This is a genomic window from Nocardia flavorosea NBRC 108225, from assembly GCF_001613385.1.
GTDB classification, from domain to species: Bacteria; Actinomycetota; Actinomycetes; order Mycobacteriales; family Mycobacteriaceae; genus Nocardia; species Nocardia flavorosea.
On sequence record NZ_BDCG01000018.1, the window covers coordinates 1 to 56,590 of the forward strand.

Annotated in this window: 56 protein-coding genes and 1 pseudogene (1 of these 57 cut by a window edge); 28 read left to right on the forward strand and 29 right to left on the reverse strand. The window is 65.9% G+C overall.

Translation table 11 applies throughout. From position 1 onward, the window contains the following. Positions 1 to 57: 57 nt before the first annotated feature. From NFL01S_RS23855 to NFL01S_RS23875, 4 genes are all read right to left on the reverse strand, one after another. Positions 58 to 411: a hypothetical protein gene (locus NFL01S_RS23855; RefSeq protein WP_062978554.1), complete on the reverse strand. Its 354-nt coding sequence runs from the start codon at positions 409 to 411 to the stop codon at positions 58 to 60. After that, positions 398 to 862 (reverse strand): hypothetical protein, encoded by a 465-nt coding sequence (locus NFL01S_RS35690; RefSeq protein WP_157116866.1) that lies wholly within the window; start codon positions 860 to 862, stop codon positions 398 to 400. The genes NFL01S_RS23855 and NFL01S_RS35690 overlap by 14 nt, the downstream gene beginning before the upstream one ends. A gap of 186 nt (positions 863 to 1,048) precedes the next feature. Further along, entirely contained in the window at positions 1,049 to 1,372 is a 324-nt protein-coding gene (locus tag NFL01S_RS23870) for a hypothetical protein (protein WP_062978557.1), read from the reverse strand. Between the two features lie 67 nt (positions 1,373 to 1,439). Next, a complete protein-coding gene (locus NFL01S_RS23875; RefSeq protein ID WP_062978558.1) occupies positions 1,440 to 1,787 on the reverse strand; it encodes a hypothetical protein in 348 nt (115 codons plus the stop codon). A 168-nt stretch (positions 1,788 to 1,955) separates the two neighbouring features. Here NFL01S_RS23875 and NFL01S_RS23880 point away from each other — a divergent pair, with 168 nt between their 5' ends. Beyond that, positions 1,956 to 3,374: a helix-turn-helix domain-containing protein gene (locus NFL01S_RS23880; RefSeq protein ID WP_062978559.1), complete on the forward strand. Its 1,419-nt coding sequence runs from the start codon at positions 1,956 to 1,958 to the stop codon at positions 3,372 to 3,374. Further along, a complete protein-coding gene (locus NFL01S_RS23885; protein ID WP_062978560.1) occupies positions 3,358 to 3,927 on the forward strand; it encodes a flavin reductase family protein in 570 nt (189 codons plus the stop codon). The genes NFL01S_RS23880 and NFL01S_RS23885 overlap by 17 nt, the downstream gene beginning before the upstream one ends. Before the next feature lie 75 nt (positions 3,928 to 4,002). Here NFL01S_RS23885 and NFL01S_RS23890 read toward each other — a convergent pair whose 3' ends face one another. From NFL01S_RS23890 to NFL01S_RS23915, 7 genes are all read right to left on the reverse strand, one after another. Beyond that, positions 4,003 to 4,251, reverse strand: a complete 249-nt coding sequence (locus NFL01S_RS23890) for a hypothetical protein (RefSeq protein ID WP_062978561.1) — start codon at positions 4,249 to 4,251, stop codon at positions 4,003 to 4,005. A gap of 11 nt (positions 4,252 to 4,262) precedes the next feature. After that, entirely contained in the window at positions 4,263 to 5,021 is a 759-nt protein-coding gene (locus NFL01S_RS23895) for a hypothetical protein (protein WP_062978562.1), read from the reverse strand. A gap of 59 nt (positions 5,022 to 5,080) precedes the next feature. Then, positions 5,081 to 6,289, reverse strand: coding sequence for a hypothetical protein (locus NFL01S_RS23900; protein ID WP_157116870.1), 1,209 nt, complete (start codon positions 6,287 to 6,289; stop codon positions 5,081 to 5,083). Positions 6,290 to 6,474: 185 nt separating this feature from the next. Beyond that, positions 6,475 to 6,789, reverse strand: a complete 315-nt coding sequence (locus tag NFL01S_RS34715) for a type VII secretion target (RefSeq protein WP_084493197.1) — start codon at positions 6,787 to 6,789, stop codon at positions 6,475 to 6,477. A gap of 54 nt (positions 6,790 to 6,843) precedes the next feature. Next, a complete protein-coding gene (locus NFL01S_RS23905; protein ID WP_062978564.1) occupies positions 6,844 to 7,224 on the reverse strand; it encodes a hypothetical protein in 381 nt (126 codons plus the stop codon). 9 nt (positions 7,225 to 7,233) lie between these two features. After that, positions 7,234 to 7,785, reverse strand: coding sequence for a DUF3558 domain-containing protein (locus tag NFL01S_RS23910; RefSeq protein WP_062978565.1), 552 nt, complete (start codon positions 7,783 to 7,785; stop codon positions 7,234 to 7,236). Continuing rightward, a complete protein-coding gene (locus tag NFL01S_RS23915) occupies positions 7,782 to 8,015 on the reverse strand; it encodes a helix-turn-helix domain-containing protein (protein WP_062978566.1) in 234 nt (77 codons plus the stop codon). Before NFL01S_RS23915 ends, NFL01S_RS23910 begins: the two co-directional genes overlap by 4 nt. Positions 8,016 to 8,163: 148 nt before the next feature. Between NFL01S_RS23915 and NFL01S_RS23920 the strand changes: the two genes are divergently transcribed. The 4 genes from NFL01S_RS23920 to NFL01S_RS34725 all read left to right on the forward strand — a co-directional run bounded on the left by NFL01S_RS23920 (position 8,164) and on the right by NFL01S_RS34725 (position 11,330). Further along, the gene (locus tag NFL01S_RS23920) at positions 8,164 to 9,495 is read left to right on the forward strand and encodes a helix-turn-helix domain-containing protein (RefSeq protein ID WP_062978567.1); all 1,332 of its coding nucleotides are present in this window, start codon (positions 8,164 to 8,166) and stop codon (positions 9,493 to 9,495) included. Further along, the gene (locus NFL01S_RS23925) at positions 9,492 to 9,818 is read left to right on the forward strand and encodes a 4a-hydroxytetrahydrobiopterin dehydratase (protein ID WP_062978568.1); all 327 of its coding nucleotides are present in this window, start codon (positions 9,492 to 9,494) and stop codon (positions 9,816 to 9,818) included. Before NFL01S_RS23920 ends, NFL01S_RS23925 begins: the two co-directional genes overlap by 4 nt. A 256-nt stretch (positions 9,819 to 10,074) precedes the next feature. Next, positions 10,075 to 10,851, forward strand: coding sequence for a macro domain-containing protein (locus NFL01S_RS34720; RefSeq protein ID WP_157116910.1), 777 nt, complete (start codon positions 10,075 to 10,077; stop codon positions 10,849 to 10,851). Beyond that, entirely contained in the window at positions 10,851 to 11,330 is a 480-nt protein-coding gene (locus tag NFL01S_RS34725) for an HIT family protein (RefSeq protein WP_084493200.1), read from the forward strand. Before NFL01S_RS34720 ends, NFL01S_RS34725 begins: the two co-directional genes overlap by 1 nt. On the opposite strand, the gene NFL01S_RS23930 is transcribed toward NFL01S_RS34725, so the two are convergent. The 5 genes from NFL01S_RS23930 to NFL01S_RS23950 form a co-directional block, all read right to left on the reverse strand. Then, positions 11,316 to 11,831, reverse strand: a complete 516-nt coding sequence (locus tag NFL01S_RS23930; RefSeq protein WP_062978569.1) for a TIR domain-containing protein — start codon at positions 11,829 to 11,831, stop codon at positions 11,316 to 11,318. The genes NFL01S_RS34725 and NFL01S_RS23930 overlap by 15 nt on opposite strands. Before the next feature lie 31 nt (positions 11,832 to 11,862). Further along, on the reverse strand, positions 11,863 to 16,476 hold the full coding sequence (locus NFL01S_RS23935; RefSeq protein ID WP_062978570.1) for an Eco57I restriction-modification methylase domain-containing protein: 4,614 nt from the start codon (positions 16,474 to 16,476) through the stop codon (positions 11,863 to 11,865). 2 nt (positions 16,477 to 16,478) lie between these two features. Further along, a complete protein-coding gene (locus tag NFL01S_RS23940; RefSeq protein ID WP_062978571.1) occupies positions 16,479 to 19,364 on the reverse strand; it encodes a helicase-related protein in 2,886 nt (961 codons plus the stop codon). Positions 19,365 to 19,434: 70 nt separating this feature from the next. Beyond that, a complete protein-coding gene (locus NFL01S_RS23945) occupies positions 19,435 to 20,085 on the reverse strand; it encodes an NERD domain-containing protein (protein ID WP_062978572.1) in 651 nt (216 codons plus the stop codon). Positions 20,086 to 20,098: 13 nt separating this feature from the next. Further along, entirely contained in the window at positions 20,099 to 20,470 is a 372-nt protein-coding gene (locus NFL01S_RS23950; protein WP_062978573.1) for a DUF732 domain-containing protein, read from the reverse strand. 159 nt (positions 20,471 to 20,629) lie between these two features. On the opposite strand from NFL01S_RS23950, the gene NFL01S_RS23955 reads away from it, so the two are divergent. From NFL01S_RS23955 to NFL01S_RS23970, 4 genes are all read left to right on the forward strand, one after another. Then, on the forward strand, positions 20,630 to 22,594 hold the full coding sequence (locus NFL01S_RS23955) for an N-6 DNA methylase (protein ID WP_062978574.1): 1,965 nt from the start codon (positions 20,630 to 20,632) through the stop codon (positions 22,592 to 22,594). A 60-nt stretch (positions 22,595 to 22,654) separates the two neighbouring features. Next, positions 22,655 to 23,755, forward strand: a complete 1,101-nt coding sequence (locus NFL01S_RS23960; protein ID WP_062978575.1) for a hypothetical protein — start codon at positions 22,655 to 22,657, stop codon at positions 23,753 to 23,755. 25 nt (positions 23,756 to 23,780) lie between these two features. Then, on the forward strand, positions 23,781 to 25,202 hold the full coding sequence (locus NFL01S_RS23965) for a serine/threonine-protein kinase (RefSeq protein WP_157116874.1): 1,422 nt from the start codon (positions 23,781 to 23,783) through the stop codon (positions 25,200 to 25,202). 160 nt (positions 25,203 to 25,362) lie between these two features. After that, positions 25,363 to 25,758, forward strand: coding sequence for a hypothetical protein (locus NFL01S_RS23970; RefSeq protein ID WP_210745259.1), 396 nt, complete (start codon positions 25,363 to 25,365; stop codon positions 25,756 to 25,758). Positions 25,759 to 25,767: 9 nt separating this feature from the next. On the opposite strand, the gene NFL01S_RS23975 is transcribed toward NFL01S_RS23970, so the two are convergent. Continuing rightward, the gene (locus NFL01S_RS23975; RefSeq protein ID WP_157116876.1) at positions 25,768 to 26,259 is read right to left on the reverse strand and encodes a hypothetical protein; all 492 of its coding nucleotides are present in this window, start codon (positions 26,257 to 26,259) and stop codon (positions 25,768 to 25,770) included. Positions 26,260 to 26,566: 307 nt separating this feature from the next. Between NFL01S_RS23975 and NFL01S_RS35695 the strand changes: the two genes are divergently transcribed. Further along, complete coding sequence (locus NFL01S_RS35695; RefSeq protein WP_157116878.1) at positions 26,567 to 26,845, forward strand: hypothetical protein; 279 nt, start codon at positions 26,567 to 26,569, stop codon at positions 26,843 to 26,845. A 63-nt stretch (positions 26,846 to 26,908) separates the two neighbouring features. Here NFL01S_RS35695 and NFL01S_RS23980 read toward each other — a convergent pair whose 3' ends face one another. From NFL01S_RS23980 to NFL01S_RS23990, 3 genes are all read right to left on the reverse strand, one after another. Next, positions 26,909 to 28,450 (reverse strand): acyl-CoA synthetase, encoded by a 1,542-nt coding sequence (locus NFL01S_RS23980; protein ID WP_062978577.1) that lies wholly within the window; start codon positions 28,448 to 28,450, stop codon positions 26,909 to 26,911. A 66-nt stretch (positions 28,451 to 28,516) separates the two neighbouring features. Further along, a complete protein-coding gene (locus NFL01S_RS23985) occupies positions 28,517 to 29,644 on the reverse strand; it encodes a DUF5938 domain-containing protein (protein ID WP_062978578.1) in 1,128 nt (375 codons plus the stop codon). A 30-nt stretch (positions 29,645 to 29,674) separates the two neighbouring features. Continuing rightward, entirely contained in the window at positions 29,675 to 30,478 is an 804-nt protein-coding gene (locus tag NFL01S_RS23990; protein ID WP_062978579.1) for an SDR family NAD(P)-dependent oxidoreductase, read from the reverse strand. 197 nt (positions 30,479 to 30,675) lie between these two features. Here NFL01S_RS23990 and NFL01S_RS23995 point away from each other — a divergent pair, with 197 nt between their 5' ends. Beyond that, positions 30,676 to 31,311 (forward strand): TetR/AcrR family transcriptional regulator, encoded by a 636-nt coding sequence (locus NFL01S_RS23995; RefSeq protein ID WP_062978769.1) that lies wholly within the window; start codon positions 30,676 to 30,678, stop codon positions 31,309 to 31,311. 337 nt (positions 31,312 to 31,648) lie between these two features. Here the strand turns inward: NFL01S_RS23995 and NFL01S_RS34730 are convergent. Beyond that, positions 31,649 to 32,164: pseudogene (locus NFL01S_RS34730) on the reverse strand (alpha/beta hydrolase); the annotation flags it as partial. A 315-nt stretch (positions 32,165 to 32,479) separates the two neighbouring features. Beyond that, positions 32,480 to 33,418 carry a LysR family transcriptional regulator gene (locus NFL01S_RS24000; protein ID WP_062978580.1) on the reverse strand — a complete coding sequence of 313 codons (939 nt, stop codon included), beginning with the start codon at positions 33,416 to 33,418 and terminating at the stop codon, positions 32,480 to 32,482. A 98-nt stretch (positions 33,419 to 33,516) separates the two neighbouring features. Between NFL01S_RS24000 and NFL01S_RS24005 the strand changes: the two genes are divergently transcribed. From NFL01S_RS24005 to NFL01S_RS36575, 9 genes are all read left to right on the forward strand, one after another. Beyond that, positions 33,517 to 34,722, forward strand: coding sequence for an MFS transporter (locus tag NFL01S_RS24005; RefSeq protein ID WP_062978581.1), 1,206 nt, complete (start codon positions 33,517 to 33,519; stop codon positions 34,720 to 34,722). An 811-nt stretch (positions 34,723 to 35,533) separates the two neighbouring features. After that, positions 35,534 to 36,289, forward strand: coding sequence for a prolipoprotein diacylglyceryl transferase (locus NFL01S_RS24020; RefSeq protein ID WP_062978584.1), 756 nt, complete (start codon positions 35,534 to 35,536; stop codon positions 36,287 to 36,289). Continuing rightward, entirely contained in the window at positions 36,286 to 36,654 is a 369-nt protein-coding gene (locus NFL01S_RS24025) for a hypothetical protein (protein ID WP_157116880.1), read from the forward strand. Before NFL01S_RS24020 ends, NFL01S_RS24025 begins: the two co-directional genes overlap by 4 nt. 8 nt (positions 36,655 to 36,662) lie before the next feature. Then, complete coding sequence (locus tag NFL01S_RS24030) at positions 36,663 to 38,213, forward strand: radical SAM protein (protein WP_062978586.1); 1,551 nt, start codon at positions 36,663 to 36,665, stop codon at positions 38,211 to 38,213. Next, complete coding sequence (locus tag NFL01S_RS24035; RefSeq protein WP_245670851.1) at positions 38,210 to 38,497, forward strand: hypothetical protein; 288 nt, start codon at positions 38,210 to 38,212, stop codon at positions 38,495 to 38,497. The genes NFL01S_RS24030 and NFL01S_RS24035 overlap by 4 nt, the downstream gene beginning before the upstream one ends. Positions 38,498 to 38,534: 37 nt before the next feature. Next, positions 38,535 to 40,865, forward strand: coding sequence for a M28 family peptidase (locus tag NFL01S_RS24040; protein ID WP_062978587.1), 2,331 nt, complete (start codon positions 38,535 to 38,537; stop codon positions 40,863 to 40,865). 140 nt (positions 40,866 to 41,005) lie between these two features. Further along, complete coding sequence (locus NFL01S_RS24045; protein ID WP_245670852.1) at positions 41,006 to 42,211, forward strand: serine hydrolase domain-containing protein; 1,206 nt, start codon at positions 41,006 to 41,008, stop codon at positions 42,209 to 42,211. Positions 42,212 to 42,282: 71 nt separating this feature from the next. Continuing rightward, positions 42,283 to 42,720 (forward strand): hypothetical protein, encoded by a 438-nt coding sequence (locus NFL01S_RS36310; RefSeq protein WP_174555716.1) that lies wholly within the window; start codon positions 42,283 to 42,285, stop codon positions 42,718 to 42,720. 134 nt (positions 42,721 to 42,854) lie between these two features. Beyond that, a complete protein-coding gene (locus NFL01S_RS36575) occupies positions 42,855 to 42,992 on the forward strand; it encodes a hypothetical protein (protein WP_210745260.1) in 138 nt (45 codons plus the stop codon). A gap of 137 nt (positions 42,993 to 43,129) precedes the next feature. Here the strand turns inward: NFL01S_RS36575 and NFL01S_RS24060 are convergent, their stop codons facing one another. The 3 genes from NFL01S_RS24060 to NFL01S_RS24070 form a co-directional block, all read right to left on the reverse strand. Next, a complete protein-coding gene (locus tag NFL01S_RS24060) occupies positions 43,130 to 44,332 on the reverse strand; it encodes an FAD-dependent oxidoreductase (protein WP_174555717.1) in 1,203 nt (400 codons plus the stop codon). Between the two features lie 456 nt (positions 44,333 to 44,788). Next, positions 44,789 to 45,328 (reverse strand): alkylhydroperoxidase, AhpD family, encoded by a 540-nt coding sequence (ahpD, locus tag NFL01S_RS24065; protein WP_062978589.1) that lies wholly within the window; start codon positions 45,326 to 45,328, stop codon positions 44,789 to 44,791. Positions 45,329 to 45,344: 16 nt separating this feature from the next. Then, positions 45,345 to 45,932: a peroxiredoxin gene (locus NFL01S_RS24070; RefSeq protein ID WP_062978590.1), complete on the reverse strand. Its 588-nt coding sequence runs from the start codon at positions 45,930 to 45,932 to the stop codon at positions 45,345 to 45,347. Positions 45,933 to 46,054: 122 nt separating this feature from the next. On the opposite strand from NFL01S_RS24070, the gene NFL01S_RS24075 reads away from it, so the two are divergent. Further along, positions 46,055 to 46,963: a hydrogen peroxide-inducible genes activator gene (locus tag NFL01S_RS24075; protein ID WP_062978591.1), complete on the forward strand. Its 909-nt coding sequence runs from the start codon at positions 46,055 to 46,057 to the stop codon at positions 46,961 to 46,963. Between the two features lie 409 nt (positions 46,964 to 47,372). On the opposite strand, the gene NFL01S_RS24080 is transcribed toward NFL01S_RS24075, so the two are convergent. After that, positions 47,373 to 48,818 carry an MFS transporter gene (locus tag NFL01S_RS24080; protein ID WP_062978592.1) on the reverse strand — a complete coding sequence of 482 codons (1,446 nt, stop codon included), beginning with the start codon at positions 48,816 to 48,818 and terminating at the stop codon, positions 47,373 to 47,375. An 85-nt stretch (positions 48,819 to 48,903) separates the two neighbouring features. Here NFL01S_RS24080 and NFL01S_RS24085 point away from each other — a divergent pair, with 85 nt between their 5' ends. Both NFL01S_RS24085 and NFL01S_RS24090 read left to right on the forward strand, forming a co-directional pair. Then, on the forward strand, positions 48,904 to 49,293 hold the full coding sequence (locus NFL01S_RS24085) for a MarR family winged helix-turn-helix transcriptional regulator (RefSeq protein ID WP_062978593.1): 390 nt from the start codon (positions 48,904 to 48,906) through the stop codon (positions 49,291 to 49,293). A gap of 325 nt (positions 49,294 to 49,618) precedes the next feature. Next, a complete protein-coding gene (locus NFL01S_RS24090) occupies positions 49,619 to 50,242 on the forward strand; it encodes a class I SAM-dependent methyltransferase (RefSeq protein WP_062978594.1) in 624 nt (207 codons plus the stop codon). Between the two features lie 24 nt (positions 50,243 to 50,266). Here the strand turns inward: NFL01S_RS24090 and NFL01S_RS24095 are convergent, their stop codons facing one another. Further along, positions 50,267 to 51,136, reverse strand: coding sequence for a LysR family transcriptional regulator (locus NFL01S_RS24095; protein WP_062978595.1), 870 nt, complete (start codon positions 51,134 to 51,136; stop codon positions 50,267 to 50,269). Positions 51,137 to 51,214: 78 nt separating this feature from the next. On the opposite strand from NFL01S_RS24095, the gene NFL01S_RS24100 reads away from it, so the two are divergent. The 4 genes from NFL01S_RS24100 to NFL01S_RS24115 all read left to right on the forward strand — a co-directional run bounded on the left by NFL01S_RS24100 (position 51,215) and on the right by NFL01S_RS24115 (position 54,515). Further along, positions 51,215 to 52,441 (forward strand): MFS transporter, encoded by a 1,227-nt coding sequence (locus tag NFL01S_RS24100; protein ID WP_157116884.1) that lies wholly within the window; start codon positions 51,215 to 51,217, stop codon positions 52,439 to 52,441. A 42-nt stretch (positions 52,442 to 52,483) separates the two neighbouring features. Next, on the forward strand, positions 52,484 to 53,122 hold the full coding sequence (locus NFL01S_RS24105) for an NAD(P)-dependent oxidoreductase (RefSeq protein ID WP_062978596.1): 639 nt from the start codon (positions 52,484 to 52,486) through the stop codon (positions 53,120 to 53,122). 212 nt (positions 53,123 to 53,334) lie between these two features. Then, on the forward strand, positions 53,335 to 53,616 hold the full coding sequence (locus NFL01S_RS24110) for a Rossmann-fold NAD(P)-binding domain-containing protein (RefSeq protein ID WP_062978597.1): 282 nt from the start codon (positions 53,335 to 53,337) through the stop codon (positions 53,614 to 53,616). Between the two features lie 263 nt (positions 53,617 to 53,879). Continuing rightward, a complete protein-coding gene (locus tag NFL01S_RS24115) occupies positions 53,880 to 54,515 on the forward strand; it encodes a formylglycine-generating enzyme family protein (RefSeq protein WP_084493222.1) in 636 nt (211 codons plus the stop codon). Here the strand turns inward: NFL01S_RS24115 and NFL01S_RS24120 are convergent. Together NFL01S_RS24120 and NFL01S_RS24125 are read right to left on the reverse strand one after the other, a co-directional pair. Next, positions 54,512 to 55,435 (reverse strand): DUF5995 family protein, encoded by a 924-nt coding sequence (locus tag NFL01S_RS24120; protein WP_307615807.1) that lies wholly within the window; start codon positions 55,433 to 55,435, stop codon positions 54,512 to 54,514. The genes NFL01S_RS24115 and NFL01S_RS24120 overlap by 4 nt on opposite strands. A 567-nt stretch (positions 55,436 to 56,002) precedes the next feature. Next, on the reverse strand, positions 56,003 to 56,590 hold the 3' portion of the coding sequence (locus tag NFL01S_RS24125; RefSeq protein WP_062978599.1) for an ABC transporter substrate-binding protein. It continues 423 nt past the right edge of the window; the window shows 588 of its 1,011 coding nt (coding positions 424-1,011); its start codon lies off the right edge, out of view; the stop codon is at positions 56,003 to 56,005.

Below are 56,590 nucleotides of genomic sequence, written 5' to 3' on the forward strand. Positions count from 1 at the left end.
AGTTGCGATTCTACGTTCGTCGTCGTGGGCGAGTCCTACGAGGTGAGCCGTCGATGCCTACGTGGGCATCGGTTGGAAGCCCGTTTCGCCGACGGTGATCATGCACGCCCGGTCCAAGACTTCGGCCTCGTATACGGCTTCGTCGAGATGTGCCGACATCAGAAGTGTCCAGGTCTGCCATGGTGTGCTTGCGGCCACGGGTTTTCCGGTGTTTGCCGCAAGGCGTAGATAGTAGGCGCGGAGTTCCTGGTCGGTGACGGCGAACGTCAGTGAGTGTTTCACCGGTTCGTTGTTGATTGCCGTGATCTGCAGCCGGCCCTCGGTGTCTCGGTCGATCCGGTAGCCGGCGTCGGCCCCGGCGCGGACCACCGATTCGACCAGTTCGGCGGCGCTGGGTTCAGGCGTTTCCACGGCATCCTCCTCCCGGGCAGGCGGTGATTACGATTCCGTCGTCTGTCACGATCACGGTGGGCTGGACGGTCTTCGCGATTGCGCCGGTGGCCCGGTTGACCAGGTAGATCTGCCCCGAATGACAATACGCGCCGCTGCCTTGCGGGCCGTGCCAGTCGGGTGCGTCGTGCGCTTTGGCCAGCGCCGTATCGGCGATATCGCGCCAGTTGCGGCCTTCGATGGCCGCGAGTCCTTCCCATTCGCTCATGTGGCGGGCCTGGATGTGGCGGTACCCCCAGTCGTTGTTCCCGCACAGCAGCTTCCAGCTTCCGAACGTCGCGACCACTTTGTCCTCGGATGAGTGCACGCCACAGGCTCCCCAGGGGAACGTGGCATGGGCAGTGGTGCCGGGCGTGAGCCCTGCGAGTGATATCGCTGCCGCCGCTGTCGTCAGCATCGTACGTATTCTCATCTCGACTCCCGTTCGCGCACCTGTGGGTGCGTTCAGCTGTGGGTTTGTTGCGTTTTCCGAGGAGGACTGGTGACCTGCCTACTCGGAACGCGGAGGGGCCTTACTTGTCCCGGCGTTCGGGCAGCGTCACCGACAGGATCAGCACGGCGAGCGGTAGTCCGATTGCGATGGCGAATCCGAGCGTGATCACTGTTCGGGCCTCGTCTGGGTGGTGACTGCCGAGCCCAGGGGATAGTGCCGTGTTGCGGTGATCAGGTCAGCGGCTTGGGTGACCACCCACCACGGGGTGCGGGGCTCGAGGGGGCCGAGGTGGGGGATCACGACTGCGTCCACGGCGTGCTCCAATGAGTACTGGACGGCGATCAGTGCGGCCAGGACGGCGGTGGCATCGGTGTGGACGGTGTAGACGACCTTCAGCCGGTGTTTTCGTGTCAAGGCTTCGTATGTGGCCGGGTCGTGGGTGCTGTGCAGCAGGGCAACCGCCCGTGTCGGTGCGTCGGATTCGGTCACAGCGGCAGCCCCTCCACGATTCGATCTGGATGTACCGCGACCGAGTCGCATGCGCTCAGGCCGGCGGTCACTGTTGGGCCTCGATGTACTGTGCTGCGAGCCGGAACCGGGCGCAGTCGTGTTTGGTGTGGTCGGCCATGAGATGGATGGCGTGCGCTCTGCCGCGGATGGGATCGGTGCTGTTGCAGGCGGCGTTGTCGAGGTGGCGGAGGCCGGCGGCGACGCGTTCGAGGAGGTCGAGATTGCGGGTGTGCCAGAGGCGTATGGTGGCCGCCATCGACTGGTTGTGCGTGCGTCTGGTGGGGAGTTTCGGTCGTTCCTGGCGCAGGTGGTCGTCGGTCGGGGCGATACCGGCCGGGGTCGGATCTATCCCGGCCGGCTGGTGGATGCTGGTTCGGGTTGGGGGTACGGGCATAACGGTCGGCTCCGGGTTCTGTCGGGGGGAAAGTCGAGCGTGCGCCTGTTCGGATGGCGGTAAATGATCACTTCCAGCATTGCTGTGTTGTTGCGCCGGAAGGACTCACCGAACCCGTACCGAGCCCGTACGCTGGCGGTATCACAGCGGAGGGGAGGGCATCGAGACATGGCGATTATCAAGTGGACCGGGCTCGAGGTGGCCGCGTTGCGTATGGCGTTGCGGGATACTCAGGAGCAGTTCGCCGACCGGATCGGGTGTTCGGTCGAGGCGGTCGGCAAATGGGAACGCAGAGGTGCAGGCATCGTCCTGGGCGCAAAGTATTCCGAGTGCATGGACACCGCCTGCCGGAGGCTCGACGACGAGCAGAAGGCGCGTTTCGCGCAGTTGACGGCATGCACGTCAGAGCTCCCCTCCCAGAAAAGCGAGGGGCTTGACCTTGCCGACGTCGTTCCAGGCAGCCACGCTGGTACAGGGTCGGAAGTTCCTGCGCATGATGGAGGTGATCCCACGAACCGCCGAGAAGCACTGCAGGTATTGGGCATATCCGCGTTGAGTGGCGGTGTAAGCATCGCCGGTCTTGTGAACGATGCGGCGCGGGAGTCCACAGTGTTGATGAACGCTGTCGAGCGGTCGCCGGCCGACCCGGATTCGCTGCACGATGCGGCCGAAGACCTGTATCGACTGGCATCGGACTATGCCACCGATCCGGATGTTGCTCGGATCTTCGTTCGCCTCACCGCTCTGCGTGATCAGATCGCAGCGGCGATCCAACGAATTGGTCGGGTCGCCGACCTTCGTGATCTGTATGTTCTGTTTTCCGCCACCTGCGTATTGCTGGCCTCGGTATCCCACGATCTCGCCGAGCCGCAGGCCGCGATGGCTCAGGCCAGGGCCGCAAGCCGGTTCGCCGAACTCGCCGGTCACCGCGCACTGCTGTCGTGGGTGTTCTGTACTCGGGCGATGATTGCATCCTGGTGGGGTCGGCCTGGGCAGGTGTTGCGGGAGGTCGACCGAGCCGGCGCCAAGTACGGTGTCGCCGGTCTTCGCCTGCGCGGCCTCGAAGCACGCGCCCATGCGCAGTGCGGCAACCGTGAATCGGCGTTGGCCGCGTTGCATGCTGCTCGGAGTCACAGGGAACGCTGGCCAGGCCAAGATGAGTTGGCCGATCTCGGTCCGATCTTTACCTTCTCCTCGGCGCGCCAGCACTACTATGACGCGACGACATTCGCCAGGCTGGGCGACTGGAAGAAAGCCGAGCGAGAAGCGGAGGCTGTGGTCGGCTGCTATCGGCCGAACCCGGCTTCGTCCTGGCCGGTCACCCTGACGTTGGCCCAGGCAGATCTGGCGAGGGCACGGCTCCACATCGAAGGCCCACGTGTAGCTCTCGACACCTTGCTGCCCGCGTTGGAAGTCAGTGCGGTTCAGAGACTGCCACAATTTCACGTCGCTCTACGAGCGATACACAAGGATCTCCTGTCTCACCCAGCCGCAGCTGATCCCGACGGACGAATGATGCTGGACGCCATCCGAACGTTTGCGATGGATACGACAACAACGAAGGTGGAGGATGGCAGACTCGCTTGATCTGGCACACCGGCTCCTCGCGCCGCGCATCGCCTACCTGATCGGCACGAAGGACGAGAACGGCACTGCCAACCTGATCCCCGTATCCAACCTGACATCGGTGTCCACGAAGCCACAGCAAGTGGCGATAGCGGTGCTCAAACAGTGGCGGACGTACAAGAATCTGCTGGCGGCCGAGGGGTTCACGGTGACAGTGCCGACGATCGATCAGTTGGACTCGGTGTGGAAGCTGGGGGCGCGCTATTCGAAGTCGCGGGTGGTTGATCCGGTCGAGAAGCTGGCGTCCTGTGGACTCGAGTTGGACCGAGGTGCCTCGCCTTTCGGACCGGTTGTGCCCTCCGGGATCGGTTGGCTGAGTTGTCGTGTGGTAGCTCGGATCGACCTGAACGGTGACCACGGCATCACGGTAGGGGAGGTGGAGCAGGTGTGGTTCAATCCGGAATATCTCACCGCGGAGGGCAAACCGAAGGACTCGGTGCATCCATTGATGCAGCAGACGGGGAATCTGTTCACGACCTCGGCGGATGCGAGGGTGGCGGTCGAGTACTACTGACGGAGATTGTCGTCGGCGGTGATCGAAATCTATGAACACTTGGTCGCCAACGGCGGGTCCGATGTGCGTAGTCGCTTAGATTCCGTCCCCGATCGCCGGTGGATACCACTCTTCGCGGGGTTCTACAGTCGAGCGCGGGCGGTCGGTTTCGAGCCAACTTGCTCGACCGTAGTAGCGGTCCATTTCTTCCTCTTCTTCCTGAGTGGGCCCGCGTGGGTCGGATCGAATCACGCTTTCGGTGGGTTCTGTACTTTGCTCCGCCTCCTTCTCACGCAGTATCTGCAGGTATTCAGGTGGTAGATCAGCGTATGGATCGTCGGCCATTGTCAACTTCCTCACCGCTGTTCCTGGTCGACGACCCCGTATGAACGGAGACGTGCGACGGCTCGTTCATCGGATAGTTCGTCACGGAGTTCTGGATGGTCGTGGTAGAAGCGGATGGTCCAGTATGTCGCTGCCGCTCCGACCGACAGTCGTTCGGCGTAGACCCTGTTCGTGACGACTTCGGCTGGTTGCCGGCCTCTGGACTGCAGGCGAACTACACCGGTGGCGTTCGTCCGATGCTCGGCCTCCACATTCTTCAGGTCCGACCATTTGAGTTCAGATTCGAAGGAAATGACTTTCGGGACTTTGATTCCGGCGGGTGACAGCACGAGCCGGCGTGAGCCGCGCCGTGCGAGGTAGAGCACCGAATACGCGACCATGAAGAGACAGCAGATACCAGCGACGGGAGCGAAAAACAGTCGCTGGCCGTCGTCCATCGGCAGCACTGAGTCTTCGGACGGGTAGCCGACAAATATCAATGCGCCGGTCGCTGCCCCGGACAGCATCAGGAATACCAGTGTCGCTCGGTGGGCGAGCGAATGCTCCGCGATCAGTTCGCCGTCTCGGCAGTGCAGGCGGGCACTGTCGATCGTCACGCGGTCACGGCCACTCTTGCCAGCAACTAGTAGGGCGATACCGCAGGCGAAAAATACGGCCACACAGAGATACAACAGAATGTCGCCTGTTCGCGCCGAACCTGTCTCCTGCACAGCGAGAAAAATCAGATAAACCGAGGCTGCGCCGACGAGAAGGAACGATATACGTTCCATCCAGGTCAATCCGCTACGGAACTCTTCCGGCAAGGGAAAGTACGTAGGTACGCCGGCCGTCAACAGACAGCCTCGCCAAGCCGGGAACCGAGACTGCCGAATACCCAGGCCCCGGCCATCGACCCCACAACGGACGACACAGTCCCGACCGGGCCTCCGCCCATTCCGAAAGCGGTACCTACCGCAACGCTTCCGACGGTTCCCACTGTCCCCGACACCCCGGCGACACAGGCATCACGTGCGGTCTCAGCGGCGGCCATATCCCAGAGGGTGGTGGCGATTCCGAGTCCGGGCCCGGCGTATTTCGCTCCAGCGCTGACCTTCGCGAGCTGGTCTTCGTCCAGGACCATTCGCATACCGTCGAGCCCTTTACCTCCGGTGGCCGTTTCCAGCCCGGTGATCGCACCTCCCACCGTGGTTATTGATGGGTGAGTGAAGAACGGACTGTCCTTCGGAACATCGATGAACTGTCCATCCGGGCCGGCCATCAAGGCCATGGCACCACCTGTGCCATCGGGCTTCAGCTGAAGATACATCTGACCGGGCGCCGAAAAATCGGTTTGCACGACCTCGTCTCGACTGTTCTTGATCGTGCGTACCGTAGATGTTCTGTTTCCCGCAGCGTCGTAGGTGTCGACAGTTTGTACCGAGTCACCTGGGCGAGGATGCAGCGATTGAATTTCGAACTTGCGCGGGTCGGTTCCGGGTGGCGGTTGGTAGCTGGCGGTCGTCGTGGCCACTTGCTTACTGCCGTCCTGCATGGTGATGGTCTTGACGTGGCTGCCGTCCTTGTCCTCCTCCGTGACGTAGGCAACGGTCAGCGCGGCATCCTGTTGCTGAATCATCTCCTGCGCCTGTCTGCCGCCTTCGTATTGCGGATCCGGCACTCCGTCGTCGGGCCGGGGATGGAGATTCGGATCGGTCGGATCGAATCGGACGTCGGAATATCGGTAGTTGATCAGCTGTAGTTTGCCGACGGCGTCGCTGTCGGCTTTGCCGAGTTCGGTGATCAACGGGTTGAGTTGCTCCTGGAATGCCGTCTGCGCAGTGCGTAGCACTTTGATACGTTCCGCATTGGTCTGCTCCGGCTTGATGAGTACAACCCACTTATCATCGACGAATAGCGGGCCCGCCTCGATCTTCGCCACCATCGTGTCGATTCTGCCCTTGACGGAGGTCAATGCATGATAGTAGGCATCCAGTATTCCCGTGGTGTCGTCGGCGATGTCGCCGAAGAATGCGGAGTGCTGTGCGGTACGCGTGAACATGGTGAGTGCCGCATCGTGGGACTGTCCGGACCAGGCCCTCATTTGCGGGAGGTCCGCGCAGTCCGCGCGTAGCGAGTGCACGGCCATCTCCACGTTCTGCCCGGCCTGCCATACCGACTTCTTTGTATCGAGGAGACTGCCGAGATTCCAGGAGTTCAATCGAGTTCGGGTGGGTATCATGGCTGTCAGTTCAATCCGTTCGTGCCGGGGTGCGTGGCGTGAATGCCCGTGAACCTTCCTGCCAGGGTCTCGTCTTCGACCTGGAAGTCCTGAGCGGTTCCCCGGACTGCTGTAGCCATATCGTCGATATCGTCGGAAAAGTTGGTCAGCGGTGTCTTCATTACTTCTCCGACGCGTTGAGCCATCCATTGTGCAGCGGACCCTGAAGTGCCGTCGAAGGCTGTCGAGAAGGCTCCCGCAAGATTTGCTTCGCGCACTGTGCGGGACGCTTCGTCTACTTCGGTCGCGAAAACTCGTAATATTTCCGGATCTACTTCCATTTCATTCCTATGTCGGTCGATGGGGTTGCTGTACTGATAGGCGACCGGTTCGGTCTATGGCCCGGCGTTACCGAGAGTCTGTGAAGTCTGCTGGTCGGTCTCGGAAATCTGCTTGCGGGCCAGTTCGAACGTTTGCTTCATGAGTTTCACGATCTCAATCGACTGGTTCAGCCGGTTCACCGCTGAATCTTCGTCGCCGACCGCCTTCTTGGAGAACTTCGCGGCGAGCGCTTGCGCTGACCTCAAACCCCCGAAGCCTGAGATGTACTGCAGGTTGCTGGCTTGCTCAACCGCAATATCCAACTGTTTCATGAAGGTGTCGCAGCGGGCCGCGAGCTTTGCAGCTATATCCGCCTCCATGACGATTTCACCGTTCTCGGCTTGTGTTCTCAGGTTCTGCCAGTGCTTGAGCTGGGTTTCCTGTTCGTCGGCCACGTCCGCCCCCTACGGTAGATGCGGTTCCAGCTCCTTCGCCCGTTCCACAGCGAGCGTGCATGGCGGCGATTCCGGAATGGATTCCTTCTGCGACGTGCGCCAACCAAGGATTACGTTGTGCATGCCACCGCCCGCGGCGGGTATGGAGACGTAGCATCGGAGCGGTTCCGGATCATCGGCTTGGTGGTAGGTCTTCCCGGCCCGAGTGCCGATCTGCACATCCTCGAATCCGGTCACTGTCGGGTTGTCCGGGAGGTCTTCCTGAGCGAACGTGGTGGTGCCGATGCTGACTATGTACGGAGTGCCGTCGACCGGCTGCCACATACAGATCTTCCAGACTCCACCAGTCGGGGAGTCGACAGAAGTCTGTTTGGTGCTCGGGTCCAGACCGGCCGCTTGGAGGGCTTCGTCGGAGAGCTCATCGCACGGATTGAACGCGACTGTGGTCGGTGTCTGTTCCGTTGTGTCTGCCGGAGTTTCTTTCCCTGCCGCGCCTCCGCACCCGGCAACCAACAGGCCGGCGGCGAGAGCACCGCCGAACCGGCTCAGGTATCGGTTCACTCTTCCCCCTTCAGCAGTTCGAGTGGTTCGACCCCTAACGATTCGGCCAGCCGCTCCAGGACCCGGACCGTCATGTTCCTGCGTCCTGCTTCTATGTCGGCTACATACCGCAGGGATAGCCCCAGGACCTCGTGGGCGAGCCGTTCCTGGCTCAGTCCACGCTCGCGACGTATCCGGGCGACGTTCGCGCCGATCGCTTGTTGTAGGTCTCCCTCTGGCACGTAGTCCATGCTGGTGTTCCGGTGGCGATCAGACCACGATGCGAGGACTACATGAGATGATCTGTTCACGATCTGATGCATACCTGTGTTCATTGATGCCGTGGGTACCGAACCCGTACCCTGACGGTATTACAGCGGAGGGGAGGGGTTCCGAGATATGACGATCGTGACGTGGACCGGGCTCGAGGTTGCCGCATTGCGGACAGCATTGCGGGATACCCAGGTTCAGTTCGCCGCCCGGATCGGGTGCTCGCTCGAGGCGGTCGGCAAATGGGAACGCAGAGGTGCAGATATCACTCTGAGCGCGAAGTATTCCGAGTGCATGGACACCACCCACCGGCGGCTCGACGATGAGCAGCGGGCACGCTTCGATGCCGCACGACGGGATTTGGGCGATGCTCGTCAAACCATCGGGGCCGAAGTGTCCTCACCGGGTACTGCATCAGTTGTGCTCGATGCAGAGGAGCTCGACGACGTGAGGCGACGTGATTTCGGGACCGCCATCATCGGAATTCCTGTTCTCGCTGCGGGCGCGGCTGAGTCGGATATGACGGGAACTCCCACCGAGATATCAGACCTGGTGAATGGTGCGCGTGTAGCCCCCGAACTCGTGGACTACTTCCGCACCCAGCTCGCGGGGCACTACACCGCAGACATGTATCTTGGGCCGCTGTACCTCATCCCTACTGTGCGGGCTCAGACAGAACTAATCGGCCGCCTCGCCGGCACTGCTGACACGCCGGTGCGGTGGAGGCTGCTCGAAATCGGCACCGCGTACGCAGCTCTGCTCGGCTGGCTATACCAGGACGCGGGTGACCGCGCGACGTCCGCAAGGTGGCGCGACACCACCTTGTCTTTCGCGCACCGGTCCGGCAATCCCCAGCTCATCTCCTATGCGTTGTCCAACATGGCAATGCTCGCCCTGGACCATAACGACGGCCGAACTGTCGTCGATTACGCGCGGGCCGCTCGTGCGGCAGGGACAGAGCTGGCCCCGAAGGTTCGTGTGATTGCGCTGCAGCACGAGGCGCAGGGCCACGCCATGCTCGGCGATCGAGCCACAGCGGACCGGCTGCTCGACGAAGCCGTGCCTCTGATCGGCCGGATCGACGACGTGTACCCGTGGGGGAACTCCTGCCGCCGTACCCCGCACCATATGGAGGTCCAGCGAGCAACCTGTTATGGGCGCACTGGGAGGACTCGGGACGCCGCCGATGCGGCAGCGCTGTGGGACAAAATCATGGACTCTATGCCGGAATCTGCACGCCGCGACAACGCGGTGTTCCGGGCGCGGCAGTCGGCTGTGCTTTCCAGAGTGCCTGATCCTGACCGCGCCGTATGGGCGGCTGCGGAGGCAGTGGAAGCAGTACGGGTTACCGGGTCGGCCAGACTCTGTCGCGAACTGAAAGAGGCTGCTTCCCATGCTCGCGCGTGGGTAAACACCTCAGCGGGACGTGAGTTGCGCGCCCTCGTAGAGTCCGTCGCATGACCGCACTCCCCGTTCCGCTCGACGACTGTGAGATCGCCGATCGCCTCGAAAACCTGCCCGGTTGGCAGCGCGATGGCGACGAGATCACGCGCACTTTCGCGCACACCTACCACGAGTGCGTACACCTGGCCATGTATGTCGCCGCGAAGGCCCGCGAGGTGAGCCACCATCCGGACATGCTGATCACTTGGCAGCGGATCGAGTTTCGGATCACGACCCACGATGCCGGAAGAAAGCTGACGGAGCTGGACTTCGACCTTGCGCGAGACATCGACAGGATCTCGGAAGCCTCCGGCGCGACTCCTGTTGACGGGACCACCTGACACCTGCGAGAAGCTAGCTGCGACCTGGCAACCGTTACAAGACTGCCGTCTTCGCTGTAAATGCAAGTGCAATCACCAATATCAGGCGTTAACTGGACAGGCGCACGGAAGTGCTGTCTTCAGTTAGACTTTGGACCAAAGTACCTGGATAGTGGCGGGAGAAGCCTGAGAAGTGACGTCAATCTACCGATCTCAGCTGAAGCGTCTGCGATTCTGGAAAGAATTCGGTCGAAGCTACTTTGCCGCCGTGGGTTTGATGGCCTTCCTTATAGGTCTCTGGGGACTCGTGTATCCCGATTTCTTTAAAGGGCAATGGCAAATAGCTGCGATTGTGGGTGCGCTGGCATTCATTTGGTCCTTGTGGGCGGGGCGCCCTCAGGCTCCTTCTCGGGATTATCGCTGTAACACAACCATACGTTTAGTAGTCGGTGATATATTCGATCAGCGTGACGCGCATATTCTGATCGGGATGGCATCGACATTCGATACGGATGTTTATAGTGGAATAATCGCGCGGAACAGCTTACAAGGGCAGTTTCTTGAGCGGAATTATGCTGGATCAATAGCCAACCTGGATGACGCGATTGATCGCGCTCTGGCTGCATCTGGCGCGGTCTCGATAGGAACGGTTAACAAGCCGGGCAAGCAAGATGTGTATCCGATCGGGACTGTGGCAACTATATCCGTGCCGGACGGAAAAAGGTACTTCTGTGTCGCGTATACCGATTTAGACGTACATAATATCGCTCATGGTACGGTGCAGGGAATGCTCGACAGTCTGAATTCTCTGTGGGATGAGTGCGACCGAGTTGGTAATGGAAGGGCTATTTGCGTGCCCTTGATTGGTCAAGGTATGGCGAGAATCCCAGAAATGAGTTCGGAGTTGTCACTGCGTATTACCGTGCTTTCGTACCTTCTCAGGTCTAAGCGTCAGAGATTTTCCGAAGAGTTGCGAATCGTAGTGCATCCCAGTGCAGCCGATCGTATCGACATGCAAGAGTTTCAGGCTTTTCTAACTTCACTGGAGACGTAGTGGCAGAATACAGCTTAGAGGTTCCGCAAAGCGATTCATGTGCATTCTGTGACTACCTCAGCGGCGCACGGCCGTTCACCATCCTGTGTCGCTGCGACCAAGTAGCTGTCCTTGTCACCAGGGAGCAACGTGGTGTCGGACATGTCCTTGTCGTGCCGACGAGACATGCTCCGACCCTTCTGGAACTAAACCAAACCGAACGGCATCGACTGATCGATGCCGTTTCGGTGGTGGCGCATGCGATCGACGAAGTATATGAACGTCCTGGAATCGCAGTGTGGCAGAACAACGGACGGCCGGCGCATCAGGCGATACCGCACGTGCACTTCCACGTTGCTGGAACTCTTCCAGGGGGAGGTACCAACTTCGGTGATGTCTCAGAATTGTCGATCGAAGAGACCGATAAGATCGCTGACCGACTCAGGAAAGCATCGCGCGAGATTATTGATGCTGGTGGGTATCGGCTACAGTCCGAGTGAGTCGTATACGCTCGACTTGTATTGGTAGGGGCCGGACTTATCTGAAGCTCCAAAATTGGGAGCGTATTCATCGAGGGAATACCTTATGATTGCGGGCTGAAAGGACACGCACATCATGTAGTAACTGTCATCGAGTAAGGGTGTTGGGATGATTGATCGGTCGACAGCCCGGTTGGTAGTATCTTTTATGTTGGATACAACTATGGGTAGGTTGAACTCTATCGCCACTTTTACCTCGTGAGCAAGGAATGATTTTCCGTCGCCCCCTTTTCTCTTTGCATCACTGCTCCCGAGTAGGACAATCTGCTTAGCATTCTTCATCCGCTGTCGAAGATTTCTTTTTATTGTTTCGGGCTGGCTGGAGTCGTTCGATATGAATAGATCGTGCGCATCGAAGAAATCGAAGTCGATATTCTTGTTGTCGCGCCACGCCTCCATGAGGCGGTAGCAGTGGATGTTCTCGCTGGCAAAGGCGACGTACGTCTTATTTCGGTAACTCATGTGTAACCGCTTGTCCTTCCAGGTTTGTGAATCATTTCTTGCGTATTCGTGGGGGGCAAAGAGTCTTCGAGGCGATGAGCGCGGAGAAGTGGGCGTGGGCTAGTTGCATGTCGTGTTCGCGGTCTACACCTCTGATTGGTTCCTCGTAGGTGATGCCGTCGACGGTTAGGTCGGAGGTGGGGAGGCCGGCCTTTTTGCGGTATTCGGAGGCGAGTTTGGTGGGGAGTTGGCGGCCGTTGGCGTCGTAGAGGGCTTCGCGTTCGTACTTCTGGAGGACGGGGAACTGGGTTCGGTAGATCGTCAGGAGTTCATCGGCGGTGATGCCAAGCATGACGGCGACGATTGCGTCGATTTCTATGAGCGCCTGGCGGCGGTCGGATGCCGATCGGAGTGGGGTATGAGAGTCCCACCTCGGGCCTGCAGCGTTGAGGGCGGTTGTGGGGGCTGGCGCGAGGCCGGGAGTCCATGAATCCTGTTGCCAGGATGGGTTGTAAAGCTCGTTCCACAGGTCGGCGAAGGGGGCTACCTGGCAGTTGAGGCGCAGAGTTCGGACGATCAGGTGCTCTTCGAGGGTGTGGCCTGTCGGGTGCGGGAGTTGCAGCCACGTCGATGCTTTGATGTGGGCATTGCCGATCACTTTGATCATGAAATCGGCAATGATGGAATGACTGACGCCTGCCAGGACCACAAGGCCCTTGTTGTCACCCTGCAGGGTCAGGCTATGAACCGCATGAACGTGCGTGGGACCTTGTGGAAGCAGGGTCGCGTGGAGAGTGCGTACATTGGCTGGCTCGCACATTTCTCGCCATGCGATGCGAAAAAAATCAGAACTCGGCTTACTGTCCCACTTCGGGTACGCCGAACGAAATGAACTGGCCTCAACAGCACGTTGGTAACTCGTTCGTGGAATGAAGTCGCCGGAGATCGACTCAAGGTCAATTGGTGTGGTATCAAGCCGGTTTTTCATGGTTTCGTTTGGCTGTTTAAACGTAGGACTTGCTACCGTTATGTGTGGGCCTTGCAGAATAACATCATTCCAAGACTCAGGGATACTAGAACGAGACTCGAAAAATCCCAGTTTACGATCTCGATCTTCTTCCCAACCTCGCGTCCACTTGAAGCTTGCGTTCGCAAGGCGCGGCGCTACTGCAATTTTGTCCAAAACTTCTGCGCTGGCGCGATTGACGGGGTAGAGCATTCGCGCTTCTGCAGCTGGAATGCCAGGTTCGTCGATCAACGCGGCCCAGCTCGCCAAGACTGATTCGGATACCGTGACAATGCGCTGCGCATGCGGACGTAGATCCCAACTCCCGCCCTCGTCCTTCACGCCCGGGATCGGTCCTTCGCCACGGTGAATCAGGGACCTATCTACCGTGTCCGGATGGTATAGGGAAGATGCCTGCTTGAATCCAATTTCAGAGTCTGCCCCGTAGACGTGGATGCCGTATTCCTTCGCATGGTGTATTTCGAATAGCCGAGCTTCATTTCTGAATTGCCAGTGACGCCGAAGGCGACGATAGCAAGCACGTCGAAGGCTTTGGGCTCGAAGCTCGGTGAAATGGCTCTCTGGATGGATTAACGAGACGATTCCATCGGGGTGCATCGACTGCCAGGTACGTTCCATGAAGCACCGGTATAGATCCGGCTGCAGTCCAGCCAGTACAGGCCGCTGGATTCCAGAGCCGAGACTCTCGCTCTGCCCTGCTTGTTTCGTGCGCTCGTTTAGGTAATCAGTTCGGACGCGTGGGTCCGCGATTACTTCCGACAGCTTTTGCCGCCTGATCGTCTCCGCTGGTTTGTTGGCCAATTGCCACCACGGATCGAATTCAGCAAGTACGGACGCTTCGTCCCAGTCCGGCCGGACCCACGGCGGGTTGCCCACCTGTAAATCGAACCCGCCGCTTGTGAACACCGCACCGAAGTCCAACTCCCAGTGAAGGAAGCCTTGGTCGAACGCGATGTCCTCGGCGACCCTTAGCCAGGGGAACGCTATCTTGGTCTTCTCGATCGAGAAGACCTGGGAGAAGGTACGATCCGTGTCTTCGGCAACGTCTAGGTCGTACCAGCTCAGGTCCCCCCCGATGCTGATCTGCCCGTGCTTCTCGTACTTCCCTGCCTTCGGTTGAACCCCAAGAATAGCTTCCAGCCCACCGATCCACTGATCCCAGACAGGTGCGGGAGTATCTGTGGTCACCGGCCAGGACCACAGTGCACACCAGGCGTCCATGGCTCGTCGGAGGCGACGGTAGGCGCCGTTTTCGTTATAGAGGACCTCTTCGATTTGTTCGCGTGTTACTGCAGGGGTCTGCTGCTCGATCGGGTCGGTGCCCCAGAGGTGGAGGTCGCGGCGGATGGAAGATTCGGCGATGGTGAGGCGGCGGAGGGTGAATTCCCAAAGGGTTTCCACTCGTTGTGCCAGGCCCGCGAGACGACGGGCTATCTCTTTGGAGGGGGCCTTGCGGATTTCGTTTCGCCACAGGCGGAGTTCTTCACGCTTTTCGGGGGCGTAGGTCTTGGCCTCTGCCGTGTCGACCACAGCGCCCCAGCCCTGGGCAGGGAGGAGGAAATGGTGGATGCCAGCCCCGATTTCTTCGCCCAGTGGGACATCCTTGGGGACTGTTTTGAGCCAGGTTTTTCGGGCGAGATCGCCGGGTTGGTAGACGGCGTGGCGGGCGCCAATGAGGGAGTTACCCCGCCGCAGGTGCAACCCGAACCAAGGCGCCTGCAACCCGGCGACCATGGTGTCGAGCCAGAGGGAGATTTCGGCGAGTTCGACGGCGGTGGCGTTCAAGTCCACGCCGTACACCTGGTGCAGCGCGATATGCGCTTTCACCTTCTGCAGTTCGACCGGATACCGGTCGGGTTCGATGCGTTTTCCGAGGTCCTGCTGTTTGCGGGCCAGGTATTCGGCAGCCAGTTGCCGGACCGCTTCGATGGCGAACGCCCCCGACCCCAGCGCGGGTTCGCAGATCGTGAGCTGGAGGATTTCCTCGGGCGTGGTCCGGGTGCCGTTCTGGTCGAGGAGTTCCTCGAGGGCCTGGGAAACCACGAACTTCGTGAGCACTTCGGGCGTGTAGTACGACGCCGACTGCTGCCGTTCCCGGCCGGCGAGACGAAAGACGAAGGTGCCTTTGCGATGGACCACCGGTTTCAGCTCGCCCGTATCCGGGTCCTCGCCGCGGACGAAATCGGATTCCGAGAGATGGTCGGCGCGGTGCACCGGCACCACCCAGGAACCCTTTTCCGGGTTGCCGTCCTTGGCGACCTCATACAGGTCTTCCTCAGCGAAGAACCCGGTGTACGACATCAGCCCCTCGTATACAGCCCCGAGCTGGTTGATACCGAGTTCGGCGTAGCTGATGAACCCCCGATCCGCCCCCTTACGGGTTTTGGATTCCTTGGTGAGCAGGAGGTGGGCCAGCACCTGCTGGGTGGCTTCGTTGCCGAGTTTCACCTCGTCGATGAGCTCGGTGGCTTTGCGGGAGAACAGGTCGGCGCGCAGCGGGTTGAACTGGAGGCCGGGGGCGGGGTCGTCGGTTATGTTCTCGCGGACGTGTGGGGTGTGGCCGTCTTCGACCAGGTCGAACAGTTTCTTCAGCGACTCGTAGAGGTGGGTGCCGGTGCGGGCGCGGTGGGAGACGAGTTCGGTGAGGGTGAGTTCGCGGAGGCGGTCGAGGCCGTAGCCCTCCTCGTATTCGGCGGCGCCGGTGGGGAGTACCTGCATTTCCGGGGATGCTTCGGCATACAGCAGGAACAGGATCCGGTACAGGAACCGCAGGGAATGTTTGGCGAGTTCGTTTGCGTCGATACCGTCCATCGACTCGCCCTTTTCGCGGCGCCGCCGGACGACTTCGTTGGCGATGATCTCGATGGAGAGGCGGATACCTTCGCGGAGGTCCTTGGAGACACCGACGGTGTGTTTGACGGAATCTTCGAGGACGCCGGTCCACCAGATATTGCCGTCGGCGTCGGGTTTGAGGGATTGGGCGCCGAAGATGGCGGCGGTGCGGTCGACCTCCCCGCCGCGGGCTTCGTGTTTGCGTTCGGCGACGACGAGTAGGTCTACGGCGAGGTAGCGGCCCTCGGCCCAGCGTTCGGCTTCGGCGAGGAGATGCCATTGGCCGGCCTGGACGACGATGAAGGCGGGTGGGGTGTCGGAGCGGAAGGCGGCGGAGACGGTTTTAGACAGGGATTCGATGGGTTTGCCGTCTTCGGTGGCGGGGGTGAGCAGGCGGCCGGTGTCGGGGTCGAGGAGGGTTTCGAGGGAGTCGACCGGGTGCGCTTGCAGGAACAGGATGTTGGGGGTGCCGGGGAGTTGGGCTTCGGGGATGTGCAGGTCGGAGCCGGCGCGTTCGGCGGTGACGGGGGCGAGGTCGCCGGTGTGGCCGAAGACGTCGCGGATCTGCGCGTGGGCTTTGGGGGCGGCGTCGGGGGATTCGGCGAGGGCGGCGAGGGCTGTTTGGAGGTCGCGGGCGGCGGAGAGGAAACGGCTGCGGACGGTGGGGCGGCCTTCCTTGGCTTCGGCGTCCCAGCCTTTGCGCAGGTCCATGACACGGCCGTGGAAGGACTCCTTCACCGAATCGGTGGTGAAGTAGTGCTCGCTGATCCAGTCCTCGCCGACGACGATGGAATCGAAGGAAGCCATGGTCACTGATCCTTTTCGGGGACGATCACCAGCAGCGGGCGCACCAGCTGCTGGGTGGGGGCGAGGGATTCGGCGAGGCGCTGCTCTTCGGCGATGCGGCGGGAGAGTTTGTCGACCTTGGTTTTCTGGCTGCCGAACAGGTCGAGTTGTTCGGCGGTGGAATGCCAGCGGTCGGCGCGGCGGCGCCATTCGGTGAGGAGTTCTGTGGCGGTGTGTTCCTGCTGGTCGAGGACGAGTTTCATCGATTGGCCGGCTTTGTCGACGGCGGTGGGGATGAGCTCGCGTAACCGGTCGAGGTCGGTGAGGGGGCCGGGGTTGGCGGTGCCGGGGCGCAGGCCGGTGTCGGTGAGCAGGAAGTCGAGGTCTTCGTGGGTGTTGACCAGGGAGAAGGTGGGGCTGTCGGGGTTGGGGAAGACGACGGTGGAGAAGACGCGGGAGACGAGCTGGCCGCGGCGGTTCATGAGGGTGCCCATGAGCAGGACGGTGGGGGCGTCGAGGGTGCCGCGGATGGCGAAGATCTGGTTGCGGCCCAGGGCGCTGAGGGCGCGGTCGCTGGCCCAGTCGAGAACGGGGTGCAGGGGGCCGAGGAAATGGGCTTCGGGCCAGGTGGTGTTGTTCACGCCCTTGCCCTGCTTGGCGGCGCGGAGCTGGGCGTCGCCGACCTGGGTGGAGGTGGCGAGTTTGAGGCGTTCGAGGACGCGGCCGTGCTGGAGGTAGTTCTGCGGGAGCTGGATCAGGCGCTGGCGCAGATCTTTCGGGGGGACGAGTTCGGCGATGCCGTGGTCGCGGTGGACGGTCCAGCCGACGCCGCCGGCGGTCGGGTCGGCGTGGGGGACGTCGTTGAAACCGGCGCGCAGGGCCTCGTCGAGGAAGGTGATGTCGTCGGGATACAGGCTTTGGCGGGGCTGTTCGGGTAGGTCGGGTGCCTCGTCGGTGTCGAGGTCGAGCTGGGCGAAGAAGGCGTCGATATCGTCGCCGTCGAGTACCTCGTCGATACTGCGGACCTGATCGTCGAGGGTGGTTTTGCGGGCCAGGACGTCGCGAATCGCGGACTCTTCCTCGCCCACACTGTGTTTGCCCATCAGTGAGGCGACATCACCGAGTGTGGAGTGGGCCTGGTTCTCCTTCTCCAGCAGGCGGGACAGGACGCGGAGGTCGCCGGAGAACTCGGCGTCGGACGGTTCGAGGACGAGGGAGGAGATGACGGGTGGGCGGCGCTGGCCGTAACGGTCGATACGGCCGTTGCGCTGTTCGATCCGGATCAGCGACCAGGGGATGTCGTAGTGGATGAGGTGGTGGCACTGGGCGTGCAGGTTCACGCCCTCGGAGGCGACATCGCCGGTGACGAGGACTCGGAGGGGGGAGGTTTCGAGTTTGAAGCTGTCGACGATCTTCATCTGTTCGGTATCGGAGAGGCCGCCGTGCAGCATGGCGATGTTCTCCGGCTTCAAACCCAATGCGTCGGGCAAGGATTCGGTGAGCCATTTCAGGGTGGCGATACGTTCGGCGAACACCACGGCGCGCAGGTCCGATTTCGGGCCGACACCGATCTCGCACAGGCGCTGCACCAGTGCGGCCTGTTTGCCCGCGGATTCGGTGAATGCCTTGTCGTTGAGGTCGGCGAGGGTGTCGAGGGCGGTGAGTTCGGTGCGCTGCTCGGGGGTGTGCGGGCCGTCCTCCTCGCGTAGCTTGCTACGGCGCTGGCTGATCGACTCGCGGAGCGCGGCGGGGGAGGAGAGGAAGGCTTTCGCCAAGGTCCACGGGAACAGGGATTTCGCCTCGCCGGAATACGGGGACGCGCCGGTACTCGGGTGCAACCACACCTGAGCCAGCTCCCGGGCGACGGCGTCCTCGGCGGCCGAGGGCTGAACCAGGCTGTGCACGGGTTCGGCGCGTTCGGCCCAATCGCTGCCGACCTCCGCGGCGACCTCGTCGTGATGGCGGTGGCGGCGGATGAGCAGGGTGGAGACGTCCTCTTTGCGGAACGAACCGTCGGCGGCGACGGCGGTGGGGTCGAGCAGGCGCAGGAGTTCGGCGAAGGATTCCTCGCGGCCGTTGTGCGGGGTGGCCGAGGCGAGGATCAGGGCCTCGGTGTTCGGGGCGAGGACGCGGGCGAGTTCGTTGTTCTGGGTGCCGACGTTGGTGAGGTTGTGGGATTCGTCGATTACCACCGCGTCCCAGTGCTGGCGCTCCAGATGTGCTTTGTAGCGGGGGCTTTTGAGGGTGTCGATCGAGATGATCGCGCGTTTGTAGTAGGTGAAGGGGTTGCGGGTGGCCGGGAGTTTCTGGCGGACCTTCTGGATGCCGGCGGAATCGAGGCGCACGAACGGCAGGGCGAAACGGCACCACAGTTCGTGCTGCATCTGCTCGAGGACGTGGCGCGGCGTGACGATGAGAATGCGTTCGCCGCGGCCGCGTTGCACGAGTTCGGACAGGATCATGCCGATTTCGAGGGTTTTGCCCAGGCCCACTGCGTCGGCGAGGAGGATGCGGGGGCGGATGAGGCGGGGGTCGAGGGCCTTGGCGACGGCGGCGCGCTGGTAGCCGAGGGAATCGGCGAGCATGCGGGTGGAGACGGTGAGGGTCTGGTCGCCGTAGGGGAACGGGGTTTTGCGTAGCAGGGCTTCGAGCCAGAGGCGGGAGTCGCGGTAGCCGGAGGAGCCGTCGGGCACGATCTCGGCATCGGCCGGGTTCAGGACCTGGATATCGTCGAGCCGGTTGTAGAAGATCGCGGTGGTGTCCGCGACCAGTTCGGACAGACCACGCACCCGCAGCAACCAGCCGTCGGACCCCTGTTCGGCAGAAGTCACCAGCCATTCCTCGTCACGGACCACGACGATCGAGCCGGGCGCTACGGAGAGAGCGTCACGCGGGTGCACGAGGGTCATCTATGGTGCTCCTGGTCTGTGGACGGCCGAAGGAATCAACTTAGTCTCGCTTGCGGGCCCTGATTTGTTTCTACGCGATTCCACTCAAACCGGGAGCAGGTTCGCCACCAGGCCATTCTGCCGACAGCAACTGCTCGGGGGGCGCGATTCCCACGGAGGCCAGCGCTCGCTCGATACCGTCGACCCGGCTCCGGGTCATGCGGTGACAGGCGTTGTGCGTCGGGCGGGACAGCCGCTCCAGGAGTGAATCGACCGTCAGGGTGTGGCGGCGCTCCCGGCCCGGGAGCTCGATTTGCAGCTGGTCGTTGCTCAGGCACAGCACCGGGCGAACGGCGACGTATTCACCGGCCGCGCACAAGAGCCGCTCGAGCGCCGTGCTCTTGTGCAGTGTCAGCTGGAGCGGGCGGCCGTGCGTGATCTGCTGGTTCGAATCTTTTGTCTGTACCCAGCAGCCGGACTCGGTCGCGGTGAGACGGCCGCGCCAGGACTTCAACTCCACCAGATACAGACCGCTCGGCGCGGTGATGAGCAGGTCGACCTCGAACAGCCGGCCCGTGGCGGTCGCGAAGCTGAAATTGGACCAGGCCCGCCACGGGTCGGCATCAGGCATGGCGGCGCGGATACGTTCCAGGGCGGAGCGCTCGTGCCCATAGGTGGATTCGTTGACGGCCGTCCACCGTCGTGTGCACAGCGAGGTTCGCATGGTGGGCTTGGTTCCCATCCCTCCCACCTGCTCAGTACTCGTGGTGCGGGCAGTAGGCGGTGATGGCCGCGTGCACGAAGATGTACGGGTAATCGACCGCGTCCTCGTGACTTTCCGCCAGCGCGATCCGATTACTCGCCGACCCGCCGTACACGTCGAGCCAGTCGCAGTCGGCCCGGGCGAGCTGGATAGCGGCGTCCTGGACGTCGCAGGGCTCTTCGTCGAAGTGGGATTCGTAGAGGAAAACGTGATCGGCGTCGGAGCGCGGTGCGCAGCCGGGCGCGGACGAGCCACCGGCGGAACCGGTCGCGGGGGCGGCCGAGGCGGTGGGGGTGGTGACGGACAGGGTTGCCGCGGCGGCGATGGCGAGAACGGCGGTAAGGGGGCGGGTGGTGCTGAGCATGTGTTCCCCCGGAACGGTGTGAAGGGAGCCGCCGGCGAAGCGGGGCTTTGAAGTGAAGCAACCATACGAATATCGTGAAAGCAATGTCAACACATTTGCGGATGTTGATTTTTGCTCACCGGGTGGGCAGAGTTGACGCCACGGAGCGAGAGGAGTGGTATGCCGGAGTCCGGGTCCACGGTCAGTGCGGCAGAGCTCTCCAGGTTGGCCGGGGTCACACGCGCCACCGTCAGCAACTGGCGGCGACGGCACAGCGACTTCCCCAAACCCGTAGGCGGCAGTGAGGCCCGGCCTCAGTTCGAACTCGCCGCGGTGCGGGCTTGGCTGTCCGATCACGACATCGCGCCCGCCGAATCGCCGATCGCGGAACTGCGGACACTGATCCGGGCCGAGGCGACACCGGAAGACGTCACGCGGCTGATGCGCGGTCTGCGTCACGGCGCAGCAGAGTGGGTCGCCGACGAATCGGCACCCGCCGAACTCGCACGCGGGGTGCTGCCCCTTCTCACGAAAGTGCAGGACACCGAAGGCGCGCGTTCGGCGGTCGACGCTCTCGCCGAACGGGCCATGGAACACCAGCCCACCACAGGTGTCTACCCCACCCCTGACCGTGTGGCCGCTCTCATGGCACGGCTGGCCTGCGGTCCGCCCACCGGTAGCTTCCGCAGCGTTCTGGACCCCGCCTGCGGCAGCGGGACATTGCTGGCAGCCGCCGCGGGGCGCGGCGTCGGCGAACTCTACGGCCAGGACAGTGCACCGGTCCAGGTGGAGCGCGCCCGCCTGACGGTAGCCGCGGAAACCGGGACCGAACCCGACATCCGTGCCGGGGACAGTCTGCAGGCCGACGCCTTCCCCGATCTGCTCGTCGACGCGGTGCTCGTGAATCCGCCCTACGGCGACCGGGATTGGGGCGTGGCCGAGCTCGCGTTCGACACCCGCTGGGAATTCGGGCTACCGCCCCGCCTGGAATCGGAGCTGGCCTGGGTACAGCACGCTGTCGCTCATCTGCGACCGGGGGGAACGGCTGCCGTGCTGTTGCCCCCGGCGGTGGCTGGGCGGCCGTCGGGTCGCAAGATCCGGGCCGGTCTGGTGCGGGCGGGTGTGCTCCGGGCGGTGGTGGGGCTGGCGCCCGGAGCCGCGCAACCCCGGCACGTCGGGTTGCAGATCTGGGTGCTGCGCAAGCCCGCACCGGATAGCCCCGCATCCGACACCGTGCTGTTCGTCGATACGAACCGGATACCGCCCGGAAGCGGAGAAGACCGAATCGCCTGGGATGTCGTGACAGAGAGCGTAGTCAGTGCCTGGGAAGCGTTCGGGAGCGGGAAGGATCCTGCGACAAAGGTCGCCGCGGCGGTCAGCTCGATCGATATCCTCGACGACACGGTCGACCTGGCGCCTTCGCTGTATGTGCACGAAACCGTGGACTCCGAAGGAGTGTCGGACCGGATCGACGCCGCGGTGCACCGGCTCGGCGAGGCCGGTGCGGAATTCGCCGCGGCGCGCGCCGCGCTGGCGGGCTGGACCGAATCGCGGGGACGGTCGTGGCGCCGGGTCACCATCGCGGAACTGGTGAAACACGGGCAGGTGCAATGGTTCCGGGCGCAGCCACCGGCCGGCGAGCAATCCGGCTCCGGGCGGGTGGTGCTGACCGCCGCCGATATCGCCACCGGCAGGCTGCCGTCGGGGACGACGAGTTCCGCGCGGACAGCCGAAGAGATCGGTATCGAACCGGGTGACGTGCTGGTTCCGGCGGTCCGGGCCGATCACGGCGACAACCGTGTCGTTCGCGTCGCCGGACCGGAGGACGCCGCGGCGGTGCGGGGTCCGCATCTGCATACGCTGCGGGTCGACCGGGAACGCCTCGACCCCTGGTTCCTCGCCGGATTCCTGACCGGTTCCGACGGCATCTCCGCGGCCCGGGGCTCGACCGCGCGCTTCGATCCCGGCAAGATCAGGATCCCGGTGGTGTCCGCGGTCGAACAGCAGCACTACGGCCTGCTGTTCCGGCGTTTCTTCCAACTCCGGCTCGCGGCCGCACGCGCCGCCGCGGCCGCGGACGACCTCGCCGACCAGGTGTTCACCGGACTCACCACCGGTGCGCTGATACCGCAGGAAGAACAGTGATCACCGGTACCGGGCTGCTAATTTGCGAGGACATGTGGTGACGGGCAGGAAGGGCTCGACGTGTGGCACGAGTTCGCGGCGCAGACCTTCGATGCGACCGTCTACGACCCCCGATACTTCGGCGACGACGGCGACAAACGCTGGGAGTCGGCCGAAGGGGCCGACGCCTGGGCGCGGCAATGCTTGACGCAGGCCTCGGAGTCCGGCGCGGTGGCGGTGCTCATGCCGGCCGCGGCGGCGTCGAACGGACGGGCGCGCGCCTTGCGCCGGACGTTGCTGCGTTCAGGCGTGCTCCGCGCACTGGTCACCGGGCTGGCGGAGGATCGTGACCTCTGGCTTCTGTGTGAGGTGGAAAGTGAACGGTCCCAGCAGGTGCTGTTGATCGACGCGGCGGGAGAACCGGCACGGGTCGCCGCCGCATGGCGTGGGTTCCAGGCTGATCCCGCGCACGCTGCCGCCGCCGGGTTTGCCGTGCGGGTCGTCGATCGACTCGACGATCAAGTCGATCTGACTCCGGCGCGCCCGGTGACCGTCGAGGTCGGTCGGTTCCCGGTGTTGCGGACTGCCTACCTGGAGCGGCCGGTGGAGGAGCCGCCCTTACTGGAGCCGGATCCCGCCACACACGGCGTGCTCACCCTGGGCGAGCTCGCCGACGCCGGGGCTGTTGAAATGCACCGGTCACCACCGACGGTCGTCAGCGCCGAGGGGACCACGCCGATGCTCACAGCAAAGGACATCCGGCTGGGGCGGGCGCCCTCGCGTCTGGGTGACGCGGGTGTCGCCGGTGCCGTGGTGATACGCGCCGGCGATATCGCGGTGGCGCGGCGGGAAGGGGCAGTACGAGTGTGCGCGGAACCGGGTGCCCTGCTCGGCCCCGGGCTCGACCTGCTGCGGATCGATCCGAAAACACTCGACCCGGGCTTCCTCGCCGGAATTCTCCGCGCCGCGGTCGACGATATGCCCGAGGGCGATATCGACCTCCACAAGGTGGAGATTCCACGATTCCCCCTGGAGGTGCAACGCCGGTACGCGGCCGAGTTCGCGCGGCTCCGTAGGCTCGAAGCGGACTGGCAGTCCCGCCGGACCGAGATCGAACAACTGGTGCGTCTCGGGCACCGGGGGCTGGCGACCGGACGTCTGCGGCCGGTGGCCGGCGCATAATCATCGGATTCGAGGTTTCACGGAGGTGACCGTGCAGGTCGTCGGGGGCCGTTACGAACTCATCCGCCAGGTCGGGGCCGGGGGAATGGGGCAGGTGTACGAGGGATTCGACCGGAACCTCAAACGCCGCATCGCGGTGAAGGTCACGCACGCCAACCTCGACACCGACCCGGAATGGACCAAACGCTTCCTGCGCGAAGCCGAAGTGATGGCGACGGTGAGCCACCCGGGGACACCCGCGATCTACGACGCCGGGACCACCGAGGAATCGACACCGCGCCCGTTTCTCGTCATGGAGTTCGTCGACGGGGTCACCTTCGACGACCTGCTGGCCCGGCGCGGGCCGCTACCCGTCGGCGCCGTGGCGGCGCTCGGGGCGCAGGTCGCGGCGGTACTCGCGGCAACACACCGGCACCGCATCTATCACCGTGACCTCAAACCGTCGAACCTGATGCTCTGCGACAACGGGACCGTGAAAGTCCTCGACTTCGGCCTCGCCGTCGCCCTCGATTCAGGGCTCAGCCGCTACACCACCACCGGGCAGACGATCGGCACGCCCGCGTTCATGGCCCCGGAACAGATCGAATCCCGGGACGTGACCCCGCAAACCGACCTGTACGCACTCGGGTTGATCGTCCACGAAATGCTCACCGGCGAGCGCGTATTCACGGGCGACAACGCCTACACGGTGTGGTCGCAGCAGGTGTCCGCGGTCGCGCCGGATATCCGGGCCGAGCGGCCCGAAACCCCGTCCGATATGGCCGGGTTGATCATGTGCATGCTGGAGAAGAAACCGGAAAGCCGTCCAGCCGGAGCGAAGATCGTGCATTCGGTACTGATTCGCCATGCGGCCGGACTCGGCGATCTGGTCGACGATGTGGACAGTCCCGCCCGCATGTACGCCGCCGCGGTGAGCGCCTCCGCTTCCGGGGCGGGCGCCGTGTCCGCGGGCACGCCCGTCGAAACGGTCCAGGTCGCGTACAGCTCGTCACCGACGCCGGTCCCCACCGATGACCTGAGCCGCGGCGATCTACATCGGGCGGTCGAACGTGCCCGCCGGCTCGCCGACGAATCCCGCTACCACCCCGCCATCCGGCATCTCAAAACCGTTGTCGACGCAGCGGTTCCGGTTCTGGGGGCACGCGATGCCGACGTGGTGGACGCGCGCGTCGCGCTGGCGGGACTGCGCTACGAATCCGACAGCTACGCCGAAGCCGCCGATCTGTATCGCGTCCTCATCGACGACCTGACCTCCGAACGCGGCCCCTACGACGACCAGGTCATGTTCTGCCAGCGCCGGTTCGCGGAATGTATTCTGCACCTCGGTAAGAAGGCGGATGCCGTGGACCGGCTGATTCGGTTACGGGGTCAGATGGAGGCACGGCACGGCGCCTCGGACCGGCGGGTTGTCGAGCTGGCCGAGGTGATAGCCGACATCCAGCGGTGACCGATCTGTTCGGGGAGATTACGGCGTGAGCGTCGATCGAGCGCGAAGGGGGCGGGTCGCGCATTCAACGTTCTCGCCTGGATAGGACGCGGTGACTGCCTCGCCAACTCGCGGCGGCGCGGCACCGCGGTCTCGAGGTTTGGACGCGGGGTGACCCGAGGTGACCGGCAGACTGGACGACTACGCTCGGCACGCGATAAACCGGGCGACGTCGGTGGTCGTTCCCGCGATAATTGCCGGCGTGGAACAGGTCGAGGTCGTCGCCTCCCATCACGAGCGCGCGACCCTGCGCGTCGGCGATGTGTTCCTGAAGATCGACGCCGATCAGGCCGCCACCGATACCGAAGTCGAGGCGATGGCCTCGGCACCGATCCCCACTCCGGAGATCCTGTGGCGCAAGCCGCCCGTGCTCGCACTAGCGGCACTCCCCGGGACGGCACTCGGCCGCCTCGGCGAGCCGTCGACCGCTCCGGCGGCGTGGGCCGCGGCGGGCGCGGCCATTCGGAGGCTGCACGAGGCGCCACTGCCGCCCAGGCCCGGCCGCAGCGTCGACTGACCGTGCGGATCATGTATCGAACAGTTGCAGGTGTACGAAGCGGATCGATGGGGCCCGTTCGTCCACGATGATGCTCCGGTTGACCGTCTTGCCCTCGGCGTTCCGGTAGGTATCCGAGGCCTCCAGGACCGCCGGTGAAGTTTCCAGCGGTGGACCCGCGATCGTGGTCTCGGGGACGCTGTACGCCTTGGTCAGTGGCGTGGAGAAGTGTGACGCGGCCAGCAACTCGTCGAGGCCCTGCGGATCCGTCGACACCGCCAGCTGGTACAGCGTATCGATCCCGCGCTCGGTCCGGGCGTCCAGCACGGTGACATTCGCCGGAATGACGATCCCGGCGAATGCCGAAGCTTCCCTGACTACGTCGGTGGTGTTCGCCTGCCGGTGGACTTCGGTCGGGCGGCCACTGTCCTGGCTGTCGCTACCGCATCCGGTCATACCGGCCAGCACGGTCACCAGGACGGCCAGGGCACCGGCTGTCTTCCTCCGTCGTATTACGCCCATCGCATTCCTCATCCCTCACGAATCGTTTGCCGCGCTGGAGGGCCCGCCGGCGTTGCATGCGGACCGCGACAGCGTCCGCCAGGGCGTTGCCCGTGGCCGAGGGGCCGTCGAGATATGGAAGGAGGTTTGGTTGCGGCACATCGAAGAGCCGGGCGGATCGTGGATTGTCGCAACATTTCGCAACATCGTAGCGGCGGCGCAGGTTCTGGCCATAGCGTCGAGTCGGTCACCCGGGCCCATTTCCGACCACGTCACCGGGTTTGCGGGTGGCCCCAGCAACAGCCCCAGAAACCCGTGAGGTGACCCCATGGGCGAGACCCCGCCGCCGCTACCCGCGCGCCATCCGAAGTACCGGGCCGCGCCGCTGCGCTACTGGCCTACCGGCCGCCGACACAATCGTGCACTGCTGGAACGGATCACCGAGGGGTTACGGGCGTTACCGGACGACCATCCGGCGTCACACTGCCGGAGCATGGGCCAGATCCGCGGCTACGCGCACGCGCATCAGGAGATGGCCGTCCACGCCCCTCATGGTTGCGCCCGGTACCTCGAAGCGGTCCGATACGTGGAGGCGACAAGGCTGTGAAGTGGGGTGGTGCCGAGGGCGCCGGTCCGGTTCGAGGCCGCACGACCGGGATACCGGACGAGCTCACCTGGGGTTCGTCAGCGCCTTCCGGATCTCCGGTTTGAGGACCTTGCCGATCTTCGAACGCGGCAGATCCGGCCAGATCTCCAGCTGCTTGGGCGCTTTCACACTGCCGAGTCGCCTTCTCACGAATTCGGTCAGCTCAGCGCTCGTGACCGCTTGCCCAGTGCGCAGCTGGATCACGGCCGTGACCCGTTCGCCCCACTTCTCGTCGGGGAGCCCGAGGACCGCGCTGTCCTGGACCGCGGGATGCGCCGTCAACGCTTGTTCGACCTCCGCCGAATACACATTGAAACCACCGGTGATGATCATGTCCTTGGCCCGGTCGACGATATAGAGGTAATTGTCCTCGTCCAGGTACCCGATATCGCCGGTGTGGTGCCAGCCGAACCTGCTCACGGCCGCAGTAGCGTCTGGATCGTTGTGATAGCCGGCCATTACCAGCGGGCCCCGCACCACGACCTCGCCGCGTTCCCCGCGGGCCAGCAGTTCACCGGCCTCGTTCATCACCGCGACCTGGGTCAGGGGAGTGGGCCGGCCGGCGCTGGTGAGGCGTTCGGTGGCGATCGACCCGTCCGCGCGGAAATGGTCGGCGGGGGCGAGGGTGGAGATCATATTCGGCGCCTCGGTCTGGCCGAACAGCTGTCCGAGCACCGGGCCGATGCGGTGCAGCGCCTCCTCCAGGCGGGTCGGTGACATGGGCGCGGCCCCGTACCAGAGGCAGCGCAGGGACTCCAGGTTCGTCGTATCGAGGGCGGGATGATCGAGCAGGCCGTAGATCACCGTCGGGGGGAGGAATGCGTGGGTGATGCGGTGGCGCTCGATCAAGCGGAGGAACGCGCCGAGGTCGGGAGCGGGCATGATCACGACCTCCCCGCCGAGCGACAGGATCGGGAAGGTGAGTACTCCGGCGGAATGGGTGAGCGGGGCGAGCGCCAGGTAGCGGGGGCGGTCGCCGAACGGGTAGCTCATCAGTGCCGAGGCGGTGGAGGTGGCCATATTGGTGCCGGTGAGCCGGACGCCCTTGGGTTTTCCGGTGGTGCCGCCCGTTCCGGCCAGCATGCACACTTCGTCACCGCCGGGCACGACCTCCTCCAAGGGGCCCTCGGGAGCGGCCGCGATCCATTCGGCGAAGGTAAGCGCGCCGTCTACCGTGCCGTCGAGGCAGACGAGGGTTGTCAGCTCGGGTAGCGCGTCGCGGATGGCGGCCACCAGCGGAGCGAACTGTTGCTGGAACAGGAGGCAGCGGCAGCCGAACAGGTCGAGCAGCTGGCGGTTCTCGTCCGCTTCGTTGCGGGGATTGACCGGGCACCACACGGCGCCGATGCGGGAAATGCCGAAAACGCAGGTCAGTGCCGAGGGGTCGTTACCGGAGAGGACGGCGACCCGGTCGCCGCGGCCGATACCGGATGCGCGGAGCGCGGCGGCGATCCGCCGGGACGAGTACTGCACCTCGGCGTAGGTGAGGGTCGCACCGTTCATGGTCAAACAGGGCGCGTCGCCGCCCAGGGAGACGCCCTTGTCCAGATAGTCTGCCAGCCGCACGATATCGGTACCTCGCTGTGGGAGTGGGGAAACGGGCCGGCCGCGGGTAGCGGCCGGCCCGGTGGATCAGTGGTGGACTTCGAGTTTCGGTTCGAGGACGAGACCGAACGCGCGCAGCGTCCCGAGTAGTTCCCGGTGCCCGAATGCCTGACAGCTGGAGGCGAATCCGGTCTTGCGGGGGCGGTCCTGCAGCAGATGCGATGCGGCGTGCGCGTTCAGCAGCGCTGTCTGCTTGTAGTTGCAGTTGCCGTGGATCACGCAGTGCGCGCGGCCCAGTGGGCCGGAGGCGTATACCGAATCCAGTGAGGTGTTGATGCGGGGGTTCTCCCGTGGCGGCATCTCGCTGCGGACCAGTGCCGACTGTTCGTCGATGATCCGGTATTTCTCCTCCGTCGTGCACCCCTCCATCTGTGCCAGGGCTCCCGCCACGATCTGCGGTACGGCCTGCATCAGGGGACGGTTGAACACCCCGCCGAGTGCCCGTACGTTCGCCACCCGCGGATCGTTGCGGAACCACACCGGATGCGAGGTGCCGCCCCACGGCAGGGCCAGGCCGAGCTCGTGCTGACCCGGTACGACGAGTTCGTAGAGTCCTCCGTCGGCCGGCCATTCCACGTATTCGTTCTGTTCCAGGTAATACGCCGCGGCGAAGGCCGCGTTGGTCAGGATCGTATTGGTGGACGCGACCGTCGGGTGCCCCTTCCAGAAGACCTCGATATCGAGGGTGTCCAGTCCCGGTGTCTCCAGGCAGATATTGGCCGCGATCTCGCCGATGGTGTACATCTGTGCCAGGCCGGGAGTGAGTACGAGGTCCCGGGCGGCGAATTCGGCGCCGTACTGTGCCTGGACGTCGAGCATCCAGTTCTGTTCGCCGTTGGTATCGGTGTAGTGCGCGCCGATTTCCAGGCAGGCCTGCACGACTTCGTGCCCGTACCGCGCGAAAGGCCCCACGGTGTTCAGCACGACCTTCGCGCCGCGGAACGCTTCGGTCAGCGCGGCCGTATCGTGTTCGACCTCGGCCACCTCGTGCTCGACGGTGTCGATTCCGGGGACCGCGGCGACGGCCTCCTGCACACGGGCGCGGTCGCGACCGGCCGCCAGGAACGGAATGTTGTACTCGCGCAGGTATTCACAGATCAGCCGGCCGGTGTAGCCGGATGCGCCGTAGACGACCACCTGTTTGTCAGTTGCCACGGGATTTCCTTCCGTCAGAGGGGAGAGTGCTCACATGCCCATGCCGCCATCGACCGGCAGGCCCGCGCCGGTGATGAATTTGGCGGCGTCGGAAGCCAGGAACACCACGGCGTCGGCCATATCGTCGACCTGGCCGAGGCGTCCCTGGGGAGTCAGTTCGGTGACGGCCTGCACGGCTGCCTCCGGTGAGGGGAACAGGCCGATTTCGGCGCAGTCGACGGCGAGCTGGGTGCCCATCACGGTGGGTGTGAGCCCGGGATAGACGCAGTTGACGCGGACGCCGTAGCCGAGCTTGCCCGATTCGGCGGCGGCGACGCGGGTGAGCCGGTCGATGGCGGATTTGGTGGCCGAATAGCCCGCGATACCGGGGAACGCGATGGTCGCGGCGACCGAGGCGATATTGACCACGGCGCCGCCGTTGCCGGCCGGGCCGCCGGGGCGCATGGCCCGGAAGGCGTGTTTGAGGCCGAGTGCGGTGCCGAGCACGTTCACGTCGAGCATGGTGCGCAGGCCCGCCGGGTCGAGATCGGCGAGCAGGCTGGTGATCTCGACACCGGCGTTGTTCACCACCAGGTCCAGCCCGCCCAGCGCGTCGACGATCCCCGGAACGGCCGCGGTCCAGCTCGCGTCGTCGGTGACATCCAATTCGACGAACTCGGCGGTGGCGCCCGAGCTCCGCAGGGACTCCACGGTCTCCTTGCCGGCATCGGTGAGTACATCGCCGATCGCTACTGCCGCGCCCGCGGCCGCCAAGGCCTCGGCCATACCGGCGCCCAGCCCACGCGCACCCCCTGTGACCAGTGCTTTTCGGCCCGTCAAGTCATAACTCGTCATTCGGAATCTCCTCTTCGAGAGCGCTGAATCGCCGGACTCGCAAGGCCGAGTGTGCGGCGTGGGTCACACACTAACAGCGTTTGGACAGTCGTCAAGATTTTCTTTGACAGTTGTCAAGATCGCTCGAAATGGTGCACGATAGACTGCTGCCGGAATACCGCAGCCGCGGACTGCACCGAGCCGACGGGACGAACAGGGTGACCGAAGTCGTCGAGAAGAAACGCGAGCGAATAGCGCGCCGCCAGGTCGACAAGTTCGACGCGCGGCGAACCGAGCTCGCCATCGCGACGCTGCACACCCTCGCCGATCTGGGCTACGCCCGCACGAGTTTGCGGGAGATCGCCCAGAATTCGGAATTCTCGCACGGCGTTCTGCACTACTACTTCGCGGACAAACGCGACCTCGTCACCGAAGCGGTGCGTCAGTACGAAGCCGTCTGCGTCACCCGCTACGACGAGGTCGTCGCCCGCGCGGAAACGCCCGCTCAGCTACGCGACGAATTCACCACGATGTTCTTCGCCACGCTCGACGCGGACGCGCCGCTGCACCGGCTCTGGTACGACCTGCGCAACCAGAGCCTGTTCGACGAGACCTTCCGCAGCGATGTCCTCGAGATCGACGAACGCCGCGAAGCCATGATCTGGCGGGTGGTGAGCCGATACGCCGAACTCGCCGACACGGCGCCGTCGCTATCCTCGGCAGCGGCATATGTCCTGATGGACGGCATTTTCCAACGTGCCCTGCTGTACACCCTGTCCGGGATGCCGGACGCGGTCGCGCAGCTCGCCGAGGAACTGCCCGGGCTGTTCGACCGGATCGTGGCCCAGCGCTGACACCCGCGCGGACCCACTTCGGTCCGATACGGCCGGTTTCGGCCAGGCGCTCGCGAGTACGATCGCCGGCGGGCTCGATAGCGATCAGCCGATCACGCGGCGCGCCGGGCGACTTGTCCGGGATCGATTCCGTCGCAGTACCGGGGAACCCGTCGCCCGCTCCAGCGTGCCGCGCCGTGCCGGCGTACCGGACAGAAGTCATCGGTGCCCCGCCTGGGTGCCGGGCCCGACCGGACTGCGGTCGGGCCGGTCGGCGCACCGGGCGACAGCGCCGATGGAGCCGGCCGGGACGAGTGCGAATCCAGCGCCGAATCCGGACAGGATCCTCAGGCCGGGGCCCCAGCGATTCGGCCAAGAAAGGCCAGGAGTGGTGCAGGTCGTCCTCCCAGTAGCCCCAGGAGTGGGTGCCGCGCAGCCGGTCGGCGTTCACCAAAGGATCGTTGGCGCGCCACAGTGGGCCGTTGCGTGGGCCCCACATGTTTTCGACGCTCTGCCCGCCACCCCAGTTCTCGACGGTGATCCGGACGAACTCCTGCCCGATCGGGTCCGATGTCTGCGCGCAACCGCTGTAGGAGGCAACGCTTTTCCAGAAGCCTGGTTTGGCGATGGCCAGGTTCAAGACCGAGGTGCCGCTCATCGATACGCCGGCCAGCGCCCGGTTTCCGTCGGCGCCCAGGAATTCCTCGATCACCGGTGGTAGTTCTTCGTTGAGGAAGGTCTGCCATTTGTGGCGACCCAGGGCGGCGTCGTCGCGGATCCAGTCGGTGTAGTAGGAGCCGGCGCCACCGAACGGGGTGACGACATCGATGTCCTTCCCGCGGAGGAAGTCCACGGCGCCGGTTTGCACGTCCCAGCCGCTGCCGGTCGTTCACCTGCCGCACCGAGACCACGGCCGCCGCGGGGTCCGCTGTCGCGGCGCTCCCGGTGCCGATCAGGCAGGCGGCGGTGAGGGCGCACCGCACTGCGGTGGTGCGTAGGGATCGCGTTGTCGAAGTCGGGGCCTTTCGTATGCCTCGTGCGGTCACTTTCCGGACGACGCCGGGCGGTGGCGGTGTCCACCGGCCGGATCGACATCGGAAGGGGATTCGTGCTGCCACGGCCTCCGGTTCGGTACGAGGGAACGCAAGCGCGATATTCGGCAAAAGTGCGGCCCGCTCGGCCGGTGCGGCTAAGCGACGGTAGCCCGGCCGGGGGCGGCCCGTAGTGGTGCCGCGCCGGGGAGTTCACCGAGTAACGCCGCCAGCTTCGTCAGATGCGGCCGGCGGTGGGCGGAGCGCCAGATCAGTGCCATCCGCGACTCCTCGTCGAAACCAGTGACGTGCACGAAGCGCAGGTCGGCGCGCTGATTGCGCTCCGCTACCGGGCGGCAGGTCAGCATCGCGTAGCGGCCGGTGGCGGCGAGGGTCATACCTTCTTGGAGTGTCGCCACCCGGACCGTCGCGGTGATGGACCTGCCGAGCGGGGTGAAGCGCGGGAAATGCACGTCGCGCCAGTATTCCGGGGCGGGGCCGTCGATCGATACGAGGTCCACCGACGCCAAGGTTTCCGCATCGATGCGCTCGACGGATGCCAGGGGATGGCTGTGCCCGACGGCCAGCATCCGGGGTGCGGGCGGGAACACGTAACCGACCGAGAGCTCCGGCTCCCGCACCGGTAGCAGTGCTACGGCGGCATCGACCCGGCCGGACAACACGGCACCGAAAGGATCGCCCAGCGGTATTTCCTGCAATGACAAGGTCACATCGGGGTTGTCACGGGCGAATCGGGTGAGCGTCCAGGTGACGGTCTCGTAGGCGATGCCCTGGAAGCCGACGCGGATCGGGCCGGGGAGTTCCTGCCGGGCTTCCCGCCGCGCACCACCGACGAGATCGGTCAGCTCCGTGTACACGGGCCGCACGCGCTCCACGAAATCGGCGCCGAAATCGGTGAGTGCAACCCGGCGGCTGGTGCGGTGCACGAGTTGTGTGCCGATGGTGCGTTCCAGTGCGGCGACGAGCTGACTCACCCGGCTCTGCGACACCCGCAGCCGCTCAGCCGTCCGGCCGAAATGCAGTTCCTCGGCCAGTACCAGCAGACATTCCAGCTCACGGACGGGTAGGTCCGGCACGCCCGCTCCTCCCGGTCGCCGCGATCGATCAGTTCAGCTGATCGAACAATGAGCTGATCACTGTTGTTCCGCGATCCGGCGCGACATTGACTGGATTCATGTCCATTGTGAGTGAATCGCGGGCGCCCGCGGCCGAACCCGCCGAACGCTGGGCGGCGATCGCCGTCTTGGCGTTGTCCACTTTTCTCGTCGTGACGGCGGAGATGTTGCCGGTCGGCATTCTCACGCCGATATCGGCGGGGCTGGGTATCTCCGCGGGAACCGCGGGGTTCAGCCTGGCTGTCACGGGTGTCGTTGCCGCGGTGGCCGCGCCCTTCGTCGCGCGGACGATCGGCAGCCTCGACCGGCGCCGTGTCCTGGTGGCGGCCGCGGTGCTGCTCGCCGCGGGCAATCTGATCACCGCGGCCGCTCAGGGGTTCGCGGTTCTCGCTCTCGGCCGGGTGGTGGTCGGGCTGGCCATGGCGACGGTGTGGGCGCTGGCGGTCGCGCTGGTCACGCGGCTGGTGAGTGAACGCCGTGCGGGTCTTGCGGTGTCGATGGTGGTGAGCGGTGTCGCGGTCGCTTCCGTATTGGGCGTGCCCATCGGGACCGTGCTGGGCGATATCGCGGGATGGCGTAGTGCTTTCGGGGCGCTCGCGCTGGCGGCTCTCGCACTTGCCGCGGGGCTGGCTGTACTCCTGCCGGCGCTGCCCGCACAACCGGAGGCAGCCGGCGACGCGAAGGCCGGTTCGCTACTGGCGATTCCGGCGGTGCGGAGGGGGCTGGTGGCGGTAACTCTGCTCGTCACCGCGCATTTCGCGGCCTATACGTATGTGCGGCCCGCGTTGGAGGAGTTGTCGGGTGTCCACGGAGTCGGTATCTCGTTGCTGCTCCTGCTCTACGGGCTCTGCGGGATCGTCGCGAATTTCGCGGCGGGCGCGGCGGCCACGCGACGAGTCCGTGCGACGCTGCTGGTCCTGGCGGCCGGGATCGCCGTCGCATTGCCGGCACTGCTCCTGCTCGGAACCGGACCACTGAGCGCCGCCGCGGTACTGGTGTTGTGGGGACTGTCCTACGGAGGTGTCTCGGTGTGCAGCCAGATCTGGGCCGTTCAGGCCGCGCCGGACCGGCGGGAAGCCGTCACCGGCCTGTACGTAGGTGCTTTCACCGGAAGTATCGCGCTGGGGTCGTTCGCGGGCGGGGTGATCCTCGACGGTGCCGGGCTGACGGTGCTGCTGTGGGGGGCGTCCGCGGTGGTGGCGGCGTCCGCGCTGGCCACGGTCTCCGGCGGCGCCCGCTACGGCTCGTCGCCGGGCTCGAGGTAGTCCCGGACCTCGAACGGCTGCCCGGCCCGCCGTATCGCCGCTCGTAGTGCGAAGGCACAGCCGAAGAGAACGGCGACGAGCGCGGGGACTGCTACGCGACCGCCCACCACGCCGGGAACCAGACCGTACCGGAGAGCAGCAGTGCCGCGGCGATCCACAGAAGGTGGCGACGTGCCAGGCGTCCGGCTCCAGGAGGGACAGCCACGGATACGTCAGCAGCACGACGATGCAGGAGGGGAATACAAAGGCCACGGCTGTACTTCCGCTGTTCACCACGGTGACGGCCACCGCTGTCACCGTTCCGGCGAGGCATAACAACCAGCAGCACCGCAGCACGTACTGCCGGGTCCATCGGACCGGGCTCATCTGGCGAGTCTGTAGACGCGAATATGGTGATCCCGGCCCGATGGCGGTTCCGGCGACGATATCGGCAAGCCGGCCGACCAGGCGAAAGGGAAGCTGACGCTCACCAGTATCCGCGACGAGCTGTCCCGCATCGTCACCCAGCGGGCGGTACTGGATCCGAATCTGTTCTACCTCGACGGGCGCGAACTGTACGGCGAAACCGACTACCGCGAGAACCCGCTACCCGACCGGCTCCACCCGGATGCCGCGACGCACCACCTGATAGGCGAACGGTTCGCCGAACGGGTATTCGGGGCCGGCGGTGTGTTCGGCGATATACCGGTGCGTAGACAGCGCCCCGCCGCCGTTCTGCGGAGCTGAACAGCGCTGCCGAGCAGGTCGGTACCTGCGATCGACAAGTAGTTTCACTCATCCTCGGGGCGCTCCCCGCGGATAGGCTCGCCTCATGGTGCCGCACCTGCTCTTCGGAATTCCCACGCACGGCTTCTTCGTCGCGCTGGGTGTGGCGGTGGCGGCGGTCGTCTTCGTACTGGAATGCCGGCGGCGCAACGCGTTACGGGAAGAATCTCTGGTCGCCGTAACCGGTGCGCTGGTGGGCGGGGCGATCGGAATGCGTTTGTCGAGCCTGGCCGAAACCCTCGACCCGTACGAGAGCTGGATGTTCGGGGCCCGCAGTGTGCTCGGTGGGCTGCTCGGAGCCTACCTCGGTGTGCTGGTGGCGAAACGGATCATCGGCTATCGGGAACGCACCGGGGACCTGTTCGCGCCGGCGGTGGCGCTGGGAATGGCGGTCGGCCGGATCGGATGTCATCTCACCGAGGCACCCGGGCGGGTGACGGGCCTGCCGTGGGGTGTGCACGCACCGGGGACCGTCCCGGCCTGCCCGGGCTGTGCGAGCGGTTCGGCGATGCATCCGAGTTTCGTGTACGAAATCGTGTTCCAGCTGGCAGCTTTCCTGTGGTTGCGGTGGGCGCGGGATCGGATCACCGCTCCGGGGGAACTGTTCACGCTGTATGTGAGCGCGTACGCGGTGTTCCGGTTCCTGGTGGAGTTCACCCGGGCGAACGAGACGGTGTGGCTGGACCTCACTCGGCCGCAATGGTTTCTGCTGCCGGGGCTGATGCTCGTCGCAGTGCGGTTGGGTATCGGATACCGGCGCGGTCATTACGACGGTGTTCTTCGGCGAAAGGTTGCGTTGTGAACAATCCACCACCACCGGGCAACCGGTCACCACGGGGTTCGGGGCTCGAGATGACGGGCTGGGCAATGGCCGGGGCTTTCGTATTCATCGTCGGTAATGCGGTGTACGGCTTCGCCGCGTTCCTGTTCGCCGGCACGCAGGGGGACCGGGGCTATCCCGTCATCATCGGAATGGCGACGGTCCTGGGAATACTGGTGGCATTCGGCGGGGGTGCGCTGTTGATCCGCGGGGGATCGACGGGGGAGAAGGGGTTCGGGATGGGGATGATGATCGGCTGGGCGCTGGTGACGATATGCACGGTCGGCTTCTGCACCGGAGTGAACCCGGATCTCTACAACCTCGCTGCCGCCGGAGCGAGCAGGTGACGGCGGGGATGCCGCTGCGCGGCGATCGGATCCTGCGATATGTGAACGCCTTCTGCCCACACTGTCACGAGGAGGACCCGGAGCGCCCGCTCACGGACGTGGCCCGGCTTTCCGGGTGGCTTGCCGCACGGGACGGGCAGGTGTACCTCGAACGCGGGTGCCCGTCGCACGGAATGGTGCGCACGCTCTACGACGAGAACCCCGAAATCCTGACCTACCTCGAGGAATGGACCGCGCCCACGAAGGCGCATCTGCCGGACGTCGCCGGGAACTTCGATCCCGTACCGGCGGCATATCTGCGCGGACTGCCCGAAATGCAGACCCAGCACACGTGCATCCTGCTGACCGACCTCCTGGACAGCTGTAACCTGCGATGTCCCACCTGCTTCGCCGAATCGTCGCCCGACCTGCGGGGAGTGGTGCCGGTCGAGGATGTTCTGGCAAACGTGGACCAGCGGCTGGCACGGGAGAACGGCACACTGGATGTGTTGATGCTCAGCGGCGGCGAGCCGACACTGTACCCGGAACTCGCACGGCTACTGGCGGAACTCGTCGCGCGACCGGTGACCCGGATCCTGCTCAACACGAACGGCGTTCGTATCGCACGCGATCCGGAACTGACGGAGTTGCTGGCGCGGTATCGGGAACGGGTGGAGGTGTATCTCCAGTTCGACGGTGTCACCGCGGAAGCGTCGAAACACCATCGCGGCGGCGATTTGCGGGCGCTGAAAGACGAAGCGTTGCAGCGCCTCTCGTCGAACGGAATATTCACCACCCTGGTCATGACGGCGGCGCTCGGAGTGAACGACGACGAGATCGGAGCGGTGGTGCGCACAGCCCTGGACACGCCGTTCGTCGGTGGGGTGTCGATCCAGCCGCAGTTCGGGTCCGGGCGGTCCGGCAGCATCGACCCGATGCGACGGCTCACCCACACCGGAGTGCTGGCGCGACTCGGCCCGCAGACCGGCGGGCTGGTGGCCTGGCACGATCTCACCGCGCTGCCCTGTTCCCATCCGCACTGCTGCTCGGTGGGATACCTACTGCGCGACGACGGTGGACAATGGCGCTCCCTGGTGAGCCTGATCGGGCACGACCGGCTCAAGGAGCGGCTCGGTTTGGTGGCGAACCGGATCGCCGACCGGGAACTGCCGAAGGAGATGCGGCTCGCGGTACGCGAATCGCTGCTCGGTTTGCTCTCGGAACAATCATCGCTGTCACACCCGGATATCGGCACCGTCTGGCGGAATATCTGCGAGAACTGCGACCTGGGAATGAACACCCTGCTCACGCTGGCGTCCTCGGCGTTGCCCGGCCGGCGGGCGCGGCTACGGCAATTGCTGGGGGAGCGGGTCGTACGGATCACTGTCAAACCGTTCATGGATATGTCGACGATGATCGAGGAACGGCTCACCCAGTGTTGTGTGCACGTGGGCACCCGCGCCGATGCCGACCAGTGCGCGCCGTTCTGCGCGGTGCAGGCGTGGCCGGCGCTGTCCCGCCAGCGGCTGCCCGCGGCGGCACCGGCCGGTCGGACGTTGCTTCCGGTGACTGTGCCGTGAACGGTGACGATGCGGCCCACTCCGGTGTGTACTACGCGGAGGCGATCGGGCATCGGCAACCGCCCGATCCGCTGAACCTGTGCATCTACGCGACGGTGGCACTGCTGACCTGGCTCCTCGGTCCGGTGGCGCTGGCGGGTTTCGCCGGCCTGGCGTTCGCCGGATACTGGCGGGCCCGGCGGCGTGGGCTGCGGCGCAGTCGCTGCTGGTTACGGGATACCCGCCTGGTGCTGTGCTATCTGGCGGTGCTGGCCGGTATCGGAGTCGGCGCCGTGCTGTGGTGAAGTGCCGGGCGGCCGCAGCAGCTTCTAATGTCGGGTAGTGATCCGAAAACTGATCGATACGCCCCGGCGGGTGCTCGGTGTGGTGGTGCTGCTGATTGTGGCGGGGGTGGCCGTGCTCGCGATCTGGGCGGAAGGAAACCGCCGGGAGCCGGTACCCGCCGCGGAAACCGGGCAGTTCAGCGCCGAACGGGGACGTGCGCACCTGGAACGATTCGCGACCGAACCGCGGCCGCTGGGGAGCCCGGCAAGCGATCAGGCGCAGGATTACCTCGCCGGGCAGATGCGCGCCGCCGGGTTCGAGGTGGAGATCCAGCACGCGGTCGGGGCCAGTACGGCGCCGGGGCTGGCCGCCTTCGGCCGGGTCGACAATGTGATCGCGACTCTCCCGGGCCGCGACCCGACCGGGACCGTGGTGGTCGCCGCCCATTTCGACTCCGCCGCCACCGGCCCCGGGGCATCCGACGACGGGGCCGCGGTCGCGGCGATGCTGGAGGTGGGGCGGCTGATCGCTGCGCAGGGCGGGACCCGCAACGACCTCGTACTGCTGTTCACCGACGGCGAGGAGGACGGGCTGCTGGGTGCGGAGGCGTTCGTCCGCGAGCATCCGCTGGGTCACGCGGGTGGGGTGGTGCTCAACTGGGAGGCCCGCGGGGTGAGCGGGCCGTCGCTGATGTTCGAAACCTCACGCGGCAATGCGGAACTGTCGGCCCTGTTCGCCGAGACCGTGCCGGACCCGCGGGGCGATTCGTCGATGGTCGAGATCTACCGGAAGTTGCCGAACGATACGGATTTCACCGAGTTCCGGGAAGCCGGATTCACCGGGTTGAACTTCGCCTATATCGAACAGCCCGCGTTCTATCACACGGCCGGCGATACGCTCGCCAACCTCGATCCGCGTAGTCTGCAGCACCACGGCGAGAACATGCTGGCCATGACCCGGGCACTCGGCGCCGCCGACCTGCCGGACCTGAACACCGACCGGGACGCCACCTATTTCAGGATCGGCCCGTTCTCTCTTCACTATCCGAACGCGCTGGTCTGGCCGTTGGCAGGGCTGGCCGCGGCCCTGGTGACGGGGCTGGCCGTCGTGGCGCGGCGCCGGGAGCTGGCCAGTACGCCGCGGATGATGCTGGCGGCGGTTTCGGTGGTGCTGCCGCTGGGTGTGGTGATCGGGCTGGGACAGGCGCTGTGGTGGCTGCTGGTGGCGCTGCGACCGGGATACCACATGATGAACGGCCTGCTGTACCGGCCGGATTTCTACGAGGCCGCGCTCGCCGCACTGGCTGCCACCGCGCTGCTCGCCTGGTATCTGCTGTTGCGGGGGCGGCTGGGTCCGGCCGCGCTGGCGATCGGGGCACTCGCCTGGCCGGCGGGGCTGGGAGCGGTGTGCGCGGCGGCGGCGCCGGGCGCAGCCTTCCTGTTCACCCTGCCGGCCGGGTTCGCCGCGCTCGGTGCGCTGCTGGCGATGATGCCGGTGCGCTGGGCCGGGTGGTCCGCGGTGACGCTGGCGGGCGGGCTTGTCATGTCGGCCGTGTACCTGCCGGTTGTCGCACGCGGAGTCTTCGATGCGGTCGGGATGGTGTACGCCGGAGCAGGCGCCGCCTGCCTGGCGCTGTTCGGTCTCATGCTGCTGCCCGCGGTCGAGCTGCTGCTGCCCGAACCCGAGGCGTTCACGGGGAAACCCTGGGCGCTGCCCCGGACCAAGGCCTGGGCGGTACCCGCGACCGTGGCGGTACTCGGAATCGCCGCGGTGGGTGCGGGTCTCGTCGCCGATGCCGCCGATCCGGCACATCCGCAGCGCAGCCATCTCGCCTACGTCCTCGACGCCGAAACCGGGCGGGCGCACTGGGTGAGCGCCGAACGGTATCCCACCGACTGGACCGGCCGATACGTGACCGACCGCGATACCTCCGGTCTCCCGGCCGGATACGCGCACGAGCCGCTGTGGACGGGGCCGGCGGACCCGGCCGACGCGCAAGCACCGCGGGTCGAGCCGCGCGGGCGCGACGGCGATACCGTGACGATGCACGTGACATCACCACGCGCGGCATCGTCGGTGATCCTGCGCTTCGATCGGCCGATCGATCTGGCCACCGCAACGGTTCCCGGTGCCGCACCGGTCACCGTCTCCGTCACGGGGACACGTCCGGACGGTCTTCCGGGGGAGATCCGCTTCCGCGACCTACCACCGGAGGGAGTCGATTTCACGGTGCGCACCCCCGGCGCGGACCGGGTACATATCACGGCGTTCGACGAAAGTCACGGTCTCGCCGAAGCACCCGGATTCCGGCCACGACCGGCGGATACGATCGCCTCGATCCGGCCGGACGGCGACGTGATGGTAGTCGTGCGCACATACGAGCTATGAGTCGCCTACGACGGCCGGCGTAGCGGGGCCCCGTCCTTCTACGACTGCTTTCGTACCCGGAGAAGCCTCCCGGCAGACGCGCCGGCCCCTCGGCCGGCGCGAAGGTTGTTGCGTTCGAGCTGCTTCGAGAGGACGACGACGTGAAGATCCGATATATAGCCATCATGCTCACCGCCGCGCTGAGTATCAGCGCCTGCACCATGGCGTCGTCGGCCACCTCCGGGCCCGTGGACGCGTTGGACACCGGGCGTTTGCGCGCCGCGCTGGCAGCGATCGAGCGCGCGGGGATACCGGGAGTTTTCGCGGAGGTGCGCGCCGGCGATCAGGTGTGGAGCCAGGCCGCCGGGGTCGCCGACCTGGCCACCGGTAGCCCCGTCACCCCGGATATGCGGCACCGCATAGGCAGCGTCACCAAAACCTTCACCGCGGTGGCGGTCATACAGCAGGTCGAGGCAGGCCGAATCGACCTCGACGCGCCGATCGGCGACTATCTGCCGGATGTGGTGCCGGGGGAGCGCGGCCGCAAGATCACGGTGCGGATGCTGCTCAACCACACCAGCGGGCTGCCCGACTATCTGCCGTACGCGTTTCCTTCGCTTGCGGGATTGTTCACCGGCGGTGAGATTTCGGCGCAAAGCCTCGACGACAACCGGTTCCGGAAGTGGGATACGGCGGAGTTGATCGCTCTGGGCGTGAACGCGCCCGCCGGTGCGCCGGGCGCGCTCCCGGGCGTGTACTCCAACACCGCCTACCGCATCCTGGGCGAATTGGTGCGGCACACGACCGGTACGCCGTTCGAGCAGTACGTCACCGAACAGGTCATCGCACGGGTAGGGCTCGAGCATACGTACTTCCCCGACCGGCCCGAACTCGCGGAACCGCACTCGCGGATGTACGAGGCGCTGTACGGCATCGTCGACCCCCCGCGGGACTACAGCATCTACGACAACTCCTGGCTCGGCCCCGGCGCCGGTCTGGTCTCGACCATGGCCGATGTGAACACCTTCTACCGCACGCTGTTCGGCGGTGCGATCGTGGGCCCGGAGGCGCTGGAGCAGATGCGGCAGACGGTTCCGGTGATTGCACTGGACGGGCAGCAGATCGAGTACGGGCTCGGCTTGCACAAGGTGCAACTGCCGGGATGCGGCACACTGTGGGGCCACGACGGTTCGGTTTTCGGTGCCTCGATGATGTCGCTGCACTCGGCCGACGGGCAGCGCCAGATGTCGGTCGCGGTGAACCTGGTGCGTGCCAACCGGCCGGACGCCACGGGGAAACCGCAGCCGCATCCGGCCGACGCCGCGCTCGCGGAGTTCTACCGGGCCGCACTGTGCCCGGCGGCGTAGCGCGCGCCGACCAGGCCGGCGTGGCTACGGCTCGGAGAGCGACGCGGGCCGCCCGGGCACAGGCGCTTTCAGTGTCCGTCGGAGCGCCCCCGGATCCCGTCCAGGAGGTATCCGGTGCGGCGATCGTAGTCGTCTCGGAGAGGCCGCGTGCCGTGCTCGAGAGCGAGGGCGGTGTCGACGACGAGCGCGTGGAGGGCGCCGGCCGTGAACCCCGGCCGCAACGCACCGGAGCTCCGCGCCGCTGCGATGAGCTCGTCGTTGGCCTCGCTTCCGGCTCGGCAGATCTCCATGAGCTGCTGCGAGTGCGGATAGGTCTGCAACAGGACGTCGTTGAAGGCGGGTCGGCGGTACTGAAGGTCACGGATCGCAGTGAGGTAGTACGTGATCCGCTCGCCGACGTCGTCGAGGGTCCGGGCGCGGTCGATGACGGCGAACAGCTCACCGGCCGGCGCCCGGCGGATCGTCCGTCCTCGCCGGCGACCGCGCCTTCGATGGTCCTGTCGCCCTGACCGCGCCCACCGCCGTTACCTTCGACGATCTCACCGAGATCGCCTCGGGTCTCACCGGTCGCACCATCGGGCACATCGTCCTGGACGACGAACGGTGGATCGCCGACCACATCGCGACCGGTGTGCCGGAGCGGATGACCAGACTCATGCTCACCTGGTATCGGGCAGCTCGCGCGGGCTACTTCGCCCACACCGGCCCGCTGCTGGCCGAACTCCTCGGCCGCGCACCCCGCACCGCCGCGGACCGGCTCGCGGCACCCATCACGGCCTGAAGCCGAGAATGCCCGGGAAGTACGGCAATTGGAAGGGGGTCACGACCGTCTTCGACTGTGGGCCATCGCCGGCCTCTGGCTGCGAGTGTCCACCGATTCAGCTTCCGTCGGCCCACTGGATGATCCGAACGGACGGTCTAGTTGTTCGCGCGCCGGATCGAGCGCTGGACCAGGCCGCGGATACCCGGTAGCCCGATCGCGCGCAGCAAGAGCTCACCGGCCCAGACCTGGGCACGAGTCGACGGCGCGAACCTACCTATTCCTTTGCGTGCCAGCGCTTGCCGTTTACCGACTTCCGGTCGCAACGACGACTCCCAGGCGGCGAGCGCACCGGGGATATCTGCGCCGTGCTCGCCGAGGGCCGAGCCGAGGCGGTCGGCGCCGTCGAGGGCGAGGGCCGCGCCGTAGCCGGCGAAAACGGTCACGCACCAGGCGGCGTCGCCCAGCAGGACGATGCGGCCGTCGCTCCAGCGGTCCATGACCACCTGGCCGACGGAATCGAAATAGGCGCCGGCCGGGTCGGTCTCGAGCCGGTGCAGCGCTTCGGTGACGCCGCCGCCGAGATCTCCGAACGACCGGGTGAGCGCGGCGGCGGGGCCCTGATCGAGTTCGGCTCGGGTATCGGCGCAGCGATAGGTGAAGAACGTCGAGGAACGCTGGGGGCCGAGGTTCATCACCGCGGCGGTGCGGCCTGGGCCGATGAATGTGGTTCCGGCCCCTTCCGGTACATGCGCGGGGACCGTTTCGAGTGGGAAGGCGCCCACCATATGGCCCAGGTCCACCAGGTATTCCGTTTCGGGGCCGAACGCCAGTTCGCGGATCCGGGAGTGCACGCCGTCGGCGCCGATGAGCAGATCGGCCCGGATACGGCTGCCGTCGCCGAGAGTGGCGTCGATCTCGTCCGCGTTCTGGGTCACCGCGTGCACGGTGGCGCCGAACCGGATATCGGCGTGTCCGGCCACCGCGTCGTACAGCGCCGATTCCAGGTCTCCGCGGAAGACGCCGAGTGCGCGGGTTCCGACGGCGGCCTCGGCGACGGCGGCCGGTAACCGGAACTTCTCGCGACCGTCGGCGTGGACCATGATCGAGGTGAAGTAGCCGATATCGTGCGGCGCCAGGGCCGGTATCAGCCCGAGTCGCTCGGCCGCGTCGTATCCGGGGCCGTGCAGGTTCACCAGGTACCCGCTGCTGCGCCGGCCCGGTGCGCGCTCGACCACCACGACCTCCCAGCCTTGCGGGTGCAACCGCAAGGCCGCGGCGAGTCCGGCGATACCGGCGCCCACCACGAGGGCCCGCTTTTTCTTCGTATCCGCCGCATCCGGTGCTTGGATGGCTGCCACTACCACTCCCGTATCGGTTCTCCGCCGGTGCCGATTACGCCGGTCGCCGTCAACCTTAGGTTGACGATCTGCTGTTCGTCAACCCAAGGTTGACGAGCGGCGGGGTTTCTCGCTCTATGGTTGCCGCAAGTCCGGGCTGGGAGCGGGGCGAAACCGGCGCCGCGGTGGGCGGCCTACCGGCTTCCGTGAGTAGTGCCGAAAACAAGGGGTGTGGTGCTGCTCGGAAAGAGCCGGGGCGGCTGTCCGACGCCGAGGTGGTGCCGCGTGTGCAGGCACCTGCGCAAGCTGGTGTCGTAGCTGTCGGCGAGAGAGGCCGGGCTCGATGTGCACGGCCGGGGATCGATGACCGTCTCGTTGTGCGCCGTGCTGATGTACCTGTTGAAAAGCCCTGTGGGGGCCGCCGAATTCGGCGGCCCCCACAGGGCTGAGGCACGAAATCGCTGTGAGAGCGGCAGATCAGACGGTGGCGCCGGCCAGCGCCTCGCTCGCCTCCACGGCCTGGCCCACGCCGGCCACGATGGCCGCCGCCCGCAGGGCCTCGAAGATCACCTCGCGCGAGACACCGGCCTCGCGCAGGGTGTGCTCGTGGGCTTCCAGGCAGTGCTGGCAGCCGTTGATCGAGGACACCGCGAACGACCAGAGTTCGAAATCGTTCTTGTCCACGCCGGGCGAACCGATGATCTGCATCCGTAGCCCGGCCCGCAGATCGTCGTACTTCCCGTCCAGGAAGCCCTTGCCTCGGTAGAACACATTGTTCATACCCATGATCGAGGCGGCACCCAAAGCGGCGTTGTAGGCCTCCGCGGACAGGGTGTCGGCCGCTTCCTCCGCGATCTCGCGCAGCGTGGTGGCCGAACGGGTGGCGGCCGCGGTGGCGAGCAGGGTGCCCCACAGCTGCTGCTCGTTGAGCACGGTGGTACGCGCAAGCGAGGACAGGTTGAGCTTCAGATCCTTGGCGTACTCGGGCAGCGAGTTCTTCAGAGTGTCGACGCTCACTGTGTTACCTCGTCTCTCAGACGCTCGCCGACAGCAGTTCGCCGGCGTCGATGGTGGGATCGCCCTTCTTCCAGTTGCAGGCGCACAGTTCGTCGGACTGCAGCGCGTCCAGCACCCGCAGCACCTCGTCGACATTGCGGCCCACGGAACCGGCGGTCACCGACACGAACTGGATCTCGTTGTTCGGGTCGACGATGAAGGTGGCGCGGTCGGCCACACCGTCGGCGTTGAGCACACCGGTCGCGGCGGCGAGTTCACGCTTGAGGTCCGACAGCATCGGGAACGGCAGGGTCTTCAGGTCCTCGTGCTGGGCCCGCCACTGGAAATGCACGAACTCGTTGTCCACCGAGGCGCCGAGCACCTGGGCGTCGCGATCGGCGAACTCGTCGTTCAGCTTGCCGAAGGCGGCGATCTCGGTGGGGCAGACGAAGGTGAAATCCTTCGGCCAGAAGAAGACGATCCGCCACTTGCCGGCGTAGTCGGCGCTGGTGACCCGGGTGAAATAGTCGTCGGGCTGCTGCGCGTTGACCTTCGACAGGTCACCGCCGATCACCGCGGTGAGGTCGTAGGCGGGGAACTGGTCGCCGATGGTCAACAGGGGCATTGTCGAACTCCTTGTCGTATCGAGTGGCCGGGCGGATCTCGCCGGCGGGTGAGCATTCTGTGTCGATCTTGCCAATGAACCCGCAAAAGGCAAAAGTGATAGGTCGCACTACACTGATAGGAATGCCCGATCAGTCTTATCAGCCAACCCTGTCGCAGCTGCGTGCCTTCGTCGCCGTCGCCGAACATCGGCATTTCGGTGCGGCCGCCACGAGCCTCGATGTGAGCCAACCCACGCTTTCGCAGGCGCTGGCCGCGCTGGAAAACGGTCTCGGATTGCAGCTGATCGAGCGCAGTACCCGCCGGGTCCTGGTGACCGAGGCCGGCCGGCGGCTGCTCCCGCAGGCCATCGCCACACTGGATGCCGCCGACCGATTCCTGTCCGCCGCGAACGGCGATACGCTCGGCGGTGTCCTGCGGATGGGCATCATTCCGACGGTCGCACCGTATCTTCTGCCCGCATTGCTGCCGACCCTGCGTCGCCGCCTGCCTGCGCTGACACCACGGATCGTCGAGGACAGAACGGCGCGCCTCCTCGACGAGCTGCGCACCGGCAGTCTGGACGTCGCGGTGCTCGCCCTCCCCGCCGATGTCCCCGGCGTGGTGGAGATACCGCTGTACACGGAGGACTTCGTCGTGGTGGTGCCGGCGGGTCACGAGCTGGCGGGTCGCACCGATCTCGCCCCGGCGGCGCTGGACGCCCTGCCGATCCTGCTCCTCGACGAGGGCCACTGCCTACGCGCCCAGACCCTGGAACTGTGCCGTTCTGCGGAGATCCGCCCGGGTGCGGCGGGGGATACCCGGGCGGCATCGCTGTCGACGGTGGTGCAATGCGTGGCGGGCGGGCTCGGGGTGACCCTGATCCCGGAGATGGCGGTAGCGGCCGAAACCGGCCGCGGCGCCCTGGATATCGTGCGGTTCGCGGCGCCCGCCCCCGGTCGCACACTCGGCTTGGTGTACCGCGCGTCCACCGCCCGCGCCGACGATTACGCCTACCTTGCCGAAGTCATTCGCACTCAGCAGCCGATCTGAAAACGACCGGCGACGCCCGGGCAGGGAGCTGGGCCGCGGACGGTCCGATGGCCCGCGAGTCCGGTGCCCGGAGCGGTCTTCGTGTCCGCGCCCGTATGACCGGTTGTCCACCGAAGCTGGTGGCGGCGAGCTCGTTTCCGCTCGCCGGGGATATTTCCGATCGTTGTCCCGGCCGCTTGTGGATGGGGGCTCATCGGCGGGACTGTGGTGATGTTCGACTCCGCCGGGCCTGTTCCGCAGCGGGCGCGGTGGTCGATATCGACGCCGACCGACCCTGCGGCGAATCCTGCGGGGTGGGACGCGCGGCTGTGGGTCTGCCGATGCCCCGGCCCGCAACCCCGAGCGGGGTTGCGGGCCGGGCGGTGATCCGGGCGGCGAAAACGGATCACAGGTGGTGGCGACGCCTCGCTCAGGCGAGTGCGGCGGCCACTGGCTTACGGTTCAGAACTGCCGCGATCGACGCCACCAGGCCGGCCACGGCGACCGCGGTGACCAGGTACAGGCCGGGCCGGTACCCGGCGATACCGTTGCCGGTGGCACCGCTGATCAGACCGGTCGCGATGGCCAGTACCACCGCGCCGCCGATCTGGAACGAGGTCTGTACCAGGCCGGAGGCCAGGCCCTGTTCGTGGTCGGCGATACCTTCGGTGGCCTGCACCATCACGGCCGAGAAACCCAGTGCGAAACCGAGTCCCAGCAGCAGGAACGCGGGCAGGTAGTCGAGGGCGTAGACCGGCTCGGGGTTACCGCCGCGGGTCAGGAACCAGGCATAGCCGGCCACGAAGGAGGAGAGTGCGGCCAGGATCATCGGGGTGGTGCCGAAGCGGTCGATGAGCTTGCCCGCGAGCGGCGAGAGAACGGCCACGATGATGCCGGTCGGAGCCATGGCGAGTGCCATCTGCAGCGGTTCCCAGTGCAGTGTGTTCTGCAGGTACAGCGAGACGATGGTCTGGAAGCTGAGGTAGGAGCCGAAGATCGCCAGGGCGGCCAGGTTCGCGCGCACGATCGACTTCACCTTGAAGATGCTCAGGCGCACCAGTGGGTGACCGACGCGGTTCTCGACCACGAAGAAGCTGCCCAGCAGGCCGACCGCCAGGACGGTGGTCGCGATGACAGTGGCGGTGAAACCGGTCTCCGGGGCCGTGACGATGGTGTAGATCGCGGCGAGCGTGCCACCGGTGAGTAGTGCGGCGCCGGCGAAATCGATCCGGCCCTCTTCCTTTTCGGTATTGCGCGGCACCACGAGGTAGGCGGCGAGCACGACTCCCGCGACCACGACGACGGGCAGATAGAAGGTCAGCCGCCAGTCGATACCGGTGAGCAGACCGGAGACGATGAGTCCGGAGGCGTATCCGGTGGCGCCGAAGATCGCGAAGATCGACAGTGCGCGGTTGCGGTCGGGGCCTTCCTTGAACGTGGTGGTGATGATCGACAGCGCGGCCGGGGCGGTGAACGCGGCGGCGACACCCTTGACGATCCGGGTGGCGATCAGTAGCCAGCCTTCGTCCACGAGCCCGCCCACCAGTGAGGCGATACCGAAGACGACCAGGGCGGTCAGGAAGACCTGCCGGCGGCCGAGGAGATCGGCGGCGCGACCGCCGAGGAGCAGTAGGCCGCCGTAACCCAGGATGTAGCCGTTCACGATCCACTGCAGTGCGGAGGTGTCGAGGCCCAGTTCCTGGCCGATGGAGGGGAGCGCCACGCCGACCATGGAGACGTCGAGGGCATCGAGGAACATGGCGAGGCCGGCGACCAGCAGGATCGCCCACAGATGGGGGCTCCAGCGGCCGGGGGTGGACGCGGGGGATGTCTCTGCCGGGGTGAGGTTCTGCGGCGAGGTTGCAGTCAGGGTCACGACGGCAAACTTAGATGCGAGGACATTAAATGTCAACGCATGTAATGTTGGAGCATATAATGACTTGACATGATAATCTCGGGTCATGTACCACGACACCGACAAAGATGTCTGCGCGAAGTGGTCCGAGACGCTCCGCCTCTACCACGGCACGTCCTGCGAGCTGGAGAACGCGCTACAGGCACGGCATCAGCTCGGGCTCAGCGAGTTCGAACTCCTGCAGGTCCTCGGCGGACGCTGCGGCGCGGAGAAGACCGAAAAGGTCAAGATGAAGGACATCGAAGCGGAGATGTACCTCAGCCAGAGCGCCCTCTCGCGGACCGTGACGCGGCTCGAGAAGGCAGGCCTGCTGGAACGCGCGGCCTGTGATTTCGACCGGCGCGCCAACTTCCTGAAACTCACCCCGGCGGGCCGGACGCGGCTCGACGACGCCAAGCCGACTCATCTGGAAGTGCTGCGTAAACACCTGGGCTGACGGTGCCGGAGCCGGGCCCGGCAGCGCCGGATCCGGCGAACACCGGCCGAATGCCGGTGCCGACGACACCATCCACCACGGTGGGCGCGAAACTCCGAGTTCGACCCGACACGATGCCGGAGGTGGGGCGGTGCGCCGCAATGGAAGCACGGCTACGGCACCAACCGCAATTGCGAACGCAACACGTGGCGGCCCCGTCGGATACGGTGCCCCGATCCGACATCGCGCTGTGCGCCACCGGACGCCGCGGCCGACCGGGGTGCCCGGCCGCCGTACCGTGTGGTGACGGTGTCTACCGCCGAGTCCGAGCCGAGGAGGAAATCCGATGAACGCCCACACCCCGGAAGGGCGCGTTCCGAGCAAATGGGAGGAGCTCGTTGCCGCCGACCCGCAGCATTCGCAGTGGTACGTGCAGCGATTCCGCGACCTGGCCGCCGAAGGCCAGGATATTTTCGGAGAGGCACGGCTGATCGACGCGATGCTCGGCCGCGGGGGCCGGGTACTCGATGCAGGATGCGGTCCCGGCCGGCTGGGCGGATTCCTGCACAATGCCGGGCATACGGTGGTGGGTGTGGATGTGGATCCGGTGCTGATCGCCGCCGCCGAAGCCGACTATCCCGGTCCGGACTGGCTCGTCGGTGATCTCGCCGAACTCGACCTCCCGGCGCGCGGTGTCCCCGCCGATTTCGAGGTGATCGTCTGTGCGGGCAATGTGGTGACGTTCCTGGCGCCGGCCACCCGCCCGGCCGTGCTCGCCGGTTTCGCGCGGCATCTGGCCCCCGGCGGCCGCCTGGTGGTCGGCTTCGGCGCGGGCCGCGATTACGATTTCGCGCAGTTCCGTGCCGACGCCGCCGAGCAGGGCTTCCACGAAGACCTGCTGCTCTCGACCTGGGATCTGCGCCCGTTCACCGCCGAATCCGATTTCCTGGTGGCCGTACTGTCGCACTAGCGCGAGACCTCCACGTTCGGAAATCTACGACGTTTCGAGCGCCGAAAGGTAGGCCGCGGCAGCCGGACCGGGTTTTCGCGGGCCCCACACCACGTACTCGACCCGGCGCGGCGGATTCCGCAGGGTGGCGGTCCGCAGATCGGGAAAGGCCGCCACGATGGACTCGGGCAGCAGGCCGATACACAGATTGCGCCGGATCAATTCGACGAAATAGTCCACTGCGACCACTTCGAACGCCACTTCACGGTGCACCCCGGCGGCGGTGAAGGCCTGCTCCGTCTGTGCCCGCCCGGGAGAACCGGCGGGGAAATCCACGAACAGTTCCGTGCTGAACCGCTCTGTGCCGACATCGCGTTCCCCGGCCAGCGGGTGGGTGGGGTGGACCACGGCGACCAATTCGCCGCGGGCGAGTGCGCGCGCTGTGACACCACGCGGTTCGGTACCGTCCGGAAGGCCGAGGAACGCGATATCCAGCCGGCCCTGGCGGACATCGTCGACGAGGTGGTCGCTCATCCCCACCTGCAGACTGATCTGTACCCGGGGGTGGCGGGTGCGGAAATCCTGCAGTGTCCCCAGCAGATCGACGGCGCCGACACTGGGGATCGCGCCGATGGCGAGCCGGCCGCGGATCTCACCGGATACCGCGGTGACCTCCGCGCGTGCCCGATCGGCGGCTTCCAGGGCTTGCCGGGCCGCGGGGAGGAACGCCGCGCCGGCCGGGGTGAGTTCGACGCGGCGACTGGTGCGTTCGAACAGTTTCGCGCCCAGTTCCCGTTCGAGTCGCGCGATCTGGTGACTCAGTGCCGACTGCACCACCAGGCATTGCCGGGCTGCCCGGGTGAAATTCTTCGTCTCCGCCACCGCCACGATGTAGCGCATCTGCTGCAGTTCCATGGAACCATCGTGAATCATGATTGTTGTGGTGACAAACATGTGTTGGACTCATTGATCGCGCGGCCGCAGGGTTGAGTCATGAGCATGACGACAGCGGCCCGGCCGCATCCCGGAGTCGACCCGTCCGAAGCCCGCGGCCTGTCCCGCGGACTGCTGCTGCTGATGTCGGTGGCGACCGGCCTGATCGTGGCGGGCAACTATTTCGCGCAACCCCTGCTGGACGCCATCCGCGGCAACTTCGGCCTGAGTACGAGCACCGCGGCGCTGATCGTCACGGCCGCCCAGGCGGGTTACGCGCTCGGCTTGTTCCTGCTGCTGCCGTTGGCCGACCTGTTCGAGCGGCGGCGTCTTGCGGTGACCCTCTTCGGCGCGACCGCGTTCTTCCTGCTGGCCTGCGGTATCGCCGGCAACGGGGTGGTGCTACTGGCCGCGACCGCACTGGCGGCGTTCACCTCGGTTGCGGCGCAGGTACTGGTGACCTTCGCCGTGGCGTTGAGCACGCCCGAGCGGCGTGGGCGGGTGGTCGGCACCGTGATGAGCGGTCTGCTGGTCGGCGGCCTGCTGGCCCGGACCGTCGCGGGGTTGCTGAGTGAAGTCGGTGGCTGGCGCACCGTCTACTGGGTCGGTGCGGCCGCCCTGGCGGTGGTGACCGCCGCCCTGTGGCGGTCGCTACCCGCGGTGCATGCACCGGTGGGGCTGTCGTATCCGGCGTTGCTGCGGTCCACGGCGGGGCTGCTGCGCACGAATTCCGTCCTGCGCCGGCGGGCCGGGCTCGGCGCCTTGTCGATGGCGTCGTTCACGCTGTTCTGGACCGGTGTGACATTCCTGCTCGCCGGCCCGGACTATCGGTGGTCCGAGGCAACGATCGGGTTGTTCGGGCTGGTCGGGATCGCCGGCACCGTGGCGACGCCGCTCTCGGGACGCCTGGCCGACCGCGGGCAGGTGCACCGCGTGGCGGGCGCCGGCGCGGTCCTGCTGGTGGTGGCCTGGCTCCTCCTCGCGGCCGGCGCGAGCTCTCTACCGGCCCTGATCGCCGGCGCGATCGTGCTCACCGTGGGCCAGCAGGCGCTGCTCAACAGCAACCAGAACGTGCTGTACGGGCTCGCCCCCGAACTCCGTAACCGGCTGAATTCCGCCTTCATGACGGCCTTCTTCCTCGGCGGGGCGGCCGGGTCGGCGCTCACCGCCATCGCGTGGAACCGGGCCGGATGGCTCGGTGTCGGCGTGGCCGGGGGCGTGCTGGCGACCGCCACGGTCCTGCTGTGGGCCGCCGACCGGACGCTCGACCGGGCAACTCGAGAATAGTAACCGCCGTTCGTATCACTGCTGATCAGAGAAGGAAAATCTATGCGTATCACCATTTTCGGCGCAGCCGGACAGGCCGGCAGTCACACGGTCGCCGAAGCGCTGGACCGCGGCCATCGGGTCACCGCGGTACTGCGCACCCCGGATCGGGCACGGGAGATACCGCGCGCCGCGGAGGTCCGCATCGGCGATGCCGCGAACCCCGAGGATGTCGCCGATCTCGCCGACGGCCAGGATCTCGTGATCAGCGCGACCCGTCCGGCCGCAGGCCGGGAAAGCGAGTTGATCACCACCGCCACCGGCCTCACGGCCGCCACCGCGCGTACCGGAACGCGATTGCTGCTCGTGGGCGGTGCGGCCACGCTGACCGTGCCCGGCACCGGTGGGGTGACGGTGATGGACGAACCGGGATTCCCCGAATCTCTGCACGCCATCGCCCGTGCCTGCGCCGATCAGCTCGCGGTGTGCCGCGCTGCCACCGGCACCGACTGGACCTACCTGAGCCCACCCGCGCAATTGCATAACGGTGCCCGCACCGGACGTTATCGGCTGGGCCGGGATGCGCTGGTGGTCGATCGGCACGGGCGGTCGGCACTGTCCTACGCCGACCTCGCGGTGGTGCTGCTCGACGAAGCCGAACGATCCGCGCATCGCGGGATGCGGTTCACCGCCGCCTACTGATTCTGTTCCGCGGCGCAGAGGCCGGTGCGCGACCTGGTGGTGGCACCGGCACAGTTGGGCCAAGGCCCCTTTCGCGTCACCTGCGGTGGAGGCGCGGGAGAAACCCTATGCTGGGGAGCACGGTCCGGCGGATGTCGAGGGGCGCTGATGTCGACGATGGTGATGACCGGCGGCACGTCCGGGTTCGGTGCCATTGCGGCCGGCCGCCTCCGATGTCCGGGCGATACTCGCCTGCTGCTGGGCGCGCGGCGGCACAGGAATGCGGCGGGTCGCTACCGCTGGACCTGACCGAACTGGAATCCGTGCGCGCGTTCGCCGCCGCGGTCCGCCAGGAACTGGCCGGGACTCCGATCGACGCGCTGATACTGAACGCCGGCGTAGTGTTTCCCGACGCCGCCCGCCGGACCACCGACGGCTACGAGACCACCTTCGCAGTCAACCACCTCGCGCACTACCGCGTCCGATCCGGAAACGGCGCGAACACTCTGGCGTGACAGTGCGGCGCTGGCAGGGCTACCGTCCTGATGCCCCCCAGTGTCGAGACCGCCCCGGTCGGTGCGGGGGAGGTGAAGGGTGGCGCACCGAGCACGCCCCCGGATGCCCAGTGCATCCCTTGGCAATCCGCGTCTTCCGGAGAAGGCTGTGGTCGAGGGGCCCGGTCCCGCGATGCCATGGCGAAGGACGGAACGAACGGGCTTCCTCGTGAACTACGCGGCGGCGCTGATGATAGACACATGCGGTGCATGACGGGATTCAGCTGGTGGATATCGGGCCCGGCCACGTGGAGCTGTCGGATCGCCGGACGGAACACCGCTGGCCGGTGGAGGTAGCGGCGTACCGGTTGGCAGCGAGGCCGGTGACGCGAGCGCAGTATGCGGCGATCGCCGGGGACGACACCGGGGCAGAGGCGGGGGACGAGCCGGTCGACAGTGTGTCGTGGGATGACGCGGTGCGATTCTGTAACCGCTTGTCGGAGCAGGAAGGCCTGATCTCCGTCTACCGCCGGGACGGGGAGAACACGGAAATGGCGGTCTCGGCGGACGGGTACCGTCTGCCTACCGAAGCCGAATGGGAATATGCCTGCCGGGCAGGCACCGCCGGCCCTCGCTACGGCGAACTCGACGAGATCGCCTGGTATCGCGGTAATTCCGGCGGCTCAGCGCAACCCGTCGGCCGGAAGCAGCCCAACGCGTGGGGACTGTACGACATGCTCGGAAACGTCTGGGAATGGTGCTGGGATTTCTATGATCCCGCTGTCTACGGCGAATACCGGGTGTTGCGCGGCGGCGGCTGGTTCGACGAACACTGGAGTTGCCGGGCCTCGGTGCGGCGGCGCAGCCACCCGACACTGCGCCTCGACGATATCGGGTTCCGGATCGCCCGTTCGGACTAGAGTGCGCCGCGTGCGGCGAGTACCTCGAAGGCGGCGTCGGCGCTGCGCCACAGGACATCGATCTCCGCCCGGACCGCCGGCGCGGCCGCCGGATCCTGCAGGGCCAGACCGTTACCGAAGATCACCACATTGGCGCCCGCATCGGCCAGGCGCAGCAAGGGGCCGGTTGCCGCACCGGCACCGAGGACGGCGTCGAGTCCCTCGCCCACGAAATAGAACCGCCACAGCGGCCCCAGATCGCCGCCGTAGACGGCCTTCGTGAGATCGACGATGAGGAAACCGTGCTGCGCGATCGCGTCGACGATCGTGAAATGGTCGCGCGCCTGAGCCGGTGTCGCCCGCGTCGCGGCGACGGAATAGGCGAGGTCGACGGTGAGATGTGCGTTGTAACCCGCCATCGCGACCCGTGCCGGGGACAGTTCGCACTGCCGGGTGAGCGCGAAGTAGTGGGCCCACTGCGGCTCGGCCGGTGCGCCGGTGAATTCGGCGTGCAGGTTGCCCAGGAACCTGGCCAGCAGATCGAGGCTGATGCGGTGTGCCCACTCGGGGTCGTCGAACGCGCGGGGGTTGCGCTGCAACGGCATGACAGCGGCCCGCTCCACGGCGTCGAGTCCCAGCGCCAGCAGACCCCGCCGGTCCCGATGGGCCACCAGGATCTCGGTGATCCGCCGATGCTGGGCCACCGCACGTTCGAGGCGGGCCAGGGACGGGCCGGTGTTCTCGTCGAGCAGCTCGGAAGTATCGGACAGTTCGACGATTTCGGCGACGGCGGTGGGCGCCAGCGCTGCGCCACAAGCACTTGCGTCGACGACGGCCTCGGCGCGCGGCGGGACCACCAGACCGGCCACGGCGAATACGAAGATCAACGCGGTGATGCCGGGACGACGTCGGTGGCCGGGGTTTGCGCTGGTAATGGTCACACCACCTTCATTCGACGAACACACGGGCGTGCACGATTGCGTGGGAGAACCGGTCGAACGAACCGGCGCGGAGGGTCCGCCGGACGCGGCTACACCTTAGCTTCGGACACCGGAGGAATGTTTCCGCCACGCGGTCCGGGATCACGCATAGGGGGCCGCGCACTTCTCACCGGCGTCCTCGGCTATACCGTCGCCACGGCCCACGCCGACCGGACCGCCGTCGAATCCGGCACCCACTCACACCTACGCCGAATCCGCCTCCCGTCGCCTCCACCGCCGCTCTGGGCGGAGACGAGTTCGGCCGCCGGGACCGGCACGCGAGTGCGCCTCCCCGGTACTTCTGAAACGACGGCTCCAGGTGGGGTGCGCGCGAGAGCGAGGACGATCTCGGTGGCCGCGTCGATCACGCGGTCGCGTGGTACCGGGAGGCGGCCGTCGATCCAGTGGACGTAGCACGCGACCAATGCGCCGCTGAGTGCGGTCGGTGAAGCTCTCGTAGCAGGCCTGATGCCGGCATCGAAGGTCCCGGCGCTGCTGCAACGGATCGGTTGTGACGAGCGGTCTACGCTAAAAGCCCTTCGACCGCAGGAAATCCGCCACTGTGACCACCGTGTGCGGGTTACGCGGTCCTTCCACCAGCGCGGCGTAGGGCAAGGCGAGGATATTGCCCGCGCGGACGGCCGTGGTACCCGCCATCAGCGGGTGCGTGCGGAGTTGCTCGATCTTCGCCTGCACCGAGTTCTCCGGGCCTGCACCGTAGTCGACGATCAGGATCACCTGCGGATCCCGTTGCGCTGCCGCCTCCCACGACGCACTGGTCCAGGAATCGTTCAGATCGTCGAAGATATTGCGCCCGCCCGCCTCCCGGATGATCTGCGACGGCGCCGCGGTCCGGCCGGAGGTGAACGGTTCGGGGGTTGCGCTGTCGAACAGGAACACCCGAGCCGGTTCCCGCCCGGCGGGAGCGCTGCCGGCGGCCTTCGCGACCTGGTCGCGATACTGCGCAATGAGCTGATCGGCCTTCGCGCGCACACCGAAGATATCCCCGAGATTGGCCAGATCTGCGTAGAGCGCATCCAGCGGTTCCATCACGCCGCGGCGATCCGTTCCGGGTTGCCGGCATGCCTCGGTCAACTGGTACGGGACCGCACCGAT

What these genes read in the sequence shown, in the direction of transcription:
- NFL01S_RS35690 (WP_157116866.1), bottom strand. Translation starts at nt 862, where the DNA reads ATGAGAATACGTACGATGCTGACGACAGCGGCGGCAGCGATATCACTC.
- NFL01S_RS23875 (WP_062978558.1), bottom strand. Translation starts at nt 1,787, where the DNA reads ATGCCCGTACCCCCAACCCGAACCAGCATCCACCAGCCGGCCGGGATA.
- NFL01S_RS23880 (WP_062978559.1), top strand. Translation starts at nt 1,956, where the DNA reads ATGGCGATTATCAAGTGGACCGGGCTCGAGGTGGCCGCGTTGCGTATG.
- NFL01S_RS23885 (WP_062978560.1), top strand. Translation starts at nt 3,358, where the DNA reads ATGGCAGACTCGCTTGATCTGGCACACCGGCTCCTCGCGCCGCGCATC.
- NFL01S_RS23890 (WP_062978561.1), bottom strand. Translation starts at nt 4,251, where the DNA reads ATGGCCGACGATCCATACGCTGATCTACCACCTGAATACCTGCAGATA.
- NFL01S_RS23895 (WP_062978562.1), bottom strand. Translation starts at nt 5,021, where the DNA reads ATGGAACGTATATCGTTCCTTCTCGTCGGCGCAGCCTCGGTTTATCTG.
- NFL01S_RS23900 (WP_157116870.1), bottom strand. Translation starts at nt 6,289, where the DNA reads ATGTTCACGCGTACCGCACAGCACTCCGCATTCTTCGGCGACATCGCC.
- NFL01S_RS34715 (WP_084493197.1), bottom strand. Translation starts at nt 6,789, where the DNA reads ATGGAAGTAGATCCGGAAATATTACGAGTTTTCGCGACCGAAGTAGAC.
- NFL01S_RS23915 (WP_062978566.1), bottom strand. Translation starts at nt 8,015, where the DNA reads ATGGACTACGTGCCAGAGGGAGACCTACAACAAGCGATCGGCGCGAAC.
- NFL01S_RS23920 (WP_062978567.1), top strand. Translation starts at nt 8,164, where the DNA reads ATGACGATCGTGACGTGGACCGGGCTCGAGGTTGCCGCATTGCGGACA.
- NFL01S_RS23925 (WP_062978568.1), top strand. Translation starts at nt 9,492, where the DNA reads ATGACCGCACTCCCCGTTCCGCTCGACGACTGTGAGATCGCCGATCGC.
- NFL01S_RS34720 (WP_157116910.1), top strand. Translation starts at nt 10,075, where the DNA reads ATGGCCTTCCTTATAGGTCTCTGGGGACTCGTGTATCCCGATTTCTTT.
- NFL01S_RS23930 (WP_062978569.1), bottom strand. Translation starts at nt 11,831, where the DNA reads ATGAGTTACCGAAATAAGACGTACGTCGCCTTTGCCAGCGAGAACATC.
- NFL01S_RS23935 (WP_062978570.1), bottom strand. Translation starts at nt 16,476, where the DNA reads ATGGCTTCCTTCGATTCCATCGTCGTCGGCGAGGACTGGATCAGCGAG.
- NFL01S_RS23940 (WP_062978571.1), bottom strand. Translation starts at nt 19,364, where the DNA reads ATGACCCTCGTGCACCCGCGTGACGCTCTCTCCGTAGCGCCCGGCTCG.
- NFL01S_RS23945 (WP_062978572.1), bottom strand. Translation starts at nt 20,085, where the DNA reads ATGGGAACCAAGCCCACCATGCGAACCTCGCTGTGCACACGACGGTGG.
- NFL01S_RS23950 (WP_062978573.1), bottom strand. Translation starts at nt 20,470, where the DNA reads ATGCTCAGCACCACCCGCCCCCTTACCGCCGTTCTCGCCATCGCCGCC.
- NFL01S_RS23955 (WP_062978574.1), top strand. Translation starts at nt 20,630, where the DNA reads ATGCCGGAGTCCGGGTCCACGGTCAGTGCGGCAGAGCTCTCCAGGTTG.
- NFL01S_RS23975 (WP_157116876.1), bottom strand. Translation starts at nt 26,259, where the DNA reads ATGGGCGTAATACGACGGAGGAAGACAGCCGGTGCCCTGGCCGTCCTG.
- NFL01S_RS35695 (WP_157116878.1), top strand. Translation starts at nt 26,567, where the DNA reads ATGGGCGAGACCCCGCCGCCGCTACCCGCGCGCCATCCGAAGTACCGG.
- NFL01S_RS23990 (WP_062978579.1), bottom strand. Translation starts at nt 30,478, where the DNA reads ATGACGAGTTATGACTTGACGGGCCGAAAAGCACTGGTCACAGGGGGT.
- NFL01S_RS24005 (WP_062978581.1), top strand. Translation starts at nt 33,517, where the DNA reads ATGTCCATTGTGAGTGAATCGCGGGCGCCCGCGGCCGAACCCGCCGAA.
- NFL01S_RS24020 (WP_062978584.1), top strand. Translation starts at nt 35,534, where the DNA reads ATGGTGCCGCACCTGCTCTTCGGAATTCCCACGCACGGCTTCTTCGTC.
- NFL01S_RS24030 (WP_062978586.1), top strand. Translation starts at nt 36,663, where the DNA reads ATGCCGCTGCGCGGCGATCGGATCCTGCGATATGTGAACGCCTTCTGC.
- NFL01S_RS36575 (WP_210745260.1), top strand. Translation starts at nt 42,855, where the DNA reads ATGACCAGACTCATGCTCACCTGGTATCGGGCAGCTCGCGCGGGCTAC.
- NFL01S_RS24070 (WP_062978590.1), bottom strand. Translation starts at nt 45,932, where the DNA reads ATGCCCCTGTTGACCATCGGCGACCAGTTCCCCGCCTACGACCTCACC.
- NFL01S_RS24075 (WP_062978591.1), top strand. Translation starts at nt 46,055, where the DNA reads ATGCCCGATCAGTCTTATCAGCCAACCCTGTCGCAGCTGCGTGCCTTC.
- NFL01S_RS24085 (WP_062978593.1), top strand. Translation starts at nt 48,904, where the DNA reads ATGTACCACGACACCGACAAAGATGTCTGCGCGAAGTGGTCCGAGACG.
- NFL01S_RS24090 (WP_062978594.1), top strand. Translation starts at nt 49,619, where the DNA reads ATGAACGCCCACACCCCGGAAGGGCGCGTTCCGAGCAAATGGGAGGAG.
- NFL01S_RS24095 (WP_062978595.1), bottom strand. Translation starts at nt 51,136, where the DNA reads ATGGAACTGCAGCAGATGCGCTACATCGTGGCGGTGGCGGAGACGAAG.
- NFL01S_RS24100 (WP_157116884.1), top strand. Translation starts at nt 51,215, where the DNA reads ATGAGCATGACGACAGCGGCCCGGCCGCATCCCGGAGTCGACCCGTCC.
- NFL01S_RS24105 (WP_062978596.1), top strand. Translation starts at nt 52,484, where the DNA reads ATGCGTATCACCATTTTCGGCGCAGCCGGACAGGCCGGCAGTCACACG.
- NFL01S_RS24110 (WP_062978597.1), top strand. Translation starts at nt 53,335, where the DNA reads ATGTCCGGGCGATACTCGCCTGCTGCTGGGCGCGCGGCGGCACAGGAA.